This window comes from Bacillus sp. ISL-41 (assembly GCF_018613235.1).
Classification (GTDB): Bacteria; Bacillota; Bacilli; order Bacillales; family Cytobacillaceae; genus Mesobacillus.
Genome location: NZ_JAGGQP010000007.1, coordinates 57,672 through 115,342, shown reverse-complemented (window position 1 = coordinate 115,342; position 57,671 = coordinate 57,672). Strand labels below are relative to the sequence as shown.

Genomic DNA, 57,671 nt, shown 5'->3' with positions numbered 1-57,671 from the left:
CCTGTTTAATTCGCAGTTCTGACGATATGCAAATAATTGCAGCAAAAAATAGTAACAGCTTTTGTCAGTTAGGAGGGAAATCATATGCCACGTAAATGTGTAGTAACTGGTAAATCAACTCGTTCTGGTAACGCACGCTCTCACGCAATGAACGCTAACAAGCGTACATGGGGTGCTAACCTTCAAAAAGTACGTATTCTTGTAGACGGCAAGCCTAAGCGTGTTTGGGTATCTGCAAGAGCTCTAAGATCAGGTAAAGTTGAACGCGTATAATTAAAAAGTCGCAGATGTTCTGCCTGGCTCCAGCAGCCGGCAGGAAACTGCACGGCATCCAAGAGGGTGCCTTTTTTATTTTTCTGTGACTTACAAAAACATCCTCATGCTCATTCTTCCCAATTGACAGCAAAATAAAAACACCCTGTTTCCAGGGTGCCAATGGAGCTTTCATATTCTCTCTTCACTTCACTTTTTTATCAGTTCTATTCCTTTTTAAATGCACCTAACATCGCCCGTACGAGGCCCCCTAAAAATTTAGGCAGTTTGATTGTATAGAATCTCATACCGTCCCTCCTCACCATCTCTCGAAAACCAGTCTTCTTTCTGCATCCGTACAGTATATTCGCTGGTATGCAAAAATTGCTCCTTTCATGTGAATCCTTGAATTCAATTATGAATAGAGCTCCAGGGAAGACTTTTTTAATCCTTGCTTCTTACAACTAATAATATGCCTTCAGAAAATGAAAAAGTACCATGACCTCTAATAAGTTCATTACTAATACATAGTGTCGACCCCATAGGAATATGACAGTCATTTAATGGGTATTTAAAATTTTCTAGCGTCATGCCGGAGACTGCTGGTGTTACAGGGAGGAAGGAAACATACTTAAATTCATCGAGCTTGCTGACGGTGTAGGTGCCTGGTCCTTTGATATACAAGATATTATTTTTATCAATTATTTCGATATGGATGGAAGATCCGTCCTGAAGGGGCTTGACCAGCAGCTGGATATTTGCCATAAGATGGTCAAGCCTTCCTCCAGTTGCGCCAAATACTTTTATAGATTCTGGTTCCTGCTCTAGAGCCCAGTTTAGAGCCAGTTCCATATCCGTCTCATCTTTTTCAGGTTTGTATTTATTAAGGTCTGAAACAGCTTCTTCAATCTCCGCCAACTCTGCATCAGAAACGGAGTCGAAATCCCCAAAAGCTGTTGATGGCTTGATTCCTGCTCCCAGTAAAAAAAATACACCTCTATCGATTCCTACCCAGATGACATTGCTTTCGTCATATAATTGGAAATCTGGTATCAGGTTTGCCGGTCCTCCTGCTACTAAGTTTATTATCATAAAAGCAAACTCCTTTTTTCATTCAAAGAATAATATAATTTGAAAACTATAAGCTAAATAAAGCCAGCCGCATGTGACGGCTGGCTTTATTTATGCTCTGAGGCTTGCGATAGCAGCTCCTCTGTCTTCCTTATTAAAGACGGCTGAACCGGCTACAAGCACATTAGCTCCTGCTTCTACACATAACTTGGCTGTCTCTTCGTTCACTCCGCCATCGACTTCAATTTCAAGTTCAGGATTCAATGTATCTGCAAGTTCTTTTACCTGCCTGATTTTAGGAACTACTGAGGAGATGAATTTCTGGCCGCCGAAGCCTGGATTTACGGACATAAGCAGCACCATGTCGACATCCTCAATAATATGCTTCAGACTGTCCACAGGAGTTGCTGGATTCAGGACAACCCCCGCTTTTACACCAGTAGATTTAATTAGTTGAATCGTCCTGTGCAGATGCCTGCTCGCTTCAACATGGACTGTAATATAATCCGCTCCGGCCTTTGCGAAAGCTTCAATATATTGATCAGGATTTTCGATCATCAGGTGGACATCAAGCGGAAGCTTCGTTACCGGTCTGATTGCATCGACAATCAATGGACCAATCGTAATATTAGGGACAAAATGTCCATCCATTACATCCACATGAATATAATCAGCTCCACCCCGCTCGACATCCTTGATTTCTTCACCCAGGCGGGCAAAGTCGGCTGATAAAATGGAAGGTGCAATTTTCACCATGTTTCAGTACCTCGGCTTTCTATCTTTGATTTCTAACAAAAAGTCCTTATAATGCGAATATCTGTATTCAGGCAAAGCTTCTGACTCGACTGCTGCTTTGACGGCACACTTGGGTTCAGCCATATGAAGGCAGCCGCGGAATTTGCAATCCTCACTGATCTCAGCTATGTCCGGGAAGCATGAATTAAGCTCCTCTGCTTCAATCTCTGTAAATTCCAGCGAACTGAAACCAGGGGTGTCAGCAACAAGCCCATTATTGATGGTAATCAGCTCGACATGCCTTGTTGTATGCTTGCCCCTGCCCAGATGGGAGGATATATCGTCAGTTTTCAACTCCAGATCTGGTCGGATTGCGTTAAGCAGAGAAGATTTTCCCACTCCGGACTGCCCGGCAAAAACAGATATCTTGCCCTCAATATGTGGTTTCAATTTTTCCAGCCCCTCTGAAGTTTCAGAGGATGTTAAAATCACCTCATAGCCTGCCTTCCGATAGTCCTCTGCATATTCTTCGAGCCGGGACTTTTGTTCTTCATTGGTTAGATCCATTTTCGTAATGCAGATGAGTGGCTCGATTTGGTTGTATTCAACAAGCACCAAAAACCTGTCGAGCAAAGCTGTACTGAAATCAGGTTCCACAGCTGAAAAAACGAGGATGGCCTGGTCTACATTCGCGATTGGCGGGCGTACCAGCTCATTCTTCCTGTTTTTGACTTCCAGGATATAGCCTTCCGTATCATTCTCAGCCTGGAAAACGACCTCGTCACCTACCAGCGGTGTAACCTTGTTTTTGCGGAAAACACCACGGCCTCGGCACTGGACAACCCCATCTTCATTCGCAACATAATAAAAACCGCTCAGCGCCTTAATAATTTTGCCCTCAGGCATAGCAACACTCCCTGTCTGTTAGTCTTCTGGATAATCAACGCTGTCACTCTCAAAGACTTCTCCATCTCGCATAATTCTATAATGAGCTTTTTTTCCAGGCGCGATTAAAAAATCGAGTTTTACAATTGTATCCTCTGTAATTTCAATGATTTTTACTGGAGTTCCGTCTGTATGGTTTACGTCATTCATGAATATTGTGATTTCTTGCGATAGCCCTTCTTCTTTAGGCTGATATGGTACGTTAATTTCAAGTGTTTTTTCTTTAGGAACTGGCTCCGGTCCTTTTGAAATGACCACACTTACCTTACTACCTGGTGGCAGCTCAGTTCCTGCTTCAGGTTCTTGGGAAATGACAAAGCCGGCTTGTATTGTATCATGGTACGCCTCCTCAGTACTTTCAATGACCAGCCCAGTGCTTTCCTCATATAAATCGAGATTAGCTGGGTTGTATCCTTTTAATTCACGCAAAGTTACCAGTTCTGGCCCCTTGCTGACTTTAAATTCAATAGTTGTCTCCTCGGGAATGACGGATTCACCACCCGGTGGATTTTGCTCAAGGATGGTACCTGCTTCACTATCGTCATGCTCTTCGTTTTTTACGATATCCTTGAAACCTTTCCCTTCCAGGAGGCTGTAGACATCGTCGTAATTCCTGTCTCTATAATCCGACAATTCCACTGTTTCTTTCCCTGTACTGATATACAAGTCGATTTCATTTCCTTCTTTAATCATCTTACCAGCTTTCGGATTAGTGCGGATGACATTTCCTTCTTCGACTTCCTCATCACTGATTTCATTTATATCTCCGGTAACAAAGCCAGCTGACATGAGTTTAGCGACTGCATCTTCTACTTCCATGCCGCTTACATCAGGCACTTCCTTTTCCTTCGGACCGAATAAGTCGGGGCCCATTGTCACCATTACTATTCCCGCTGTTAAGATCAATAAAAACAAAACTGTCAGTATGATTGGCCATTTCTTTTTCTTCTTTTTCTCTGGCTTAGCTTTTGGTGCCTGTTCCTGTGAACCAGCAGCGTCTTTTCGTACGATTGTTTCATCAAGATTATGATAAGGCCGGTCATTCGTTATAATCGGGATTGCTTTTGTCGCTTCATCGTCTTCTGGTATGGCAAACTTTCCTTCATTCAAACGATTGGCATCAAGTGCTGTACGCAGATCCTCTTCCATTTCATCGACAGTATCATATCGATGGAAAGGATCCTTCGCAGTCGCCTTGAGAACAACATTCTCTACACTTTGAGGGATTTGCGGATTCCATCTTTTTAAGGAAGGAGTCTCTGACTGTAAATGTTTCAGGGCAATGGAAACAGCAGATTCACCTGAAAAGGGAAGTCTCCCTGTGAGCAATTCAAACATGACAATCCCAATCGAATAAATATCCGACTTCTTGTTTGCCATGCCCCCTCTAGCTTGTTCAGGAGAAAGATAATGAACAGACCCCAGCACTGAATTCGTTTGAGTGATACTGGTTGCGCTTAAAGCCATTGCTATTCCGAAATCGGTAATTTTTACTGTACCACTGCTATCAATCAGGATATTATGCGGCTTGATATCCCGGTGGACAATATGATTATGATGGGCATGTGAAATCGCGGAAGTAAGCTGCTGCATAATATCAAGGGCTTCTTCAACCGGAACAGGCGCGTGCTGCTGTATGTACTGCTTCAATGTCTGGCCATCGACATATTCCATCACAATATAGTATAGCCCGTCCTCTTCACCGACATCATAAATGCTGACGATGTTTGGATGAGCAAGGCTGGTTGCGGATTGCGCTTCTCTATGGAATCTGCGGATGAATTCATCATCGTTGGCAAAATCGAGACGAAGCATTTTGACCGCTACATCCCTGTCGAGGATCATATCATGGGCAAGGTAGACATTCGCCATGCCTCCGCCGCCGATCATGTCCTTGATTTTATAGCGTCCGCTGATTCTTTTTCCGATAATCATATTCTTCACCTGCCCTCGTTGAATTCCTGGTATTCGACGATAGCAAGAGTAATATTATCTTCGCCGCCATATTGGTTTGCCCTTTTGATAAATTCTGCCGCCTTATCTTCAAGGGACATATCTTTATTTCTAATGACGCTTTCCATTTCTTCCTGGTTTACCTTATTGGAAAGTCCATCGGAACAAAGGAGCAGAGCATCTTCCTCTTCAAAGATGATTGTTTTCACATCCATCTCAACCGACTCTTCAGTCCCTAGTGCTCTTAGAAGGACATTTTTCCGCGGATGGTGTTCTGCATCTTCCTTAGAGATTTGTCCAGAACGAACGAGTTCGTTAACAAGGGAGTGATCCTCCGTCAATTGTTTAAACCCCGTCTCATTCAATAAGTAACAACGGCTGTCACCTATGTTAACGATGGTAGCGAACAGGTTCGTACATATAGCCGCCACGACGGTTGTTCCCATCCCTTCACATTCTGTGTTTTTCAAAGAATGCTCGAAGATTTCTTTATTGACTTGTAAGACCGCTTCTTCCATCCATCTTTCTGCTTCTTCTGCTGTATGTATCTGCGTTGAACTTTCCCATAGATCCCTCAGATGCTTGATTGTCATTTCACTGGCAACATCACCCGCACGGTGGCCGCCCATGCCATCTGCTACGATGGCAAGGCGCTGACCGTGAGAGTTAACAAAAATGCCGCCATTGTCTTCATTATGCAGGCGGACTTTTCCCCTGTCTGTCATGAAAACAGCCTTCATCTTGTCACCTCGTCTCTTCTTTTCTTTCTTTCGCCCGAAGTTGTCCGCAAGCTGCTTCAATGTCATGCCCTTGTTCTCTTCTGATTGTCACATTCACTCCACGGTCGCGAAGTGTACGTTCGAACTTGAAGATCTGGCTCTTTGGTGTTCTTACGTAATCACGCTCAGGTACATAGTTGACCGGAATCAAATTGATATGGCACTTCAAACCTTTTACCAGTTGCGCTAGCTCTTCAGCATGCTCAACTTGATCATTTACTCCCCCGAAAAGACCATATTCAAAGCTGATTCTCCGGCCGGTTTTGTTCACATAATAACGAACGGAGTCCATCAGATCAGGAAGCTTGTATGCCCGGTTGATTGGCATAAGCCTGCTGCGCAATTCACTGTTTGGAGCGTGCAGAGAAATCGCAAAATTTATTTGCATATTTTCATCCGCAAATTGATAGATCTTAGGGATGATTCCGCTTGTAGATACGGTAATATGGCGAGCGCCAATGTTCATACCCTTTTCATGGTTCATGATTTTCAGGAATGAAAGCATATTGTCATAGTTATCAAAAGGTTCACCGATACCCATAATGACAATTGAACTTACTCTCTCATCCGTCTCATCAAGTGCCTGTTGTACTTTTACGACCTGGGCCACGATTTCTCCTGCTTCCAGGTTCCTTTTTAAGCCGCCAAGTGTAGATGCGCAAAAAGTACAGCCGATCCTGCAGCCAACCTGCGTTGTTACACAGACAGAATTTCCATACTCATGACGCATGAGCACTGTTTCAATTGATACTCCGTCCTGCATTTCAAATAAGAACTTAATAGTTCCGTCAGATGATGTCTGCTGGATGATCGTGCTTAAGTTTGTCAAAACAAAATGCTCTTCAAGCTTGTCCCTCAAAGGCTTGGAAAGATTAGACATCTCCTCAAAAGAGGCTGCTCTTTTTTTGTAGAGCCAATCATAAATTTGTTCTGCCCTGAATGGTTTTTCTCCTTGATCCTTCAGCCAGTCCTTCAATTCTTCAAGCTGAAGTGAATAAATGGACTTTTTTCCTGTATCCTCTGTTGCTGCAGTTCTCGTTGTCTTTTCTTGTTCCATGTTATTCCACCTTCTTCCTTAAACAAGCAATATAAAACCCATCAGAGCCAAAATCCTGCGGAAGAACCTGCACATCATAGCCATTGATCAATGGTTTGATTGGTTCAGGCATTCTTTCTGCAAATGAGTGATCTCCTTCGAATTCGGGATGCTCGCTTAAAAATTTTTCGATTACTTCCTGGTTTTCTTCACGATCAACGGTGCATGTGCTATAAACAAGTGTACCTCCGGCTTTTAAAAGCGGGGCAACTGATTCGAGAAGGCTAAGCTGTATGGTTTGCAGCTGTGTTAAATCCTCTTCCTTCTTAGTATACTTCATATCCGGCTTACGTCTCATCACTCCGAGTCCGGAGCAAGGAGCATCCAGCAATACCCGGTCAATCGATTCTTTTTCAAATTGTGCTGAAGCCTGGCGGCTATCCATTTTTTGTACTTCGATATTTTCGAGACCGAGGCGCACAGCGTTATCAGAAATTAGCTTGACCTTGTGCTCATGCAGGTCGAGTGAAATTACTTTTCCGCTATTGTTGAGCTTCTCGGCGATATGAGTAGTTTTCCCTCCCGGAGCTGCACATGCATCAAGAATAACCTCTTCTTCTTTAATGCCCAGTGCGTGGGCAACGAGCATGGAGCTCTCATCCTGGATGGTCAATAGGCCATACTTGAAAGCTTTGGAAGAAGCAAGATTGCCTCTTAGACACTTTACTGCTTCTGGCAGGATGGGACTCGGCTCAACTTCAAATCCTTCTTCCTCTAGCAGGTCGAGGCATTCATCACGGGAGATTCTCGTCAAGTTGATTCTGCCCGTCTGGAGCGGAGCAGTTAAATTCACTTCACACATTTCACGTGTTTTTTCCTCACCGAATTGGTTGACCCACCTTCTTACGAGCCACAATGGATGGCTGGTCTCAATGGAAATTCTTTCAGCAGGATCTGTGATGGTATCAAGTGAAGGCAATCCATTTCTCTGAATGCTCCTCAACACACCATTCACTAGACTGGCAATGCCTTTATGTCCCCTGCGTTTTGCAATTTCCACTGCTTCAAATATAGCCGCTCTTTCCGGAATCTTATCCAGGTAGACCATCTGGTACAGTGTCATACGAAGCAGATTGATGACCCAGCTTTGAAGCTTTTTATTTTTTTCGATAAATGGCTTCAGGTAAAAATCGATGGTCATTTTTCGCTGAAGCGTGCCATATACCAATTCTGTCAGCAAGCCTACGTCAATCGGGTTGATTTCATTTTTATCAATCGCATTGTTCAAGAGCAGATTGCTGTAGGCCTGGTTCTTCTCTATGGTTTCAAGGAGCTGCAATGCTGTATCTCTGACATTTTTCTTTTTACTCATTGTTGTCTCCTAACTTAACGCCTGGCTGTAAATTAGATCCTGCACCCAGCAAGAACTGCTTCGCATCCATCTTTTTCTTGCCTGCTGGCTGAAGCTCGGTAATTTTTATTGCGGTTTCATCACGAGTCGCAACAACAAAACCATCCTCTTCAACTTTTACGATTGTACCAGGTTGGTCGTTTCCTGTATAAGTTGCCTTTTCGGCGCTCCACACCTTTATCACCGATCCATCCATAGTCGTATAGGCAACAGGCCAGGGATTCATGCCGCGGATATGGTTATAAATCTCGGCGCCAGCTCTATTCCAATCGATTTTTTCCTGTTCGCGTTTGATGTTCCATGCGAAGGTAGCATCTTCATCGTTTTGCGGAACCGGAGTAATCTCCCCTTTTAACAGCTTGGGAATCGTTTCTGATAAAAGGTCAGCACCAGCTGAGCTCATTTTATCATGCAGTGTTCCAACAGTATCTGTTTCGGTAATCGGGACTTCCACCTGTGTAAGGATATCGCCAGCGTCCAGCTTTTCTACCATATACATAATCGTTATACCTGTTTTTTCTTTGCCGGAGATGATGGCGTAGTGAATTGGCGCTCCACCGCGTAGCTCTGGCAAAAGGGATGCGTGGACATTTATACAGCCAAACTTTGGTGCCTCTAGGAGTTTGTTTGGCAAGATTTGACCAAACGCAGCTGTGACAATTAATTCTGGTTCAAGGGCCAAAATTTTATCGAGCTCCTCCTGCTGGCGGATTTTCTCCGGCTGATAAACCGTAATGCCATGTTTCAGCGCTGCTGCTTTTACAGGAGGCGGAGTCATGATCCGTTTTCTTCCAACTGGGCGGTCAGGCTGGGTAACCACTCCGACTACGTCATAGCCTTCTTCGACCAATCTCCTCAAAACCGGGACAGAAAAATCCGGAGTCCCCATAAATACAATTCTTGTCATTCCTGGTTCAACTCCTCTAACTCAGCTTCTTCGATATATCTTGACACCTTGGTGGTGAATAGCACTCCGTGTAAATGGTCAATCTCATGAAGGATTGCTCTTGCCAAGAACTCCTCTGCTTCTAGTTCATAGCTTTTCCCTTTACGGTTCTGCGCCTTAACCTTTACATAATTCGGGCGGGTGACCTCACCGTATAATCCCGGGAAACTCAAGCACCCTTCAGGTCCTGTTTGTTCACCGCGGGTTTCCAGGATAACAGGGTTGATCAATTCAATCGTACCGTGCTCATCATCGATATCGACAATCGCAATTTGTTTCTTTATATCTATTTGAGGAGCGGCCAGGCCGACCCCATCAAATTCAATCATTGTATCATACATGTCATCCAGCAGCTTTGCCAGTTTTTTATCGAAAGCTGTGACCTTTTCGCATTCCTGCTCCAAAATGTCCGCTGGATAATTTACTATTTTTCTTACTGCCAAAATAAATCCTCCAATAAATCCATTTAAATAGTAGTATTAGCTTGTTCAATCATCTTTTTTCATAAACTTTCCTGAAAACATGTTTCGTAAACTTGTTGTTTTAAAAGCCTCACTTTTCGTAGCTTCCCCGGCAACCGGGTCCATGCATGCTTGTTGTATAAAACGCTAGAAAAAAAACGGCTTAAAAAGGAATCATTACATCAAAATATACGGGTTTAGATCGACAGAAATCTGCAACCCACCTGTCCCTGTTTCCTGCTGGTAATGATCAAGTATTGTTTTTAGGGCATTCTTCAGTTCTGGTTCCTTTTTGTATTTTATCAGACATTGATAGCGATATCTATCGTTGATCCGTGGTATTGGCGATGCTACAGGTCCCAGTACAACGGCTTCATTCGACAGCCTCGAAGAGATGAACTTCGCAACTTTTTCTGTGACTGACACTACTTTCATCAATTCTTGATGGCTGACAGTTACAAGGGAAAGATAGTAAAACGGCGGGTACTGGTGAACCTTCCGCATCAGCATCTCTTGCTGGTAAAACCTGTCATAGTCCTGTGTTCCGGCAAGCTCGACACTGTAATGCTCGGGTGTATAAGTCTGGATTACTACCTCTCCGGGAAGCTTGTGCCTTCCAGCCCTCCCGCTTACTTGTGTTAATAGCTGGAAGGTCTTTTCAGAAGACCGGAAATCGGGCAGGTTCAGCATGGTGTCTGCTGAAAGGACACCTACTAATGTAATGTTTGGAAAATCCAGCCCTTTCGCGATCATTTGCGTACCGAGTAAAATGTCCGCCTGGCCCTCCTGAAATGCCGTGAGCAGCTTTTCATGTGAGCCTTTCCTGCCAGTGGTATCCACATCCATCCTGATGATTCTCGCCTCAGGAATCAATTTTAACAGTTCTTCCTCAACCTTTTGTGTTCCGGTCCCGAAATAGCGGATATGCTCACTGTTGCATTCAGGACAAATGGTCGGCACCCTGTCTTCATAACCGCAATAATGGCATTTCATCTGCTCATTATATCGGTGGTATGTCAGCGTGATATCGCAATGCGGACAGTTCATGACATACCCGCAATCACGGCACATTACAAACGACGAATGCCCGCGTTTATTCAAAAACAGGACGGTCTGCTCTTTTTTCTCAAGCCTGTCTTTTATCTTTTCAAAAAGCTTTACCGAAAACATCGAGCGGTTTCCTGTTCGCAATTCCTCTCGCATATCGACGATTTCAACGGTTGGCAGCGCCTGATTATTCATCCGCTTTGGGAGAGAGAGCAAAGTATACCTTCTTTTTTGCGCACGGGCAAATGATTCAAGTGAGGGAGTCGCACTGCCGAGGACGACTGGACAAGCATTTGTCTTAGCCCTCTGGATCGCCACGTCCCTAGCATGGTATCTTGGGTTCTCTTCTTGCTTATAGCTCGTTTCATGCTCTTCATCGATGATAATGATCCCTATATTCTCGAATGGAGCAAAAATCGCTGATCTCGCTCCTACCACCACTTTTACTTCCTTGCGCTGGATTTTCCGCCATTCATCATACTTCTCGCCCGCAGACAGACCGCTATGCATGACAGCCACCAAATCACCAAACCGCTCCTTGAAGCGCGTGACCATTTGCGGCGTCAATGAAATTTCCGGCACAAGCACAATCGCTTCCTTGCCTTTACTCAATACCTCCTGAATGGACTGCAGATAAATTTCAGTCTTACCGCTGCCTGTCACGCCATATAAAAGAAAGACTTCATGCAAGTCCTTTTCAATTGCAGAAAGGATGGGGCCAATCGCTTTTTCTTGTTCAACTGTCAGTTCGAGAGCCATTTTCCGTTCAAATTCCCGTTCTGAATATGGGTCTCTGTATACCTCCAGCTCTTCTACTTTCAGCATACCTTTCTTTACCAGTGACTGTATTGATGCCTGGGAGATTCCAAGAGTGGAGAGAATCAGCCTCTGTTCAACAGGATCCGGGTGTTCAAGAAAGAAATCCAGTACAGCCTGCTGTCCCGAAGCCTGTGGCGAAAGATTATCCCTTTCCTTTGCCAGCTGGTCAGGACCAACCTTCGGGGCTACATGCTTGAGTTTCTTTTTTCGTACTCTGTCCTTTACCTGATATACAACATCAACCTTGCCGGAGGCTGCTTCTCTTTGCAGTTGCTGTACCAGGCCTCTGGATACCGCATCCTCCCATTTGACTTCACCATTCCCCCCGAATAACTCTTTTAAATCTTCAGGGAGCTCGTTCGCATCTGCATCTTTCGCCAGGATGATCTTCTTTTCGTATTTAGCCTTTAATGCTGCTGGAAGCATTGCCTGGTAAGAGGAGATTTTATAGCTTAGTGTATGTTCAGTCAGCCAGTCCCCGAGTTCGAGAAGTTCCTCATTCAGTACGGGTGTCAAATCAAGTGGTTCGATGATTGAGCGGAGCTTAGAGAAGCTGGACTCTTCCTTAAGGTCCCTTACAAATCCCTGGATTTTTCTTGGACCAAACGGAACGATAACCCTTGTCCCTGGTTTAATCACATCTTTGAATTTTTCAGGTATTTTATAGTCAAAGGTTTTGTCAGTTTGCTTTGCAGGCACATCGACAATAACGCTTGCTATATTCATAAGCTTTCATCCTTTTTAAAACAGTGAATCACTTCGGCAAGGATTTTTCGGGCGACATCCGATTTTGACATCAAAGGCAGTTTAACGGACGTACCATCCTTTTTGTAAATGGTGACAATATTTGTGTCAGCCCCAAAGCCAGCGCCTTCCTGTTTGACGTTATTCGCCACAATCATGTCTGCATTTTTTCTGGCAAGCTTGCCCTTCGCATGGATTTCGACATCATTGGTTTCTGCTGCGAACCCTACGATCACCTGGCCCGTTTTCCTTTGTCCGAGCTCAAACAGTATATCCTTCGTCCTTTCAAGCTCAAGAGCCTGGTCGCCTTCTTTTTTCTTCATTTTCTCTTCATAGATATATTTCGGACGGTAATCCGCTACGGCTGCAGTACCGATCATGACATCTGCATCATCAAAATGTGCCAGGGCAGCCTGATACATTTCCTCTGCACTTTCCACAATGATCAATTCGGTTCCCCTTGGAGGGTCAAGGTTGACGGGCCCTGAAACAAGGATCACCCTTGCACCCATTTTCACAGCTTCCCCTGCGATTGCGTACCCCATCTTGCCAGTTGAATGGTTGGTCAGAAAGCGGACAGGATCGATTTTTTCCCTTGTAGGGCCCGCAGTAATCAAGACAGTTTGTCCCGATAGATCCCCGCCCTTATTAGCGAAAAACTGGCCAGCAAGCTCGACGATTGTCTCAGGCTCCTCAAGACGGCCCTTACCTGTGTAGCCACATGCCAAATACCCTTCTCCGGGTTCGATAAATTCATACCCAAAGCTTCTTAACGTCTCCATGTTTTTCTTGACAGCAGGGTGCTGGTACATATGTACATTCATCGCTGGTGCAACCCATACTGGTGCAGTCGCGGCAAGAAGTGTAGTAGATATCATATTGTCAGCGATCCCATTTGCAAGCTTGCCGATGATATTGGCAGTCGCCGGGGCAATTATGATCAAATCAGCCCAATCAGCTAAATGGATATGGGCGATGTTTTCCGGATTTTTCTCATCGAATGTATCTGTATAAACTTCACTTCTAGACAATGCCTGAAAAGTGAGCGGAGTAACGAATTTAGCTGCAGAATCACTAAGGATAACTTTCACTTCAGCACCAGCCTGGGTCAACTTGCTCGTCAACGCAGCACCCTTATACACAGCGATCCCACCGGTCACGCACAATAGAATTTTTTTACCGTTCAGCATGTCAGAGAACCCCCATTTTACAACAAACTATCATTATGATTGAACTATAACATTTTTTCACAGATTAAGCATGAAATAGGCAAGACAAGTCATATTGCAACCTTCCAACATGGCCTATGCACAAACAAAAAAATAACAACCCAATAAATAGGTTGTTATCGCGGTGTTATTCGTTGATATTTAACTCTTCATGGCTTCCTGCTGTCTTGAAATGAAGCTTTTCTGCGTTGATTTCTTCGAGTGCCTTGCCTACGAATTTGTGGGAAACATACTTATCTAGCTTAGCATCCATATGGACCTGCATGCTGCGTGCGCGTTTTGCCGCAACCGATACCAATGAGTATTTTGAATCAATTTTTGTCATTAAAGAGTCAATAGAAGGATTAAGCATTTATTCTACCTCCAGCATTTTTTTATAACGATGTTGAACTCGTTCCCTGCGGCAGTGTTCCGCAACAACGATTGATTTAACTCGCTGTGCTGCATTTTCAACATGGTCGTTTTCAACAACATAATCATATAATTCCATCATTTCGAGTTCTTCTCTAGCAGCTTTCATCCTGCCTTTGATGATATCTTCTGTTTCTGTGCCTCTTGTCACGATCCGGTTTTCAAGTTCCGAAAGGCTGGGCGGCGCAAGGAAAATGAAAAGTCCCTCAGGGAATTTCCTTCTTACCTGGCTTGCTCCCTGAACTTCAATTTCAAGGAAAACATCCCTTCCCGCATCGAGCGTTTCGCGGACGTACTCAACTGGAGTACCATAATAATTGCCAACAAATTCTGCATACTCCAGCAATTGGTCCTGTTTGATCATTTCTTCAAATTCTTCCCTGGTTTTGAAGAAATAATCTACTCCATTTTGCTCTCCTTCACGCGGCAGCCTCGTTGTCGCGGACACGGAATACTCAAAAGCTGTATCGTGCTGGGAAAATAATTCTTTCCGGACCGTTCCTTTGCCAACACCTGATGGTCCTGAAAGAACAATCAACAATCCTTTTTCCTGCATTAAATAGTCCTACCCTTCATCAATAATATCATCACGGTCATTCAGGCGGTGAGCTACTGTTTCCGGCTGTACCGCAGAGAGAATGACATGGTCGCTGTCCATGACAATGACAGCCCTCGTCCTTCTTCCGTATGTTGCATCTATTAATGATCCACGGTCGCGTGCGTCCTGGATGATCCGTTTTATTGGAGCTGATTCAGGACTTACGATCGAGATGATCCTGTTAGCTGAAACAATGTTGCCGAAGCCTATATTTATAAGCTTGATTGCCATGATGGTCCCCCAATCATCAGTTATTTATTTTGACCTTCTAAGGCCTTTTCTAAACGCTACTCTATATTTTGCACTTGTTCCTTAACCTTTTCCAGGAGGCTTTTCATCTCGACTACTTCCCTGGCAATTCTTGAATCATTCGCCTTGGAACCGATCGTGTTGACCTCGCGATTCATTTCCTGAAGCAGAAAATCCAGTTTCCTGCCAAGAGGCTCATTCGCCTTCAAAATTTCTTTGAATTGACTTACATGGCTTTCAAGTCTGGCAATCTCTTCACTAATATCAGCTTTATCTGCAAAGAAGGCAACCTCAGTAAGGATTCTGTCTTCATCTGCCTGGCTATCCGTCAATTCAGCCATTTTCTTTTGAAGCCTCTCACGGTACTGCTTTACAACACTTGGCGCCAGCTTCTTCACGCTCGTAATGTTTTCTTTTAACTGCTGGATATGCTGCAATACATCCTTTTCAAGTGCTGATCCTTCCAGCATACGCATTTGGACCAGTTGGCTCCCTGCTTCCTCAGCGGCTGATAGGACAAGAAGTTCAAGTTCTTCATTTTCAGCTTCTATTTCCTCAATATGGATGATTTCTTGCCTGCTGACAATGTCACGGAGCTCAATATCCCCCGTAATGCTGTACCTGTTCTTGATTTCAGTTATGTGATGGACTAATTCGTCCAGGGCTGCCCAGTCAATATGTACACTTCGGCTAACTATGCCTTCGCCCTCCAAAGTTACAAATACTTCGACTCTCCCTCTTTTTATATGTTCGCCGAGTTTCTTCTTTATTTTTTCTTCCGTTTTCAGGAGCTGCCGGGGCATGCGAATATGGAATTCACAAAAACGGTGATTGACCGTTTTGACCTCGACTGTGACACTGAACCTGTCAGATTCAGTCCTGCTCCTTCCAAACCCAGTCATACTGACGACCATTTCAGACACATCCATTCTTTCTAAAAAGTCGAGTTTCCTGTAGACCCGTGGAACAGGCTTATTCATTTATGTAATATCTAAATTTATGTTTTTCCAACTCCGCTCCTTCCCTCGAAAGGAACTTCCGAGCTTAGGATTTCATAAAACTTTCAGCTGTAGATGCAGCAAAGATTACGAAAGAGCATTAGTAAAAAAAAGAAAGGCAATAGAGCCTTCTCTATTACCTAACGGATTATATCATATTTCTCTTTGTTTTTCTTGCAAAAAATGTTCCTGCAAGCAAAAATGTCGGAATTGCCGATAAACCAAGGATCAATAACCAATCCATCGCCATTATTGGAACAGTGTGGAATATTGGCTGCAGCACTGGCGAATAGATCACCACAAGGACCATGACCAACGAAGAAATAACGGCCCAAACTAAATATTTGTTCTCAAAAGGGTTGCGGGCGAAGATTGATTTTTCGCTCCTGCAGTCGAATACGTGAATCAACTGTGCCATCACGAGTGTAGTAAACGCAATCGTCTGTGCATATACCAAGTCGTCTGGATTTCTATTATAGACAATCATGAAGGCAAACAGAGTCATCAATCCAATCAGGAAACCTCTTGACACGACTTTCCAGCCTAACCCCCGGGCAAATACCCCTTCCTTAGGATGGCGCGGGTCCCTTTTCATTACATTTTCCTCAGGCTGGTCAAGCCCTAATGCCATCGCAGGGAGGCCATCTGTCACTAGATTCACCCAAAGGATCTGGATCGGCACGAGCGGGAGAGGCAAGCCAAGGATCATCGCGAACAGCATGACCAAAATCTCCCCAACATTGGAAGCCAGGAGGTACCTGATGAACTTTCTGATATTTTCATAGATGTTTCGACCTTCCTTAATGGCTGCTTTTATTGTGGCGAAGTTATCATCCAGGAGTACGAGGGAAGATGCTTCTTTTGCTACATCTGTACCTGTTATCCCCATAGCCACTCCTATATCTGCAGCTTTAATGGCTGGTGCATCATTTACGCCGTCACCAGTCATCGCAACAATATGCCCTCTGTTTTGCAAAGCCTTTACAATTTTAAGCTTGTGTTCTGGGGAAACTCTCGCAAAAACCGATACATCGTCGACGATATCCTCTAGCTCTGAAACAGACAACTCGGATAATGCCTTGCCATCCAGGACTTTGCTTCCTTTGGTTAATATCCCTAACTGACTAGCGATCGCCTTCGCGGTAATAACATGGTCACCAGTAATCATCACCGTTTTAATACCTGCGTCGCGGCATTCTTTTACAGCTGTTTTCACCTCAGGTCGCGGCGGGTCGATCATACCCTGCAATCCGATGAAAACCAGGTCTTTTTCGGCTTCATTTTCATGAAGGACGACAGTGTTTTGCGGAATCGGTTTGAAAGCAATGGCAATCGTTCTTAATGCGTTGCCAGCCAGCTCGTCAATCGCCCCCTGGACTTTAGCAGTCAAATCTTTTGTCAGGCGCTGCTGCCTTTCTTCCCAGAGAATTGAATCACTTAATCCAATCAGGACATCAGGTGCACCTTTAACAACAGCAAATTTTCGGCCAGTTTTGTCCTTCACGATCATACTCATCATTTTCCGCTTGGAATCGAAAGGGAACTCGTTAACAACTTCAAACTGGTCCAGCAGGCTTTCTCTCCTGTAACCCGCTTTCATTGCGGCTACCAGCAGAGCACCCTCAGTAGGGTCACCATCAATAGTGTATTCGCCATCTTTATCAATCATATCAGCGTGATTGCAAAGCATCCCAAATGTCAGCAGCTGCTGCAATGACTTTTCACTATGCGGATCCACGCTTTTGTCTTTATAAAAGAATAATCCTGTTGGTGAGTATCCCACACCATCCACAGTCCAGGTTTTATTGCCGCTCCACAGATGGGTAACGGTCATTTTGTTTTGAGTCATCGTTCCCGTTTTATCAGAACAAATGACAGATGCGCAGCCCAGCGTCTCCACTGCAGGAAGCTTTCTGACGATCGCATTCTTTCTGATCATTCTCTGGACACCCAGTGACAGCGCAACAGTAACAATTGCCGGCAGACCTTCAGGGATGGCGGCAACTGCCAAACTGACCCCTGCGAGGAACATTGTATACAGGTCATGCCCCTGGAGCACACCGATTCCTACTACCAATAAGGTTAAGAAAAGAGCGGCCGTAATCAGGATTTTCCCTAATTGTTCAAGCCTGCGCTGAAGCGGGGTTTCCTGTGCTTCAGCCGTCTGGAGCAAGTCAGCAATCTGGCCCATCGCAGTTTTCATGCCTGTAGCAACGACAACACCGGTTCCAGTTCCCCTTGTGACCATCGTGCCCATGAACGCCATATTTTCCATATCACCCAGTCCCGGATTAGGAATCCTCAGCGGACTTGTATTTTTTTGTACGGGAACAGACTCTCCCGTCAATGCTGATTCTTCAATTTCCAGACTTCTGGATTCAATCAGACGTATATCCGCTCCAATCCTGTCCCCACTTGTGAACTTAAGGATATCTCCAGGTACGACTTCCTTTGACGGAATCTTGGTCCACTCGCCATCACGCAAAGCATGGACTTGCGGAGCGGAAAGCTCTTTCAAGGCATCAAGTGATTTTTCCGCCTTTCTTTCCTGGAAAAACCCTAAAATACCATTTACAAGAACAATGGCTATGATGGCGATTGCATCGACCATTTCTCCGAGAAGTCCTGATATCAACGTAGCTGCAAGGAGCACCAATACCATGAAATCCTTAAACTGGCTGAAGAATAATAACAGGGCCGATTGTTTCTCCCCCTCGGCCAATGCGTTATATCCATGCTGATCACGTCTGCGTTTTACTTCCTTTTCTTCCAATCCTTCTGTAAAATCTGTTCTTAAGGCACTAGCTATTTCATTTTCATTCATCTCATGGAACTTCATGGGGCCATCACACTTCCTCCTTGTTTGTCCTACTCTAAAGAAAGCTTATTCAGCCCTGTCCAAAAAAATGATAAGATGTTTGTAGAATAGAAAAGCGGAGGCGACTGCCCGACTCCGACAAGCGTTAGAGGGCCGACCATTGAAGTCGTTCTTTGACTTCATGGGCGGACCGAAATCGAAAAGTATAGCCGACTGTCCAGAAACGAAGAAACTGGAGACTCCGACAAAGAAGCGCTTTTTGCTTCTGCCGGCGGAGTTGAAATTTTGGAGATTCTAGGAGGCGACACTAGACAAGCGTCTCGAGGAGTTAGGAGCCGCAGTTGGACAATATAAAAGCGGAAGCGCCTTGGTCAGCTCCGACAAGGCTTCAGATAAATAGAAAAGGATGTATTTCACATGTCATTTGACGGATTGTTTACAAGAGCCATCACAAACGAATTTTCCACCCTTCTTAAAGGGGGACGAATCAATAAAATCCACCAGCCTTATAAAAATGAAATAATCCTGGCTGTGAGGGCAAACGGGATTAACCATAAGCTCCTTTTGTCTGCTCACCCGAGCTACGCCAGAGTCCAAATCACAAATGAGCAATACGATAATCCTAATGAACCGCCTATGTTCTGTATGCTGCTTCGCAAACACCTTGAAGGGGCGATTATAGAAGATATCCAACAGGCCGGCCTTGACCGGATGATTATTTTTGAAATAAAAGGGAGAAATGAAATCGGCGATATATCCTACAAACAATTGATCGTCGAAATCATGGGACGCCACAGCAATATTATCATCGTCGATAAACAAAGAAACATGATTCTCGATAGCATCAAGCATGTTTCATTTGCCGTTAATACACACAGGGCCATCATGCCCGGGCAAGAGTACGTCATGCCTCCCCAGCAGGAAAAAATGAACCCGTTTGAGGCACAGGAAGAGGATGTCTTAAGGCTTATTGATTTTAACGGAGGCAAACTCGATAAGCAGCTAGTTTCAAATTTTGCAGGAGTGTCACCAGTATTGGCAAGAGAAATCGTCTTTAAAGCAGGACTTGCCAACCGCACGACCATTCCAAAGGCATTTATATCAATGATGGATCAGCTTAGACAACATCATTATAAACCTTCGATCACAAATGGAACCAATAAGGAGGCTTTTTACCTCATTCCCCTGGAGCATTTGAAGGGAGAGGCGAAATCCTTCGATTCCCTGAGCAGCCTGCTCGACCGTTTTTATTTTGGCAAGGCCGAACGGGACAGGGTCAAGCAGCAGGGCAATGATCTCGAAAGACTGATTGCAAATGAAAAAGAAAAAAATGATAAGAAAATAAAAAAACTGGAAACGACTCTTGAAGATGCAAAAAAAGCTGAGCAGTATCAATTATTCGGAGAGCTGCTGACCGCAAACATCTTTATGGCTGAAAAAGGCATGAAGGAAATTACAGTAGTGAATTATTATGACGAAGACGGCTCTTCCATTACGATTCCACTGGAGCCTAGGAAAACACCTTCGGAAAACGCCCAGAGATATTTCACCAAATATCAAAAGGCCAAGAAATCCGTCAATATTGTAAAAGAACAAATTGAAATAGCAAAAGCAGAGGTATCTTATTTCGATGCTCTCCTTCAGCAGGTAGAGGCCGCATCGCCAAAAGACATCGAAGAAATCAGGGAAGAATTGATTGAGGGTGGATATATTCGGGCTCGGCAGAAAAAAGGTAATAAAAATAAGCAAAACTTGAAGCCGCAGCTTGAAAAATACCGTTCTTCCGATGAAACAGAAATATTGGTTGGAAAAAATAATAAGCAAAATGATTACTTAACCAATAAGGTGGCAGCCCGGGATGAAATATGGCTTCATACAAAAGATATCCCGGGTTCACATGTGGTTATCCGCAGCAAAGAGCCAGCAGAAGAAACCATTCTCGAGGCAGCCCAGATTGCGGCCTACTTCAGCAAAGCAAGGAATTCCAGCTCTGTCCCTGTCGACTTTACCAAGGTGCGACATGTGAAGAAGCCAGCTGGTGCAAAACCAGGGTTCGTGATTTACGAACAGCAGCAGACCGTATACGTGACACCGGATGAAGATATGATTCTGAAATTGAAACAGTAAACTGAACTAAAAGCGCAAGCGCCTCATTCAGCCCCGACAAGCGCTGCCCAACTAAACTGCCACGTCCTGTGGCTGGCGGGTTTGCACTTCCTGTGCCTTAGAGGGCCGACCGGTGAAGTCGTTCTTTGACTTCATTGGGCGGACCGAAATCGAAAAGTATAGCCGATGTCCAGAAACGAAGAAACTGGAGACTCCGACAAAGAAGCGTTTTTTGCTTCTGCCGGCGGAGTTGAAGTTTCGGAGTTTCTAGGAGGCGACACTAGAAAATTCGAAAAGCGGAGGCGACTGCCCAACTCCGACAAGCATTGGAGGGCCTGACAGTGAAGTCGCTCTTTGACTTCATTGGCAGGACCGAAACGTCTCGAGGAGTTAGGAGCCGCAGCTAGACATGCGACTCGAGCTGCTCAAAGCTACCGCTTCTCGCAAGATACTCGAAGAAGCACTCCCTGGGATGAAAACTGGCTAGGCGCTGGAGCTGGATTAAAAAAACTACATGTAGTTATCCACAACTAAATTATTTTATAATTTTCTTAGAAACAACAAACCCGCCTGGTATCAATTTCACCGGCGGGTTTTGCATTAGCTGATCATCGCACAAATTTCCATCAGCCTATCAGGCTACTGCCTCTTTCCTTTTTGTATTGTTTTACAAAACCAATAATTGCAGGAATAAAAGCAGTAGAAGATACCATCAACAATGTGAGAAATAAGTTATTCTCTACCCAGGCAATATTACCGAGTAAAAATCCTGCTGTCAGCCAGAAGGCTGTCCACATCAATCCACCAATAAGGTTGTAGCTTAAGAATGATTTAAACTCATATCCTGTGTATCCTGACACAAATGGTACAGAGGTTCTCATGAGCGGGACAAACCGTGAAGAGGTAATGGCTACCCTTCCATAATCAGACAAAAAAACCTTCGCCTTGCCAATCGATTTATCTGATGTTAAACGGTATAGAAAATGGTTTTCGGAGTTTAACTTCCCGAGCTGTTTCCCGATGAAGAAATTCTGGCTGTCACCCAAAACAGTTGCAGCAGCAAATAGCATTAACAAGGTTTTAAAATCCAAATCTCCGGCAGCCGCCAGAGTACCGCTCGCGAAGACCATTGAATCCCCTGGCAAAAAGGTCAGGATAACAAAAGCCGTTTTAAAATAAACAATCAAAAACAGTAGTATATAAATGGCTGCCCCATATTCATCAATATAGTAGTGGAGACTGCTATCAATATTTTTCAGCAACTGTATGACCTGTTCCATGAGTCTTATCCTCCTACTATATAAAATACAAATAAGCTAGCATAATTGCAGTAAAGCTTATAATTATATTGAAACATACTTATTGAGTTGTATGCTAACAGGTTTACCCTTAAAAGTTGTTAAACTTTATTTCTTCTATTTACCCTGATAGAAAAAGTGTACTCTTCTACAGGATACACTTCCGTTCATAACTATTCTTTAGCTTTGGCAACATTTCCGCTTAGGGCTTTTTCCCAATCTTCCTCTTGATCTGTATTTATGAAGTATTGTAAATTCCCAAGCCCCCACTTTCTGTCCTGAAACCCAAACCACAGTGATACATCTTCAAGATACTTTTTCTTGCCATTGATCATCATCACCAAATCAACTTTTCCTGTCGGGTATGTATCATCCAGCTCCATGTACAGATTTTTGTAGTCAACTAGATAAGTGCCGTTCTCTTTTAAAGACTGAACCCGCTTACTCCAAATTTCCTTTGCCTCTCCATAGGGGATGGTTGGAGATAAATCGGATGCTACGTCATAAAAGTGAATCCCATCAAACGCTGCTTCGTAATTTTGTTCTTTCAAATTTTCCAAAACATGTTTAGCAGCCTTTTTGGATTGAAGCATATCAGCTAAACCCGGAACCACAAATGCACTTAAAAGACTTAAACCAGCCACGATTGCTATAATCCCGATTATTTTCTTCACATTAGCACCTCTTTATTATCAGAAAATTCCGCCTTTTAATCTTATCACATCTCGCCAATTATTTAACCATATTTTACTAAAATACAAAAAGCAGCCAATAGGCTGCTTTTAATCATATATTTTTGGCGGTTCCCCATTCTGATGGATTTTTGCGCCATTCTGCAAGGCTATCAAGACTTTCTTTCGTGATGAGTCCTTTTTCCTCAGCCAGGTTAGCAAGAGTCGTGAAGTCAGTCAGTGAGTGTGCGAAGATATTTGCTGAATCCAGCTTCTGCTTCCCTTTTTCTAGTTCATATGTAAAAATCGAAACAACTCCGAGCACTTCGCTGCCTGCTTCCCGCAACGCCTCGACCGCCTCAATGACGCTGCCACCAGTGGATATTAGATCTTCGACAACAACGACCTTTTGGCCCTCGGTCACCTTTCCTTCGATTTGATTCCCTTTTCCATGTCCCTTTGCTTTCGAGCGGACATAACTCATTGGCAAATCAAGCAGTTCGCTGACCCAGGCGGCATGTGGTATTCCGGCAGTAGCCGTTCCCGCGATCATCTCAGCTTCTGGAAAATGTCCAACAATCAAGCTCTTCAACCCTTCAGCCACTCTTCTGCGGATGGGAGGGAAGGACAGAGTGAGTCGGTTATCGCAGTAGATCGGTGACTTCAGTCCGGATGACCATGTAAATGGATTGTCTGGCTGCAAGCTGACAGCTTCAATTTCAAGCAATGCTTCTGCTATTTCTCTTTTCATTGATATACACCCTTCCATTCATTATTAATTGCCAGATAGCTTTCCATGGGATTAGCGGCTCGTGTAATTGGCCTTCCGACGACGATTGCGGAAACACCTTGTTTCCTCGCAAATTCAGGAGTAGCCGCGCGTTTCTGGTCCTGAAGCGCACTTTCAGCTGGGCGAATACCTGGTGTGACGGTTAAGAATTTCTCACCCAATTGGCCATGAATGAAACTGGCTTCATGAGGGGAACAGACCACACCATCAAGCCCTGACTTTTGAGCCAGTGCCGCATAATTTAGTACGGACTCATGTAACGATACCCCAATCAGCTGTTCAGAATTGACCTGGATTTCAGATGTACTTGTCAATTGTGTGACGGCAATGCAATCAGGACGCTTGAGACCCGCCGGTGTGCCTGCATCAAGCCCTTCGATCGCTGCTGCCATCATCACCGAACCTCCAGCAGCATGGACATTGACAAGGTCACAACCTAAACCAGCGAGCATCTTCATCGCACTTTTTACTGTATTAGGGATGTCATGGAGTTTCAGGTCAAGAAAGATTTTATGATTCCGCTTCTTTAACTCCTCAATAATTAACGGCCCTTCGGCATAAAAAAGCTCCATTCCAACTTTTACAAAAAGCTGTTCATTCTCAAATGGTTCAAGGAACTCAAGCACCTTTCCCTTGTTAGGGAAATCAAGGGCGATAATAAGCGAGTCTTTCATTCTTCTTCCAGCTCCTTCCCGTTATTTCAGAAATATGGTCTGCCCCGATCTTAGCCAGCCATTCCGGCAATTCTTCAATGATTTTTGGGCATACAAAAGGGTCCACGAAATTTTGAGTTCCTACCGCAGCCGCACTTGCACCGGCAAGGAAAAACTCGATTACGTCCTCAGCCGATTGGATTCCCCCCATTCCGATTATCGGAATAGATACTTGCTGGCTGACTTCATAGATCATTCTGATGGCTACCGGCTTCACAGAAGGGCCGGACAAGCCGCCGGTTTTATTGGCAAGGATCGGCTGCCCTGTCATAAGGTCGATTCTCATGCCAAGCAAAGTGTTGATCATTGTGATCCCATCCGCGCCTCCATCCTCAACTGCCCTGGCAACCTTTACAATGTCAGATACATTAGGAGAAAGCTTTACATATACAGGCACTTCAGAAACATCTTTTACCTTTCGTGTCAGCGCCTTAGCCATTTCCGGATCTGTGCCGAATGCGATGCCGCCTGTTTTTACATTTGGACATGATATATTCAGTTCTAGGGCATGAACATTTGGAGCCTTTGACATTTGTTCTGCTACTTTTACATAATCATCCTCCGTTGAACCAGCGATGTTCGCAATGATCGGCACATCAAACTGATCAAGCCATGGAAGTTCTTCATTAAATACTTTCTCTAAGCCGGGGTTCTGCAGGCCAATGGCATTGAGCATGCCGCCTGGTGTCTCGGCAACCCTTGGTGTTGGGTTTCCGAAGCGCAGTTCTGGGGTCGTAGCTTTTATCATGATTGCCCCCAGCTGACTCAAATCGTACAGCTGGCTGAACTCCCTGCCAAAGCCGAAGCAGCCTGAGGCAGGCATAACTGGATTTTTCAGATCGAGTCCTGGCAGCTGAATAGATAGCGAACTCATATGACAACCTCCCCTGCTTGAAATACTGGTCCATCGCTGCAGACCTTTTTATACGTGAAACCTTGTGGATCATCCTTCGTATGGCAAACACATGCAAAGCAAGCACCGATTCCGCAGCCCATCCGTTCTTCAAGTGAAAGGTAGGTTTTAGCTGCGAAATTCCCAGTTTCAACGGCTCTCAACATCGGTGTCGGACCGCATGCAAAAATAATATCCGGGTCCAAACCGGTAAGTATATCAGTAACGAAACCTTTTCGGCCATATGTGCCATCAACAGTTGTAACATACACTTCACCAAAGTTTGACAGCTCTTTTTCGTAAAAAACCGCACTGGCTGTTTGGAATCCGATGATGCTTATGACACTAACTCCATTTCGGGCAAGCTGCTTAGCCAGTTCATACATAGGCGGGACCCCAACTCCACCGCCAACAAGAATTGCCGTTTGCCCCGGTTTGGCTTCTCCTGCCGGAAAGCCATTACCGAGTGGTCCCAGGACATCGACTGACATCCCTGGTTTTTTTTCGGCTAGCAGGGAGGTTCCCCTTCCCTGCCTCCTGTAGATAATCGTGAATGTGCCATCATTGATTGAAGCGATGCTGATTGGCCTACGCAAAAGCGGGTCAAAACCTTCCCCAACTTTCACATGCACGAATTGGCCAGGCTGGGACATAGCCGCAGAAAGTTCACCGCTTAAGACCAGTTCAAAAATATTGTCAGCAATCTGCCTGTTGCTCACTACTTTGCAGTTTTCCTGCCTGATCATGAAAAGACACCTTCTTTGGCTTGCTCCATCGGCTTTAGAGCATCTGCTGAAAATGTCATTGATTCAATGACTCGTAAGATCGCTTTTGCTGTATCAAGGGAAGTCAGACATGGCACACCATTCTCTACGGATTCACGGCGGATCCTGAATCCATCACGTTCTGGCTGCTTGCCTTTTGTCAGCGTATTGATGACCATCTGTGCTTCTCCCTTACGGATCACATCGATCAGGTTCGGTCCATCAGCGCCGATTTTTCCGACAGTCTTCACCTTAATGCCTTTATTCTCCAGATAGTTCGCTGTCCCCTCTGTCGCCATCAATTGATAGCCTATGTTCGAAAATCTCTTTGCAAGTGCCAATGTTTCTTCTTTATCCTTATCTGCTACAGTAAGGAGGACTGTACCAAACTCCTTAATTTTCATGCCGGCAGCAATCATGCCTTTATACAAAGCTTTTTCCAGTGTTGTATCCTTGCCCATAACTTCGCCGGTAGACTTCATTTCCGGTCCGAGTGTGATGTCAACCCGACGCAATTTTTCAAACGAGAACACTGGTACCTTCACAAAAACTCCATCTTGTTCAGGTACAAGACCGGTTTCGTACCCCTGAGCTTGCAAGCTCTGGCCAAGGATCACCTTAGTTGCGATTCTCGCCATTGGAACATTCGTGATTTTGCTCAGGAATGGTACTGTACGGCTGGAGCGAGGGTTCACTTCGAGCACATAGACTTCTTCATCAGCAATGACATATTGAATATTCAGCAGACCGACTATGTTCAATCCTCTAGCAAGATCAATCGTATAGTTTACTAGCTTTTGTTTTACTTCCTCACTGAGGCTTTGAGGCGGATAGACACCGATTGAATCCCCAGAATGGACGCCTGCTCTTTCAATATGCTCCATGATGCCCGGAATCAGTACATTTTCACCATCGGAAATCGCATCAACCTCCACTTCTTTTCCAGTCAGGTAACGGTCGATCAGCACAGGATAATCCGGATTGACCTTTACCGCATTTTTCATATAATGCAGAAGTTCTTCTTCCTTATAGACAATCTCCATTGCCCTTCCGCCGAGTACATAGGATGGACGCACAAGAACTGGGTAGCCGATTTCTGATGCAATCAACGCTGCTTCTTTTACTGATTTCGCTGTACTTCCTTTAGGCAATGGAATTCGAAGGTCGGTTAGTGCATGTTCAAACTTGTCACGGTCCTCAGCACGATCCAGATCCTCCAGGCTTGTTCCAAGAATCTTCACTCCCCTGTCGACCAGCTTCGATGCCAGGTTGATTGCTGTTTGACCGCCAAATTGGACGACTGCTCCAATTGGTTTTTCGAGATTGATAATGTTCATGACATCCTCAATCGTCAAAGGTTCAAAGTACAATTTATCCGAGATGCTAAAATCAGTAGAGACCGTTTCAGGATTGTTATTGACGATAATGGCCTCGTAGCCCGCTTCTTTGATGGCTTTCACGGAATGGACGGTAGCGTAATCAAATTCAATTCCCTGACCAATCCTGATGGGCCCGGACCCCAGTACAATGACGCTTTCCCTTCCTGTCACCACTGATTCATTTTCTTCCTCATATGTGCTATAGAAATATGGAGTCTCTGATTCGAACTCAGCGGCACAAGTATCGACCATTTTAAATACAGGGGTCAGGCCGTTCTCAATCCGCCACTGGTATACTGCCTGTTCTTCCACTTTCCAGAGTCCAGCAATTACCTTATCTGAAAAGCCTTTGCGCTTTGCAGATCTGGCTGTTTCCAGGTCAAACTTCTTTTCAGCAAGCTCTTGCTCAAAAGCTATTAATCTCTCTAATTTATGAAGGAAGAATAAATCGACCTTGCTCCAGCTGTGAAGAGTTTCGATTGAAATGCCTCTTCTGATAGCCTCTGCAATGTAAAATAATCTCTCGTCACCAGCCTTGCGAATTCTCTTCTCAAGCAATTCATCGTTAATTTCGCTTTGATTATTCAAAGAAAGGTGGATCACATCAGCTTCAAGCGAACGAATCGCCTTAAGCAGAGACTCTTCGAAAGTCCGGCCGATTGCCATAACTTCACCAGTTGCTTTCATTTGCGTTCCAAGTGTCCGGTTCGCTGATTCGAATTTATCGAATGGCCACCGTGGAATTTTTGTTACAACATAATCCAGTGCAGGTTCAAAGCAGGCATATGTTTTTCCCGTAACCGGATTCAGCATTTCATCGAGTGTCAAACCAACAGCGATTTTCGCTGCAAGCTTGGCAATTGGATAGCCCGTCGCTTTTGATGCCAGGGCAGAAGATCGGCTTACCCTCGGATTCACTTCGATTACATAGTAGTTAAAGCTGTCAGGGTCAAGTGCAAGCTGGACATTGCAGCCGCCTTCGATCTTCAATGCCCTGATGATTTTTAGGCTGGCATTCCTCAGCAACTGGTATTCGCGGTCACTCAAAGTCTGGCTTGGCGCCACGACGATGGAATCGCCCGTATGGACTCCAACCGGGTCGAAGTTTTCCATATTACAGACAACAATGGCATTATCATTGCTGTCACGCATTACTTCATATTCAATTTCCTTGAAACCGGCAATGCTCTTTTCAAGCAAACATTGTCCTACAGGGCTATTTTTGATGCCGCTCGACACAATCTCAATCAATTCTTTTTCATTGCTGCAAATTCCGCCACCAGTGCCTCCCATTGTAAAAGCAGGCCGTACAATCACTGGATATCCGACTCTCTCCACAAAGGTATAAGCCTCTTCAAGATTGTGAATGATGTCGCTGTCGGGGACCGGCTGTCCGAGCTCGTTCATCAAGTTTCTGAATAACTCCCTGTCCTCCGCCTGGTTGATCGCTTCTAGCTTTGTTCCGAGGATCTTCACGTCACATTCATCCAAAACACCTGATTTAGCCAGCTCAACAGCGAGGTTAAGTCCTGTCTGCCCCCCAAGTGTCGGGAGGAGTGCATCCGGACGCTCCTTGCGGATGATCCTTGCCACAAACTCAAGAGTAAGCGGCTCTATGTATACGACGTCCGCAATTTCCGTGTCAGTCATGATGGTTGCTGGATTCGAATTGACGAGGATGACCTTATATCCTTCTTCACGCAGTGCGATACATGCCTGTGTGCCTGCATAATCGAATTCTGCTGCCTGGCCGATGATGATCGGGCCTGACCCAATGACTAATATACTGTTAACATCTTTACGCTTTGGCATTTGTGACAGCCTCCTTTTTTTCTGCTTCTACTAGCTCGATGAATTGGTTGAATAATCCGTTCGCATCCTCCGGTCCTGGTGACGCTTCCGGGTGATATTGTACAGTGAAAGCTGCGGCATATTTATGGGCAAGACCCTCAACTGTTCCATCATTTAATGCTATATGTGTAACCTCAAGCTCTGTCCCTGTGACAGATTCTTCAGTAACTGTATATCCATGGTTTTGTGAGGTCAGCGCTACTTTCCCCGTCCTTAAATCCTTCACAGGATGGTTGGAGCCGCGGTGACCGAATTTCATTTTTTCCGTATTTGCACCACAGGCGAGTGCGAACAACTGGTGGCCAAGACAAATCCCGAACAGCGGTACCTTGCCTAACAGACCTTTAATCATTTCGATTGCCTCCGGAACATCCTTTGGATCACCAGGTCCATTTGAAAGCATGATGCCATCCGGACTCAAGCTAAGAATTTCTTCGGCAGTTGTATTGTAAGGAACTACAATCACATCACAGTTACGGTCATTCAGTTCCCGCAGGATACCATGCTTCAATCCGAAGTCAACCAGCACGACTCTATGGCCTCGGCCTGGGCTTGGATAAGGTGTTTTCGTAGAAACTTGCATTACCTGGTCATTCGGCAGTCTTCTGTCTTTTAATGCTGCAATAACTTCATCCGGATTTTCTTCCATCCCGCAGATGGATCCTTTTAATGTTCCATGCTGGCGAATGATTTTTGTCAGCTTCCTGGTGTCGATTCCAGCAATGCCCGGAATGTTTTTCATTTTAAGATAAGCGTCCAAAGACATTTCTGAACGCCAGTTGGATGGAAATTCAGCATTTTCCTTCACGACAAGACCCTGGACAGCAGGGTTGATTGATTCAAAATCATCCCGATTGATTCCATAATTACCGATTAGCGGGTATGTCAGTGTCACAATTTGGCCGCAGTATGATGGATCTGACAGGATTTCCTGATAGCCGGTCATACCTGTATTGAAAACAACCTCACCTGCAGTTGCTGCCTCACTTCCAAATCCATTACCCACAAAAATAGTTCCATCCTCTAAAATCAGTTGTTTTTTCATGCGGTCACAACTCCCTTTTCCCAGACTATTTTTCCTTCAGCAATCGTCAGTACTGGCCATCCCTTGCACTTCCAGCCTGCGAATGGTGTATTCTTGCCTTTTGATAAAAATTCTTCTGGATTGATTTCTTTTTCCAGGTCCAGATCTATTAGAACGATATCAGCTGGTGCACCGGCTTTTAGTTCTCCATAAGACAATCCGAATGTTTTTGCGGGTTTGACCGTTAAAAAGTCCACCAGCTTCTTTAAGGTCATGACGTCTTTTTTAACGAGGTGTGTGTACAAAAGCGGGAAAGCTGTCTCAAGGCCGACAATCCCAAATGGCGCCAGCTGGATTCCCTCTGCTTTTTCCTCACTTGTATGCGGTGCATGGTCAGTGGCGATAAAATCGATCGTCCCGTCCAGCAGTCCTGCGATCAATGCCTCGTGGTCCGCCTTGCTTCTTAGCGGTGGATTCATTTTATAGTTGGCATCATTTCCGGTTATATCATCTTCATTCAAAAGCAAATGGTGCGGCGTTACCTCTGCTGTGACCTTTATGCCATATCGCTTCGCGTCCCGGACTGCTCTGACTGATTCTTTCGTGCTGATGTGGCAAACATGGTAATGGCATCCTGCCTCTTCCGCGAGCAGAATGTCTCTTGCTATATGTACAGATTCACATACTGACGGGATTCCGTTGATTCCCAGATCAGCGGCTTTCCTGCCCTCATGGAGAGAACCTTTATTGATCAAAGTATTATCTTCGCAATGTGCGACTATTGCCATATCAAGCTTTGCAGCTCTTTTCATAGCTTCAAGCATCATTCCTGCTGACTGGACACCAACGCCATCATCCGTTAATGCGAATGCACCGGCTTCTTTTAAACCCTCGAAATCGGTCAGTTCCTGGCCAAGCTCGCGCACAGTAATGGACGCATATGGCAAGACTCTTACGGAAGCTGTTTCCTGGATTCTCTTCTGAAGCCAATCCATCTGCTCTTTTGAATCGGGCACCGGCCTAGTGTTCGGCATTGCAGCAACAGTGGTAAATCCACCCTTTGCAGCAGCCAGTGTACCGGTAGCAATCGTTTCTTTTTTCTCCCCTCCCGGTTCGCGCAGATGCACATGCAGGTCTACAAATCCTGGTGCAACTAGCTTTCCTTTAGCATCAATAATTTGCTCAGCATCCGTAGAGATTTCAGATCCGATTGCAGCAATTTTTCCGTCCTCTATCAAAATATCTGTTTTCTTAAATCCTGTTTCAGTAAGCAATCTGCCATTTTTGATCAACATTGTCATTTTTCATTCCCCCATTCCTATTTTCAAGTGCTCTCTTTAACACTGCCATTCTGATGTATACGCCATTTTCCATTTGCTTAAAAATCCGTGACTTTGGACTTTCAACCAATTCATCTGCGATTTCGATACCTCGATTGACCGGTGCAGGATGGAGGATGATGCTCCCTTTTTTCATAAGCCTTTCTCTTTCAATCGTTAAACCATAGTTTCGGTGGTACTCATTCTTATCAAATAGAAGTTTGCCATCATGCCGTTCATGCTGGACACGAAGGAGCATCACCACATCTGCCGACTTAATGGCCTCGTCTACTGGCATATAGCAGCAGTCTTCAGAAAGGTTGTTTTGATCCACCCACTCTTCAGGACCCGAAAAAATCACTTTTGCTCCAAGTCTGACCAGTGCGTCTGCATTTGATCTCGCTACACGGCTATGGAGGATATCACCGATGATTGTAACTGTAAGCCCTGTAAAACTGCCGAACTCTTGCTGGATTGTCATCAGGTCAAGCAGGGATTGTGTTGGGTGGTGCCCTTTTCCATCGCCGGCATTGATGATCGGAATCCTAATGCCTTTTTCAAGTTCTGAAAAAAAATTATCTGCACTATGCCTGATAACGAGTGCGTCGGTGCCAATTGCTTCAAGAGTTTTAACGGTGTCATACAAAGTTTCACCTTTCAGTACACTGGATGTCTGGACCTCAAACGGAATCACCTCGAGCCCAAGCTTGCGTTCAGCCATTTCAAAGCTGGACTTTGTCCTTGTGCTTGGCTCGTAGAATAAATTGCTAATGAACAGTTTTTCTTTTGGCTGCCATGTTTTCCCGCTGGCAAATTCACCCGCAGACAGAATAATTTCCTGTATTTCTTGTTCACTAAGCTGTGATGTTGTCAGTAAATCCCATTTCACGACTGATCCCCCCTTTTATTTTGCAAGAAAAAAAGCACCCTGTTTTCTGTTCAACAGGGTGCTTGACTATGAGCTTGCCGGCATAAACCCCGAATTTCCGGGTTTGCGTGCATCATGAATAAGCCGGTTCGCTCATAACACCCTTCTAAGCCTCTCTGGACTTCTTTAAAAGGTGGTACTATGCTACATCGTTCTTTTTCTCAGTTTTTTTTTCAGTTTCCATTTCAAACATATCTTCTTCAATTTCCGGGCGTCCAGGCAGGACCAGGTTAAGGATGACACCAATCAAGGCCGCTAAAGCCATGCCATGTATTTCGAAGTTTTCATTCAGCTTAATGAATGCTCCGCCAATCCCGATCACCAGGATGACAGATGAGACGACCAGATTGCGTGTATTGCCAAAGTCGATTTTGCTGTCCACAAGCATTCTCAAACCTGATGAAGCGATGATCCCGAACAGCAGGATTGAGACGCCGCCCATAACTGGTGTTGGGATTGAGCTGATCAATGCCGTGATTTTGCCGATGAACCCGAATACTGTCGCGATGATGGCTGCGCCAAGCAGGACATACACGCTGTAGACTCTAGTAATCGCAAGGACACCGATGTTTTCGCCGTAAGTCGTCTTTGGCGGTCCGCCGATCAAACCGGAAATCATTGTCGCCATACCATCACCCATGATGGAGCGGTGAAGACCCGGTTCTTTAATATAGTCTCTGCCAACAACCTTGCTTAGTACAAGCTGGTGGCCGATATGCTCGGACAATGTGACGATTGCTACTGGAACCATCAGCATGACGATTTCCCAACTGATACTTACATTGTAGTGAACGAATGGGAAGATAAAGTCTGGCATCTCGAAAATATTTGCTTCTTTTACTCCGCTAAAGTCTACGATGCCTATTGCCATTGAGTATAGATAACCGACAATGATACCAGCAAGAATTGGGACCATGCTGAGCATTCCCTTTCCGTAAATCGAGAAGACGATTGTCGCTGCAAGAGTTACTAAAGCCGCAGAAAAGTGAATCAAACTGTACTCAGTAGTGCCAGGGACATTCATTGCCATGCTGACCGCTGTTCCTGCCAGTGAGAGTCCGATGACAATAATGACTGGGCCGACTACAACTGGCGGCAGCAGGCGCATGATCCAGCGGTAGCCTGCCTTCTTGATAATCAGGGCTACAACTCCATAAACGAGTCCCGCAAGGAAGGTACCAATCATTGCGGCACCAGGTCCTCCACCTGCTTTCGCTGCGATGACAGGAGCGATGAAAGCAAAAGATGACCCTAGGTAAGCCGGAACCTGGAATTTAGTGATAATCAGGAAAGCGATCGTCCCAAGGCCGCTTGAAATCAAGGCGATGGCCGGGCTTAAGCCGACCAGGTAAGGTACAAGGATTGTCGCGCCAAACATGGCGAATAAGTGTTGAAGGCTAAGTGTGAACCATTGGAATGGTGACGGCACATCTTTAATGTCTAGGATTGGTTTGTTCATTATTATTTCTCCTCTCTATTGTACAAAAAAACCCTCTTTGCCAGTAGATACAAAGAGGGTATGGGTCTAAAAAAACCCGCACAAAGCCATCAGCCATGCGTTCCCCCTTTTCAGCCTCTCTGGACTGCATTTAAAAGGGCATTATTTATTTTTCAAAAATGCTTACGCGTTCTTCTTCATCTACTTCCTGAAGCTCAACGACGATTCTTTCGGAGCTTGATGTCGGTATGTTCTTCCCCACAAAGTCTGCCCTGATCGGCAGCTCCCTGTGACCTCTGTCGACCAGCACTGCAAGCTGGATTGTCGCCGGGCGTCCGATATCGATCAAAGCATCCATGCCAGCACGGACTGTTCGGCCTGTATAAAGGACATCATCCACCAGGATAACCTTTTTATTCGAGATGTCGACGGGAATATCCGAGCCTTTTACCTCAGGCTCCTGATCATCCGTCTTCTTCGTCAAGTCATCGCGATACAGTGTGATATCCAGCTCACCTACCGGGATTTCCGCTCCTTCAATCTCGCGGATCCTTTCAGCTAGCCTTTTGGCGATATAGATCCCTCTGGTACGGATTCCCACTAGTACGCTGTCTTCGATTCCCTTGTTTCTTTCGATGATTTCATGGGCAATCCTCGTCAGTGCCCTGCGGATTCCCTGGTTGTCGAGCACAACCGCTTTTTCAGCCATTGTTTTCACTCCTTCTCTGTCTATGGAAAACGGAAAGTAAAAAACCCTCTCGCCTGATTTCGGCAAGAGGGTAAACGTGTGGTGTCATTATGCAGCCGAGCATACACTGATGCCAGTTGCAAATCCGTTTCCTTCTCAGCCTCACGGGACTGTCTTTAAAGGACTTATTAAACTATAGTCATCTTAAAATAGATGTTGAACTTTGTCAACGATTTTCTCTTAAATCATTTAAGAGCTTTACGAAATACTCAGGCAGCGGGGCTTCAAACTCCAGATACTCACCTGTCCTTGGGTGATCAAATCCAAGCAGGCCAGCATGCAATGCTTGTCCGCCAAGATCAAGCGTCTTTTTCGGTCCGTATTTAGGGTCTCCGGCCAGCGGATAACCAATGTATTTCATATGCACACGGATTTGGTGCGTCCTGCCTGTTTCAAGCTGGCATTCAACAAAAGTAAAGTCCTGGAAGCGCTCGAGAACATTAAAATGTGTGACCGCATTTTTGCCATCATCGACAACTGTCATGCTCTGGCGGTCCCTTTGATCGCGCCCAAGCGGAGCGTCAATTGTTCCATGGTCATGCTGGATATTTCCATGTACGAGCGCCTTGTATTTGCGAGTAACAGATTTGGCCACCAGCTGGTTCACCAGGCTTTCGTGTGCCATATCATTTTTAGCCACCATCAAAAGTCCGGAGGTATCCTTATCAATCCGGTGGACGATTCCCGGGCGGAGCACGCCATTGATACCAGATAAATCTTTACAGTGCGCCATGAGCCCATTTACAAGCGTTCCAGTCATATGTCCAGGTGCTGGATGGACGACCATTCCTTTGGGCTTGTACACAACAAGGACATCTGCATCCTCATAATAAATCTCTAGGTCCATTTCCTCTGCGATAACATCCAAAGCTTCTGGCTCAGGGATGTTGATTTCCAGCTGATCATTCAAGCTGCATTTATAATTTGTTTTGATTTGAGCTCCATTGACAAGAACGTTCCCATCCTTAATCCATTGCTGCACCTGGCTCCTCGACCATTCTGGGTCAAGTGTAGATACTACTTTATCTATTCTGTCACCAGCCTGTTCCTCACTGATGATGTGTTCCATTTTCTCCATAAGCTTTTCTTTTCGCCTCTCTCTCTTCCCTGATCATGTCAATCATCAATAATCCTACACCGATCACCAGCGCAGAATCCGCGATATTGAAGATAGGGAAATCGTATCCAAAAATATAGGTGTTGATGAAATCAACAACTTCCTTTCGGTATACCCTGTCGATAAAGTTCCCAATCGCCCCGCCGAGCATAAAACCAAGCGAAACACCAAGCAGCAGCTTGCCTTTAGCTGCTTTTTGAATATAGACGACAAGGCCAATCACCACAATGATGGTAATGACATAAAAGAACCACATTTGTCCCTGCAGGATTCCCCATGCAGCACCACGGTTTCGGTGTGAAGTGATGTACAAGAAATTCTCTATGACCTTTATGCTCTCCCCAAGCTCCATGTTTTTGACAATGAACCATTTAGTAACCTGGTCAAGCAAGATAACAAACAGTGCAATTATGTAATAAAACACAAAGGTAACCTCCACATCCACAACATTTATTACCTTTTGAATTTTAGCACATAAAAGATTAAAACGACAGATATTATAAGATTTTGTAATTTTACTGTCCTTTAAAAAGTGGCAAAACAGCTACTAACGAAGAAATCCCCCTTAAAAATGAGCAGTAGGGCATAATTTTAACAGAATATGTTTGCTCTATAATTTTTATTGGCGATAATAAGCTGGTTATTGGCGAAAATCCATTTTTATTGGTGATTGGAAATTTCCATGATTTTTTCCAGTAAACATTGAGTGAATCATCCAACCCTCAACTTCCATGCCGTTTTATTGAGTACCAATAAATCTCACGAATAAATGGGCTTACGGTAGTATTGTTCGATTTGGTCTAACTCCACAGCTGATTTAGCTGTGGGGATGGTCTGCAAAACTTCGTATGGCAGGTATTCTCCAGATACTTCACATTTTCCATACTCGCCATTTTCCATTTTTTCCAGCGCTGTTTCGATATCGTGAAGTTCATCATTTATATAATGCAAAATCCTTTCGTCTTTCTGGCCGTCATTCAGGTACGCTAACAATTCTGTTCTCGTTTCGCGGAGCTCTTTGTAAATGTAATCGAGATTACTTTCCATATATCTGCCCCCGTTCCTGTTTAAAGCTATTATTTCCCGTAACAATTTGCTGACTCAGTTAAAGTTTTTACATGTACTGCAGGATTTCCCAAGCAGGATGATAATTGGCAAAAAAAAAAAGAACTCCGGATAAAATTCCGGAGTCCAAAAATCAAATTAGTAATTTTCTTTTACAACCGTTGCACATCGTTCACATAGTGTTGGATGTTCTTCGACTTTGCCGACATCTGGTGTGACAACCCAGCATCTTTCGCAAGTTTCACCTTCAGCCTTTGTAACCACAATCGCTGCATTCTCAAGCTTGATCGCATTGTCAGGCGCCTGATCGTAGCTTCCAGCCACCTCGAAGCCTGAAACAATGAACAGCTGGCTTAAGTTTTCAGAGATTGAATCCAGAAGCTCTCTTGTGCTGTCGTTTACGTATAAAGAAACCTTTGCTGTCAGCGATTTGCCGATCACTTTTGAGTTCCTTGCTTCTTCAAGTGCCTTCAGGACATCGTCACGAAGCTTCATAAATGCATTCCATTTGTTTTCGAGGATTTCTGCATTTGCGATTTCCTTCGCTTCAGGCATATCTGTCAGCTGGACGCTGTCTGCCTTCGCTGTTGGGATGAATCCCCATACCTCATCTGCTGTGTGAGAAAGGATCGGTGCAGTCAGCTTAACCAATGCAATCAGACTCTCGTGCAATACTGTCTGGATTGCGCGGCGCTCAGCGTTGCCTGAAGCTTCGATGTAAAGAACATCCTTTGCAAAATCAAGGTAGAATGCACTCAAATCAAGCGTACAGAAGTTGTTGACCGCATGGTAGACGCCTGCAAATTCATAATTGTCATATGCGTTGCGCACATACTTGATCAATTTGTTCAACTTCACGAGCATGAACTGGTCAACCTCGCGCAGCTGATCGAATGGTACAGCATCTGTTTCAGGGTTGAAATCTGAAAGGTTGCCCAGCAAGAACCTGAATGTATTACGGATTTTACGGTAGACTTCAGCAACCTGCTTCAGGATTGCGTCAGAAACACGGACGTCGGATTGATAATCGACAGAAGCAACCCAGAGACGCAGGATATCGGCACCCAGCTGGTTCATGACCTTCGCAGGAACGACTACGTTACCAATAGATTTACTCATCTTGCGGCCTTCGCCATCAAGAGCGAAACCGTGGCTCAGGACTCCTTTGTAAGGAGCTTTGCCTGTTACGGCAACTGCTGTTGATAATGATGAGTTGAACCAGCCGCGGTATTGGTCAGATCCTTCCAAATAAAGATCCGCCGGGCGTTGGAGATCATCACGCTCTACAAGCACTGCCTGATGGGATGAACCTGAATCGAACCAAACATCCATGATGTCTGTTTCTTTTGTAAATCGGCCATTTGGGCTGCCAGGATGGCTGAAGCCCTCAGGGAGCAATTCCTTCGCTTCTTTTTCAAACCAGATATTAGAACCTTGCTCACGGAACAGGTTTGAAACATGTTCGATCGTTTCATCCGTGATGATTTCCTGGCCGTTTTCTGCATAGAATACCGGAATTGGCACGCCCCATGCACGCTGACGCGAAATACACCAGTCACCGCGGTCACGGACCATATTGAATAATCTTGTTTCGCCCCATGCCGGAACCCATTTTGTTTCTTCTACAGCTTTTAGCAATTCACCGCGGAAGTCCTTGATCGATGCAAACCACTGTGCCGTAGCACGGAAGATAACAGGTTTTTTCGTTCTCCAGTCATGCGGGTATGAGTGTGTGATAAAGCTTAGCTTCAGCAAAGCACCAGCTTCTTCAAGCTTTTCTGTGATTGGCTTGTTTGCCTGATCATAGAATAGACCTTCAAAGCCTTCTGCTTCAGCTGTCATAACACCCTTATCATCAACAGGGCATAATACTTCAAGACCGTATTTCTGGCCAACATGGAAGTCATCCTCCCCGTGTCCAGGTGCAGTGTGGACGCATCCCGTACCAGCATCGGTTGTAACGTGCTCGCCTAGCATGACAAGTGAATCCCGTCCGTATAATGGATGCTTTGCCAGAACGCCTTCAAGCTCTTTTCCAGCAACTTTCTTAACTGTTGCAGCATTTTCCCAACCAATTTCATTCGTTACTGCCTCAAGAAGATCTTCAGCTACAAGGAATTTCCTGCCATCAGCTTCAACCACAACATAAGTCAAATCAGGGTGTACTGAAATTCCAAGGTTAGCAGGGATCGTCCATGGAGTTGTTGTCCAGATGATGATTTCGACATCCTGGTCCAGTACGCCCTTTCCGTCTTTTACAGGGAAGCCAACATAGATGGATGCAGAACGCTTATCCTGGTATTCAATCTCGGCTTCTGCAAGTGCAGATTCACTTGACGGTGACCAGTAAACAGGCTTTTTGCCTTTGTAGATGTACCCTTTTTTAGCCATTTCGCCGAATACTTTGATTTGCTGTGCTTCATATTCTGGCTTCAAAGTGATATAAGGGTTTTCCCAGTCGCCTCTTACTCCCAGACGCTTGAACTGTTCACGTTGATTTTCAATTTGCTGGTAAGCATACTCTTCACACAGCTTCCTGAACTCGGCAATAGTCATTTCCTTGCGTTTTACGCCCTTGTTAGTAAGTGCCTGCTCGATTGGCAAGCCGTGAGTATCCCAGCCTGGTACATAAGGAGAGCAGAAACCGCTCATGGATTTATAGCGGACGATAAAATCCTTGAGGATCTTATTAAGTGCGTGCCCCATATGGATATCTCCATTGGCATATGGAGGTCCATCATGCAGGATGAACAGCGGACGCCCTTCGGTGTGTTTTTGAACCTTTTCATAGATATTCATTTCTTCCCATTTTGCCTGGATTTCGGGTTCCCTGTTCGGAAGGTTTCCGCGCATAGGAAACTCGGTCTTCGGCATGAGCAAAGTATCTTTGTACTCCATTGATTGATCCTCCTATTTTTTACCGTTGCAATCATTTAAGAAGACGATTTTTGGAAAATAAAAAAACCTCCTCATCCCTGAAAAGGGACGAGAAGGTTTATTTCCCGCGGTACCACCCTAAATAGACAAGTATTCCTCATACTGTCCTCTTAGCATTCTTAACGCGAATGTCACGCCTGTGCTTACTGGTCCTAAAAGGGTGTTCAGCTCGGAACTATCGGGTGATTTTCTGGCTATCCGCTTGCAATGGGCTTCCACCTTCCCCATTTCGCTGAAAAGCAAGCAACTGGAACGCCATACTGTCCCTGTCATCGTTTCTGTCATGTATTGCACTTTGTTATGAAATTATATGCGATTTAACGCCCCCGCGTCAAGCTAGTGAATCTTCTTCTTCTCGCGCAGTTGCCTTTAATTCTGTTGAATCCAGTTCATATTCGAGCAGGTGATCCCAGTCATCCGTGTTCAGCATATCAAGCTGCGCTTCGATCAGCATCTTGAATCTTGTCCTGAACACTTTAGACTGCTTCTTTAACTCTTCGATTTCCAAAGCGATTTTACGTGCCTTGGATAAGGATTCGTTAATGATTCTGTCCGCGTTCTTTTCCGCTTCCTTAATGATCAGCTTCGCTTCTTTTTGTGCGTTGCGGCGAACTTCTTCTCCTGCTTCCTGGGCGATCACGATTGATTTATTCAATGTTTCTTCGATGTTGGTAAAGTGTCCAAGCCTTGAATTCATTTCATTCAGTTTTTCTTCCATCTCTTTTTTCTCTCGGATTATTAGTTCGTAGTCCTTGATAACTTGATCAAGGAATTCATTTACTTCATCTTCATCATACCCGCGAAATCCCTTATTGAATTCTTTGTTGTGTATATCTAACGGCGTTAAAGGCATTACGCCACCTCCCATTAAGTTATAATCCTTTATGTACTTAAAGCAATGATTCGACAAAAACACTAAAAATCCTTCTTCTATAACTATATAATTATTTTTTTCTTCCGGCAATAACTCGATATTTATCTTTTTTTGTTTTCCCTTCAATTGTGATGATTTTCGCACGCCCATATCCACGTGCGGAAATGACATCCCCTTCACCGCATTCAAAGGCTGTATTTTCAATACCTGTCCAATTAACCTTTACGTGGCCGTGCTGGATAAGAAGCTGGGATTTTTGCCTTGAGAGGTTGAAGAGAGCCGACATGACGGTGTCAAGACGCAATGATGAAACGGTCGTGCTCATTTCATTCCATTCCTCAGCAATAGCCGCAGCCTTTTCAAGCGGAAGCTCTGACAAGCCAATCGATGCCCTGCCAATCGATTCTAATTGCAGCCGGATATAATCGGCGATTTCCTCAGCTGCAAAAAACTGCACATCATCTCCATCAATCAGGATATCTCCAAATTTCCCACGCTTCAAGCCGAGGGACATCAGGCTGCCCATAACTTGCCGGTGTTCGATATTCACAAACTTTTTTGCATAATCAATTCGGAACAGCCTCACCTGGAAATCTTCTTTTTTAGCTTCCAAATACTCGGGAAATAGGAATGCCCTTTTCCTCTCTGTACCTGGAGCTCCGCCAAAAAGCTCCCATTTTACATCAGGATGCTTGCCTATGACCGTGGCAAGTATCTGCTGCTCTCTTGGATCCAAAAAATCAGTCAATTTCGGTGCATAATTTTGCTCAACATATTCTTTCCAGTTGATGACCTGATCGATAAATTCCCTTTCCTCAGGACGAAAATGCTGGTAAATAGACATTTATGTACTCCTTTTAATTCCTTGATAGAAAATAAGCAGGGCCTGTTTCAGACCCTGCAAGAAAGAACTTTTTATTAAAACCATGCAGCCAGCTGATACAAGCCGCTGACAGCAAAACGCAATACAAGGAAAGCGACGATTGGCGATATATCAATCATGCCAATTGAAGGAACAATCCGGCGGAAAGGCTCCAGGAATGGTTCGCAAATACGCGCCAAAAATTGTCCGATTGCCGTTTCTCTCGCGTTAGGGAACCATGACATGAAAATATAAATAATCAGGGCCCACTGATAAAGACTAACTAACTGAGCTATAATACCTATTACTATATCCATTTAATCTACCACCTCGACTCTTGGTAATCCCGCTCCTGCATCAGCTCAGAAATATTTCCTGTGACTTCCACATTATCCGGGGTACATAAGAATATATTCATGCCGATCCGCTGAATATCACCGCTGATTGCATAAACTGTTCCGCTAAGGAAATCCACAATGCGCCTAGCCTGATCCTGTTCGATACGCTGCAAGTTAACAACGACTGCCCGGCGATTTTTTAAATGATCGGCGATCTCCTGGGCTTCAGCGTACATCCTCGGCTCCATGAGGATAACCTTGGAGGATTTCTGCACACTTTGCAGGCTTACCACATTCTGCTTTTGCTGGACAGGCTGTTTATTGGGCTTGAAAGGCTCTGCTTCTTCCTCGAGCATTTCCTCATCGTTATAGTCATATTCATCTTCCAGGAAAAAAAATGTCTTAATTTTTGATTTTAAGCTCATATTATTGCACCTCCGATTCGTTCCCTACCAATGCAGTGCCAATACGCACCATTGTGGATCCTTCTTCAACAGCTATTTGAAAATCATTTGACATTCCCATTGACAATTCATCACATGGTGCATTTTCCAGTTGAAGCGACTGTATTTCAGCCTGGAGACTCTTCAGTGTCCCGAAACAATCCCTGATTACTTGCTGGTCTTCAGTGAAGGGAGCCATCGTCATCAATCCGCTGATCTGGATATTATCAAACTGCTTCAGGTCTTGTACAAAAGCAATAACTTCATCCGGTCTCAACCCATGCTTGCTCTCTTCACCGGATGCGTTGACCTGAATCAGACAACTCACTTTGGAATCTGACCGCTTGTTTATTTCCTTCGCAAGCGAAAGCCTGTCCAATGAATGAATATATGTAACATGTTCAATTATGTTTTTCACTTTTCTCGTTTGCAGTGTCCCGATAAAATGCCATACAGGCTTGTCTTCTAAGTGGTCTATTTTGTGAAGCAAACCTTCATCCCGGTTCTCACCAAGATGGGTGACACCTGCATCAATTGCTTCCTGGGCCCGTTCTGGTGAAACATACTTAGTGACCGCAATAATCTTGACCTCTTCTGGATTGCGCCCGGCTTTTTTACAGGCATCTGCTATTTGACTCTGGATAACCTCCAGATTTTCTCTGACATTCATTATGGATGGCTATCCTCCTTCCAGCCGATATAAGCCATCATTCGCCCAGCATTCCCGTTATCCCGTCTATGCGAATAGAAATGCTCACTGTGGCAGCTTGTGCAATAATCGGTAACCTGTATATTCCCGTCTTCCATGCCTGCTTTTAACAGAATTTGACGGTTCACTTCCTTTAAATCGAGAGAATATTGGCCTTCACTAACTTGATTATATGGTAATATATCGACACCATCTAGTATATTTTTCACTAAATTGACGACTCTCTCATCAACAATATAACATTTTTTGCATATTGATGGGCCAATAATGGCAGAAATTTTTTCCGTTTTTGCGCCATTTTGCTGAAATTTGCTGATCATTTCGGCTGCAATGCCATGAACAGTTCCTTTCCAGCCAGCATGAGCGACTCCGATCAACCTTGTCTCTGGTTCTATAAAATAAAGCGGGACACAGTCTGCAAAACAAAGTGTCAGAAGGATTCCCTGCTCATCTGTCATGAAGCCATCCGTCCCTGAAAAAGAAGAATCATAAGTTGCAGAGCCTCTTCCTTGATCCGATTGTCCTACCCTTGCAATCCAGGTATCATGGGTTTGTTCCGCTCCGACCCAGCTGGAGAGAGGAAATGAAATCTTATCGGCCACCAGGAGACGATTTTCGCAAACCGCATTCTGCTCGTCTCCAACATGAAAACCGAAATTCAGGCCTGTAAAAGCATCCTGCTTGCTCACACCGCCATTCTTTGTCGTGAACCCTGCTTCAAGTCCTGGATAACGTTCCATCCACTCTTTTATGACAAAATATTCCTCACTTTTTAAGATGAATGGCTCCATTGTCTTTTACCTCACACGTTTTTGTCTAGTTTATCACATACAAGCCGCAATACAACAGTATTACGACCTTACTCATCACTGTCATTTTGCTGCAGATATTCACCGCTGTCTTTATACCGGACTAAAATGACATCCTCACCTATTTTCAGGATATTTCTCCAGGGAATCACAACTTCTTCTTCCTTTCCGAAGAATCCAAGCACCTTTCCAGAACTCCCTATTACAACCGCTTCGATTTTACCGGTATTTAAATTGATTTCGAAATCCTCTATATTACCAAGCCTTTTGCCATCCGAAACATTCACGACATCCTTAACTTGAAATTCTGTCACCTTAACCATACAGATCCCTCCGGATTTCACTTTGGCGTTTTTCAGCCCTTTTTAAATTATATGAAGGTAATACAGATGTATGAATTAGTTCAGTCATTACTGATTATGTCGGATGTCCAGTCATTCTTTTATTAGAGCCTACCCCTATCCAAATGAAAAAGCTGCCCAAAAGGCAGCTTAACTTTGTATATTTTTATTCATTTGTTTAATGGCTGCTTTCTCAAGGCGGGAGACCTGGGCTTGTGAGATGCCGATTTCATCGGCTACCTCCATTTGTGTCTTACCCTGGAAGAATCTCTTCCTTAAAATTAATTTCTCCCTCTCGTTCAGCCGTCTCATGCCTTCTTTCAGTGCGATTTCTTCTATCCAGTTCGTATCCTTGTTCCGTTCATCACTTAGCTGGTCCATTACATAGATTGGATCTCCGCCATCATTATAGATCGGTTCAAACAAGGAGACTGGGTCCTGGATGGCATCAAGGGCGAAGACAATCTCTTCATGCGGCACTTCAAGCACCTTGGCAATTTCCTCTGCAGTCGGCTCCCTGGATGCCTCGCTCATCAGCTTTTCTCGAACTTGCAGGGCCTTATAGGCTATATCCCTTAATGACCGGGAGACTCTAATTGGATTATTATCTCTTAAGTACCTTCTGATTTCGCCGATGATCATGGGGACAGCATAGGTCGAAAACTTAACATTCTGTCCGAGATCAAAATTATCAATGGACTTCATAAGGCCTATACATCCGACCTGAAACAGGTCATCAACAAACTCGCCCCGGTTGTTAAAACGCTGGATCACACTCAAAACAAGCCTCAGGTTCCCATTCACAAGTTTTTCTCTTGCTGTGATGTCACCGCTTTGCATTTCTCTGAAAAGTTTTCTCATTTCCTCGTTTTTAAGAACGGGAAGCTTTGATGTATCAACACCGCAAATTTCAACTTTGTTTCGTGTCAATCTTTTCCCTCCTCACAGGAGCTGCTGTCAAAAATCAGTATCTCCGCAAGAAGGAAAAATATGCACTATTTACCTGAAGCCTGGATTGGTTTCAGGAAGAATTGTCCAGTAGAACCGCTATTTTATCAGGGTTATCAACGTTAAAAATTTTTTGGTGAAAATTTTTCTGCTATACCATTTTATTGAATTCTTTACGCAAACGTTTGATGATTCTTTTTTCAAGACGTGAAATGTAGGACTGTGATATACCCAGCATATCTGCGACATCCTTTTGTGTCTTTTCCTCGCCGCTTCCAAGGCCAAATCGCAATTCCATGATTTGCTTTTCACGGTCAGAAAGCTGCTGCAGCGCTTTAACCAGCAATTTTTTATCAACATTGGATTCAAGATCCTTAGTGATAATATCATCATCTGTACCAAGAACATCGGACAGCAGGAGTTCATTTCCATCCCAATCAATATTCAGCGGCTCATCAAAGGAAACTTCTGACCGAAGTTTATTATTCCTGCGCAGATACATAAGGATCTCATTTTCAATACATCTGGATGCATAGGTCGCCAGCTTGATTTTCTTCTCTGGGTTAAAGGTATTAACCGCTTTAATTAAACCGATTGTTCCAATACTGATTAAGTCTTCTATATTGATGCCTGTGTTTTCGAATTTACGTGCGATGTAGACAACGAGTCTTAAATTCCTTTCTATCAGGATCGACCGAGCTGCTTTATCCCCGTTTGGCAGTTTATGCAACAGCACTTCTTCCTCTTCTTTCGTTAAAGGAGGTGGCAACGCTTCGCTACCGCCGATATAATATATTTCATCTGTTTTCAAGCCTAGTTTAATTAATAATTTATACCAGTAATAGGATAACCGAAGCCGCAAATTTTTCATTGATTGTCCTCCTTCTAAATTATGTATTTCTGAGTATAGTAATATTAACTTACCTTCTCCGCCCGCTCTGGCTTTGACATCCCTGCCAGCATTTTAGGGTGGATAATGCATTGGAAACTGCCATCTGCCGATAATTCTTGTACAGTAAAGGATATTAAACCCTTTTCAGCAATATAAGTACCTTCGTTTGTGGTGATTTTAATGCTGTCAGGATGAAAAGCAATAATTAACTGATGCTCTTGTCCAACCACCTTGCATGGAATGATTCTCATCCGATTTTCCAACTGAGGCGAAAAATTCCCATCCCCTGACAAAACACAATCAGGATTTTGCGCAATCCTTCTGAGTTCACCTGGCATACTGTCCAAACAATTTGCAATAGATAAAATCATGACTGGCATTTTAGAAATTGGGTCATATAGCTGGTTGCCGCTGTCAATCAGTCCTTTTACGCTGAAATCCAATTCCATGAACTTCACGTCAACTTCTGCAAGTGAATCATACTTAATCTTTGTCATTTCAAATTGTTCAATATTCCGCCTCGAAAAATGCCATGCGAGCGGAAACCCGAGCAATACAAACAGCCAGCTGATTGGATCACCAAATCCTTTAATATGATTCATAGCAACACTCGATGCCAGGTTCATATCAAATTGGATAAAGTAGTGTACTCCTGTCAAGGTGCCCCCAAGCAGAAAGGTCGTTACATAAAAAGTCATCAGCGCCTTTAAGAAAAAACGGAATCTTTTATATCCAAAGACTGCCAGGACCATCATGATCGAAAAGAACAATTTCCCTGCTGGGTGCCCCGATGCAGCATGAAAAGGAGTAATAGCTAATATAATGAGCAATGAACCAATAGCCCCTCCCAACCCTAATCTCCAAAGCTTAACCTGTCTTTTCAGGATGATGGCAGTCAGGTAAAGAAGGAATGTATCAAATAATAGATTCAGAGCCCAGATGACATCCAGATATACCTTCACCTCTCATCCCCCTAAGAAAAGCGCAAGCGCCTGTGTATAGACTCTATACGCTTATACAGGTACTGATCTCCTCAAGCGCCTTTTCTGCCCTTATCTGCTGCAGAGCCAGCATCCAGCTTCTACTTGCTAAAATATGCAAGCATGCCATTTTCACTCTGGCTAACCCTATTAAATTCTGATTTTGTTGTAACCAAGCTGGCGTCGGGCAATGTAAGCAGCCACATGGCAAGCACTTATTAAACGATTTCCTTTTGCTCTATCATTCCGTTACGGAAAAGTATATCGTCATTGACCTATGAAGTGTGTCATATTATGGCAACAAAACAACAGAGATTTTCACTTTTACCTTCGGATTTTGTCAATTTTCAGATTATTATTTATAAGAGCAGAAAGAATCTTTGATTTAATAGCAAACCAATATTTTTTCTGGGACAGCCTAAAGAATTTTGTGTTAGCAAGTGCTTTGGAACATTAAAAAGGACATAGCCGTTTCGGCTATGTCCTTCTGCAGTAATATTAGCGTCTTCTGTTGCGGTTACGCAGGAATGTTGGGATATCAAGAGCATCCTCACCCTGTGGCGACTGATTGCTTCTTGGTGCTTCCTGCTGGATTTCTTCACGTTTTGGCTGTTCGCGCTTGACAGCGCCCATACCTGGCTTTTGCTGTCCGCCAAAACCTGGTCTTGTCGGCTTAGGCTGGACGACTTCCTCATTGAAGCCTGTTGCAATCACCGTAACGATTATTTCATCTTTTAAGCTTTCATTGATGACAGAACCGAAGATCATATTTACATCCTGGTCTGAAGCAGTGGCGACGATGTCGGCAGCTTCTTGTACCTCGTATAAGCTAAGGTTCGTTCCGCCAGTGATATTCATAAGAACACCTTGGGCACCATCAAGTGAAGTTTCAAGCAATGGTGAGGAAATAGCCTTTTTAGCTGCTTCAGTAGCACGGTTTTCACCCGCAGCAACACCAATTCCCATCAACGCTGAACCCTTATTGGACATGATTGTTTTAACATCGGCAAAGTCAAGGTTGATCAACCCAGGAGTAGCAATCAAGTCAGATATACCCTGGACACCCTGCCTAAGAACGTTGTCCGCCTCACGGAATGCTTCAAGCATCGGAGTGCTCTTGTCAACAATCTCAAGCAACCGGTCGTTAGGAATGACGATCAATGTATCTACTGCTTCCTTCATCGATGAGATTCCACCGCCTGCCTGTCCAGCACGCTTGCGGCCCTCAAAAGTAAATGGACGTGTAACTACACCAACTGTTAATGCGCCAAGATCTTTGGCGATCTGTGCGATTACTGGCGCTGCACCAGTACCAGTGCCTCCGCCCATACCAGCTGTGACGAATACCATGTCTGCGCCCTTTAGCACTTCTTCAATTTGTTCTTTGCTTTCCTCGGCAGCTTTTTTGCCTACCTCGGGATTGGCTCCTGCACCAAGTCCGCGCGTCAATTTTGCGCCGATTTGCATTCTGATTTCAGCTTTGGAAAGGTTAAGTGCTTGTGCGTCTGTGTTGACCGCGATGAATTCCACACCTTGGACACCGTGTTCGATCATTCGGTTAACCGCATTATTTCCGCCGCCGCCAACACCGATAACTTTTATAGTAGCAAGTGAATCTAAATTCGTATCAAATTCCAACATGACAAATCCTCCTAATTCGCCGATTTCCTGTTAGCTCTGATTATTCAAAAAAGTAGCCAAGAAATTTCTTCATTCTTGAGGTGACTTTTTCTTCAGGCTGTTTCTCAGGCTTCGATTTTGGATGCGGCTGTTTTTGTACTCTCTTTTCTTTTGGTTCCATTTCACTAAAAGCTGCTTCCATTTTCTTTCCTTTTAATTTTGCGTTTTTATATGCAAATTGGATTAAGCCGACTGCTGTGGTGTAATGAGGTTCCCTTACACCGATATAGTCTGGAATGGCGATTCTTATCCTGCTTTGGAAAATATCCTGGGCAAGCTCCAGAACCCCCTGCATATTGGCTGTTCCACCTGTCAGGACAAATCCGCCTGGCAGGTCCCTTATGTTCATATGTTTCAATTCATCTTGGACAAGGGAGAAAATTTCTTCCATTCTGGCCTCGATGATATCTGCCACTTCCAGCTGGTTAAACTGCTGCTGCTGGTCGCTGCCGATAATTGAAACCTCGAATACTTCTTCTTCCGATGCATGGTCATAAAAGGCATGTCCATGCTTCAATTTTAATTTATCCGCTTCTTCAGTTGTAGTACGCAAACCGATTGATAAGTCTTTAGTGATATGGTCTCCTCCAACCGGAATGACTGATGTACCTCTTAGGTGCCCGTTTTCAAAAACAGCGACCGTTGATGAGCCGCCGCCGATATCAATCATTGCTACACCCATATTCTTTTCATCCTTTGAAAGCGCGAACGCTCCAGCAGCAAGCGGCTGCAGGCCAATATCCACGATCTCAAGTCCAGCCCGCTCAACACAACGAAGAGTATTATGTAAGATAGTCTTTGATCCAGTAATAATCGTTCCTTCCATTTCAAGCCTGACACCGATCATGCCTCTTGGATCATTGATCTCATCAAGACCGTCCACGATAAATTGCTTAGGAATAACGTCTATTATCTCTCGCTCTGGAGGAATCGATACCACCTGTGCAGCATCAATGACTCTCGCCACGTCCTCGTTCGTGATCTCGCGATTGTCGCTGGAAACTGCAACCACACCATGGCATGGCAACAGGGAAACATGATTGCCGGTGACCCCAACAATCACCTGGTTAATCTTTAAACCTATCATTCTTTCAGCTTGTTCGATTGCCCTTTTAATAGAATGAACGGTTTCATCTATATCAACAATGGAGCCCTTCCTTAACCCTTCGGACTTAACATTGCCAACACCAATTATATTTAATGTGTCATTGACCATTTCTCCAATGATTACCTTCACACTGGATGTACCGATGTCAAGACTGACGTATATATCATTGCTGTTCATTCTGTGGCACCTCCTTCATCAATTCCTAGTGTTTGAACAACAATTTCGAACCACTATCTAATTGCGTTTCATTTTTTAATTACATTACTTTATTCGTCACAATTAAATATTTCCCTTTTAAAATATCATTTTTTTTTCTACTTTTCACTTGTCGTTGACCATTTCGTCAATATTATTCTCCTGATGACGGCTATATTCTGGAACAGCCTTACCCCAAAGGCAAAAACTGCTGCTAAATACAAGTCTACACCAAGATGGACACCTAGAAAAGCTAAACTTGCTGCTAATACTATATTAAAAAAGAAACCTGATACGAAAACTTTTTCATCATAAATATTTTGCAGCTGGGCGCGAATCCCGCCAAACAAAGTATCGAGGGCAGCAAGGATCGCGATTGATAAATAATTGGAATATTCTTCCGGAATTCGGATATCGGTTAATAGCCCAATGATGACACCGATGATCAATCCCATGATTGGAAGCCACATTACCCGTTGCCTCCCTCTTTTTCTGTTTTAGCAGATTCCATGTATCTGATCCTGATTGTGTCCTGATATGCAGGTACAACCAGATCACCAACAGGCCTGTTCACCTTGACTTCCAAATTGTCGATGAAGAAGTCCTCGGCAACCCCGGAAACCTTCATACGATTGTATAGCTTTTCGGCTGCGTCACCATTTTCCGTGATCACCTTAACTTCTATTGGAAAACGATTCAAGGAATGGCCATTAATTTTTGTCACCCTGTTTATATCCCGGATGACCGTTGTATTAATTACTCTTTCACCATCTACGGAGACATGCTTTGCGCCAAATAAGTTCAATTCATTCAACAGCCTTTTGAGCATATCCGGAGAAACTGAAGGTGGATTGTCACCTTCGACAATAAGACTGAAAGCAGGTTCGATCGAAAGCGTGAGACCAGGTCCGGTGACCTTTGTCAATCCTGCCTCTTCCTTTAATTCAGAGAGTGTTTCCCGAAGCACTTCTTCCTTGCTTTGCTGCCTCTCAGTTTCATACTTAGCAATTTTCTCTTCATTTGACCTGATTTCGAGAAGCAGCTTGGACTGTAATTCCTTCTCCTTCATTAAATCTTCCCGAAGCTGCCAAGTGTCGCGTGTATCCCTGACTTCCGGTTCCTTCACGGTTTGAAACTGAATGGCGACCATTAATCCAATGATAGCAGCTATAACGCTGAAGCTAAGATTCCTTGGTCCGCCCAATGCTTTCACCTTGCTTTCTATAAAGCCTTTTATTACATTGTCTAATCCATAACAAAATGCCTTGACTAAACATTTATGGCTTTCCTATTTGGGAAGTTAGTAATGATGATGATCATTTGCCCAAAATTGGATCGATATGAATGTCTTCCTTTTCTTCTAAGGAAAAAACGATTTGGTCATTCACAAGCTGATCTTTTACCCCACCGGTAATATTAAGAGCGGAGGAAAGAACATCGGGGTCGCCAATCGCAGTGATTTCAAATGGGGCAGGATGCTGGTAGCCATCAACAGTAATAACAGGGCCTGTACACAATATATAGGAATTGTGTGAGATTCGCTGACCATTCACAGCAATAGCTGCTGCACCTGAAATGTACAGTTCATTGATCACCTTGAATACATGGTGCTCATGGACAAGATAATTATTGATATTTTTCTCATCAGGGTCATACTCTCCATCAGCCAGTGTTACTTTTACACCTTTTCCGCTGACCTTCACCTTTCCGAGATACATACGGTATTTTTCAGCGTCCTCAGCCATGTTAAAGAAAACTTGAGCCTCTTTGGAAAGACTGGCTTCTATTTCCCTCACCTTTTCCTGCTTGGCATTCAACTCTTTCTGGAGCTCTCGGTTTTTTTCTTCCTGCTCTATTAAATCATTCCTCAAACTTAAGTGCTTCTCCCACTGTCTGTCCGTAAGACCCTGGCTTTTGTCTCCCTCGTCCTGCGTGACACGGAATGAAAAAGCGACCATGAAGCCCAGGACCAGGAAAACAATCGAAAGAATTACACGATTACTGTTCATTTTCTTTTTCAATTTCAACTTCCTCAGCTTCCTCTGCTTCATATGCTTTAAAATAGGAACCAACCTCAAGGTCGATCACACCCTTCTTGGAAGGGTCAAGCTGGCTGACGATTGATGGGTAATGGGCCATTTTATCAGAAAAAGTCCTGAGCGAAGCATTCACCTCATATCCATCATTCATATACAGCTTAATGAGATATCGGTCCGTTTTAATTGGCTGTGAGTGGATTTCAGAAATTGAATTCATCACCACTTCTGGAAGTTCCTCCAATGCAGCAATCATTTCATCCAGGACTTTCCCTTCTTTGAATCCAAATAAAATGGGCGCATTGACAGGGATTTCATCCATCTGTTTTTCACCTAGGATATTCCCATTTTCAAGAACCGGATAAAAATTCTTCCCCTTTGAAATATAGGCTAGCCTGCTATATTCTTCAAGCACGATGTCGACTGTATTCGGAAGCTTTATGTTCACTGTAGCTTGCTTGATCTCCTGGATTTTTTCCAGTTCCCCTTCGATTTCACCCTTGCTGATTTTCCACACATTCGTGTCGAAGGAGATTCCGCTTTTTTCAACGATATGTTCATAAGAATAGGATTCATTTCCTGAAACAGTAATATCCTTCACCTTGCTAAGCGGTGATTGAAAATAGATAACACCGGCTATTAATATAAAAAACATAGCCAGCAGCATGATAAGCCTGCGATTGGCCTTCTTGCGCCTTTGATGTTTTAACTTTGGAATCCGGTCTTCAATCGAGACGATTTTCCTCTTGTCCATTTCAATCCCCACTTTATCGGCTGAACCCCTTCTCTGAAGAAAACTCCTTTTTTCTTGCTCATGCAGGTTATAGCCATCGTTATATAATAATTTAGATCAGGAGCTGCCTCATAAATTTAAATCAATTAAGCTATGTACAGCAGCACACTAAGAAAAGAAGAACCAACGGCATGAAAATTGGCCATGCCGTTTCTATCAGGTAAGCATCCTAATCTAATGAATTATTATATCACAGAAATTGACAGCCTGAACCTCTTTCCTGCTATTTCCGGCCGATAATTTCTACCTCTGTCTCCATTTTCACACCATGTAAATCGAGGACTGTGTCCTTTACATGCTGTATCAGACCGAGAACATCCTCCGCCTTGGCATTTCCTTTGTTTACAATGAAATTCGCATGAAGCTCGGAGATTTGTGCTCCGCCAATTTGATGGCCTTTTAAGCCTGATTTTTCGATTAAATTACCAGCATAATTTGGCAGTGGATTCCGGAAGACACTGCCGCAGCTTGGAAAGTTATATGGCTGTGTTTCTTTTCGATAATCCTTGTTTTTTTGCAGCTCCGCGACAATTTCATCCTTATTCCCTTCTTCAAGCTGGAAAATGGCTCCTACAACAATTCCTGGTCTTTCTTTCTGAAGGACTGATGTTCGATATGAGAATTTCATCTCTTCGTTAGAGAGCCATTCAAGAGAGCCATCTTCAAAAAGCACATAAGCTTTCTCGAGGATTTGTGAAATATCCGATCCGTGTGCTCCGGCATTCATATAAACCGCACCGCCAATCGACCCTGGAATTCCGCCGGCGAATTCCAGTCCTGAAAGCCCTTTGCGGCTGATAGTGATCGCAAAATTGACCAGGGAAAGGCCTCCGCCTGCTGTCACTCTTGTGCCATCAATCTCCAAATCATCAAGTCCGGAACCCAGCTTAATGACAACACCTTCAATTCCTTTATCTGAAACGAGGAGATTCGATCCTCTGCCGATTACGGTCCATTTAACACCAGAATTCTTAATGACTTCAACCGCTTTTCCTAGATTTTCTATTGATGAAGGTTCAATAAGTATGTCAGCAGGTCCGCCTATTTTCATCGAGGTGTGGTTTGCGAGCGGTTCATTTTCTTTTATAGAACCGATGCTCAAATCTCTAAGTTTGCTAGCTAGATCCTTCATAATACCCTTCCTTTCACGAGACAGCTTTTGAACAGTTTATGCAGTTGCATGCCTATAGGCTACTTTTTCGCTAATTCCTCCATGAGACGGTACAGTCTCTGGGCAGCGTCAGGAATGCCTAGTTTTTTTGCGGCCTTTTTCATTTCTGCCAGCTTCTCTTCACGTCCCAGAATATGGTCAATGCTTTCAACCAGTTTGGGACCTGTGAGATCTTTTTCAAGCAGCAATTTGGCTGCTCCATTTTCACTTAATGCCCGGGCGTTTTTTTCTTGATGATTGTCGGTTACATATGGGCTTGGAATCAATATGCTGGGAATCCCCAAAGAGGTGAGTTCAGCCAGCGTAGTCGCCCCTGCCCTTGCTACTGTCAAATCTACCGCGGATAACACCTCTGGCATATTGTGTATGAATGGTTTGATAATGACATTTTCCGGACTTCCAACAAGCTCAACTTCCTTCCGGACATCTTCAAAATGAACATCACCCGTTACATATAAAACCTGATACGGTTTGCCGCTTAATTCAGTCAGACTTTTTACAACTGCCTCATTAATGGGCCTTGCACCTCTGCTTCCGCCAAAAATGAGCACAGTTGGGATTTTAAGCTTCAGGCCGGCAGATAACCTGCCTTTGATTCCATCCTGCCCCAACACCTCTGATGCCCTCGGGTTACCAGTCAGCACAACCTTTTGCTCAGGAAAGAATTCCCTTGCTTCCTCGAAGCAAATGGCGATTTTATCAACATAACGGCTCAGGAATTTATTCGTCAAACCTGGAACGCTATTTTGTTCATGGACAATTGTAGGTATGCCCATTTTCGCAGCAGCATAGACCACAGGCCCGCAAACATAGCCGCCGGTACCAATGACCACATCAGGTTTGAATTCCTTGAGCATTTTTTTACTGTCCCGAACTCCTTTTAGGAACCGCAGGACCGTCTTTACGTTTTCGAATGAAATTTTACGTTTGAACCCTGTGATATGTATGGATTTGAACGGGATATTTTCCCTGGGCACAAGCTTGCTTTCAAGGCCTTTCTCTGTCCCTATGTAAAGAAACTCAACATTTTCATCTTTTTTTTGAATTTCCCTTATGAGTGCGAGCGCAGGGTAAATATGCCCTCCTGTACCGCCGCCGCTAACTGCAATCTTCATTTTCCACACCTCAACAACTTATCTCTTTTTTAAGGCTCTTTCATAAACTTTGTTACTCTCTCAACAAATAGTAAAAAGGGAGCATGTGTTTTTACGAGTAAAAATCAATGCTTGTTCATAAGTCTCCTCGACAAGAGCCTGATCCCTTTACTATCCCGATTACGAGTACCCGTCTAAAAAGCAACAATCAATGCGAAAACAGCCTTTTTTAGTCACGTATATCACGCTTGCATTTACACACCAGTTTTTTTCCGGATTCCGTGATGTGAATTATGACTGTGAAAAAGGAGCCTTTAAAAAAGGCACTCCCCGGTTTTACCCTATTCTACTATATTCTAAACTTCAGAACAGTTTTTAAAGATATTGTTATTTAAATGTAATATAGCATGAACAAAGCCATATTCCTAACATATTCACAGAACATGTCCGAATTTCCGGGTCCTGTTAAAATCATAACTTACATGAGGAAAAATTATCAAAAACAAAAGACCCTGAGGCAGGGTCTTTTGTTTTAGTGACAGTTTAATATCGCGAGTGGCGACTGATATTCAGCAGCACCCCTACAGCCATCAACATCAATGTCAGGGATGAACCACCGTAACTCAGGAATGGAAGCGTGATACCGGTAACAGGCATAAGCCCGGTTACAACACCGATATTGATCATTACCTGGATCGCAATCATCGCGATGATCCCAGTCGCCAGGAAAGTTCCAAATAAATCGGGAGCGCCCAGTGCAATCCTTATACCTCTCCAAAGCAGTAATGAGAATAATAGAAGAATCAGTGAACCGCCGATGAACCCGAGCTCTTCAGCAAGAATCGCAAAAATAAAATCAGTTTGCGGCTCAGGCAGGTAAAAGAATTTTTGCCTGCTTTGCCCAAGACCAAGACCGAACAGCCCACCTGGTCCGATCGCATACAGCGATTGAATCATCTGGAAGCCGCTTCCGAGTGGATCCTGCCATGGGTCAAGGAAGGATGTAATTCGTTTCATCCTGTATGGAGCGGAAATGATCAGTCCGACAAAGCCGGCCACCCCTAACAGTCCGAGGCCGACAAAATGACTTATCCTGGCTCCGGCAATAAAGATGATAACCACAGAAGTGCCAACCATGACAGTTCCTGTACCTAAATCCGGCTGCAGCATAATTAGGCCAAATGCCAAAAATACTAGTCCTAATGAAGGAAACAGTCCCTGCTTGAATGACGTGATCGCCTTCTGGTTCTCTGACAGAAACTTCGCGAGGAAGGCAATCATCGCGATTTTCATGAATTCGGATGGCTGTACTGAGAAGGCTCCTACTCCTATCCAGCTCCTGGACCCATTCCGCATATTGCCGATTCCAGGAATCAGCACAAGGATCAGCAGGACAAAACAGATGATCAAAATGACCTTTGCCCAAGTCCTCCATGTCCAGTAGTCAATATTCATGATAAAGAACATCGCGACGATCCCGACGCCTGCAAACAGCATCTGCCGTTTCGCAAAGAAGAAGGAATCATTGAACTTATAATCCGCCCAGACAGCACTTGCGCTGTAAACCATGATTAAACCTACTGCCAAAAGCGTAAATGTTACAATCATCAGGAATATGTCTGGAGTCGTTTTTTTCGTTGGCAAAGCAATACACCTCGGCTGTATGATTTAGGGCTCATATGCCGCTTCCCATCCAGCCTGCAATGAGGCCAAGCATCGGTGAGTCATGTTGTCCAAGACAAGCCCTTACTTAAGCTTATGCACGGCCTCGATAAACATGTCTCCTCTGACCTCAAAAGTTTTGTACTGATCCCAGCTTGCGCAAGCAGGAGACAGCAGGATAACATCACCGGGTTCTGAATGTTCAAATGCCACGGGAACGGCCTTTTCCACATTATCGGCCCGCAGAATCGTTTTTATTCCTGCATCCTGTCCAGCCTGTCCAACTTTTTCAGCTGTTTCTCCAAAGGTGATCAAGGTCTTTACATTTTTCAGTGAAGGAACAAGCTCATCAAAAGAGTTGCCTCTGTCAAGACCGCCGGCCAGCAATACAATCGGGGCACCGAAAGCCGCCAGGGCATTTTCAGTTGCTAAAATATTGGTAGCTTTTGAGTCATTATAAAATTTACGTTCATCGATAGTGGCCACATACTGAAGCCTGTGACGTACGCCTGCGAAGGTTGTAAGCACCTTACTGATGGCCTCTTTATCTGCACCTGAAAGCAGCGTCGCCGCTACGGCTGATAGTATATTCTCCAGATTATGCTTGCCCGGCAGGACGATATCCTTCGTTTCAATAATTTGCTCCCCGTTAAAGTAAACCCAGCCATCCTTTACATAAGCACCGTTTTCAAGCACCTTCCTTGTTGAAAAAGGAACGATTTGCGCTTTCGAATTGCGGGCAATTCCCATGCATTCCTCCTGGTCGGCATTGACAATCAGGAAGTCTTCTTCAGTCTGGTTCTGGGTAATACGAGCTTTCGCTCCCATATATTCTTTCCTCGTGCCGTGATAATCCAGGTGTGCGTCATACAGATTTGTAATGATGGCAATACGCGGTTTAAACTGGTCGATCCCCATTAGTTGAAAGGAAGACAGTTCGATAACAATCGTATTCTCAGCAGTTGCTTCCTGGGCAACACCTGATGCAACAGTTCCGATATTGCCTGCAATCAACGGATGCTTCTCCCCCGCTTCAAGCATTTCGAAAATCAGCGTTGTAGTAGTCGTCTTTCCGTTCGTGCCTGTTATGCCAATCAGTGGTGCATCAGAAATCTGGTATGCCAGTTCAACTTCAGTGATAATCGGAATTTCCTTTTCAATCGCTTTTTGAATCATAGGGTTATAGTATGGAAT

The 57,671-nt window shown here is 44.3% G+C and carries 57 protein-coding genes (1 of these 57 only partly in view); 4 read left to right on the top strand and 53 right to left on the bottom strand.

What is annotated here, in order from left to right; genetic code table 11:
- Window positions 1–84 precede the first annotated feature (84 nt).
- The gene (gene rpmB, locus J7I80_RS03160) at window positions 85–273 is read left to right on the top strand and encodes a 50S ribosomal protein L28 (protein WP_023614934.1); all 189 of its coding nucleotides are present in this window, start codon (window positions 85–87) and stop codon (window positions 271–273) included.
- A gap of 206 nt (window positions 274–479) precedes the next feature.
- On the opposite strand, the gene spoVM is transcribed toward rpmB, so the two are convergent.
- The 17 genes from spoVM to J7I80_RS03075 all read right to left on the bottom strand — a co-directional run bounded on the left by spoVM (window position 480) and on the right by J7I80_RS03075 (window position 18,523).
- The gene (gene spoVM, locus J7I80_RS03155) at window positions 480–560 is read right to left on the bottom strand and encodes a stage V sporulation protein SpoVM (RefSeq protein ID WP_167831967.1); all 81 of its coding nucleotides are present in this window, start codon (window positions 558–560) and stop codon (window positions 480–482) included.
- 136 nt (window positions 561–696) lie between these two features.
- Window positions 697–1,344, bottom strand: coding sequence for a thiamine diphosphokinase (locus tag J7I80_RS03150; protein ID WP_214735954.1), 648 nt, complete (start codon window positions 1,342–1,344; stop codon window positions 697–699).
- A 90-nt stretch (window positions 1,345–1,434) separates the two neighbouring features.
- The gene (gene rpe / locus J7I80_RS03145) at window positions 1,435–2,079 is read right to left on the bottom strand and encodes a ribulose-phosphate 3-epimerase (RefSeq protein WP_214735953.1); all 645 of its coding nucleotides are present in this window, start codon (window positions 2,077–2,079) and stop codon (window positions 1,435–1,437) included.
- Between the two features lie 3 nt (window positions 2,080–2,082).
- Window positions 2,083–2,964, bottom strand: coding sequence for a ribosome small subunit-dependent GTPase A (gene rsgA / locus J7I80_RS03140; protein ID WP_214735952.1), 882 nt, complete (start codon window positions 2,962–2,964; stop codon window positions 2,083–2,085).
- A gap of 18 nt (window positions 2,965–2,982) precedes the next feature.
- Entirely contained in the window at window positions 2,983–4,938 is a 1,956-nt protein-coding gene (gene pknB, locus J7I80_RS03135) for a Stk1 family PASTA domain-containing Ser/Thr kinase (RefSeq protein ID WP_214735951.1), read from the bottom strand.
- Window positions 4,939–4,943: 5 nt separating this feature from the next.
- A complete protein-coding gene (locus J7I80_RS03130) occupies window positions 4,944–5,696 on the bottom strand; it encodes a Stp1/IreP family PP2C-type Ser/Thr phosphatase (protein ID WP_214735969.1) in 753 nt (250 codons plus the stop codon).
- Window positions 5,697–5,700: 4 nt separating this feature from the next.
- Entirely contained in the window at window positions 5,701–6,792 is a 1,092-nt protein-coding gene (gene rlmN / locus J7I80_RS03125) for a dual-specificity RNA methyltransferase RlmN (protein WP_214735950.1), read from the bottom strand.
- Window position 6,793: 1 nt separating this feature from the next.
- The gene (rsmB, locus tag J7I80_RS03120) at window positions 6,794–8,143 is read right to left on the bottom strand and encodes a 16S rRNA (cytosine(967)-C(5))-methyltransferase RsmB (protein WP_214735949.1); all 1,350 of its coding nucleotides are present in this window, start codon (window positions 8,141–8,143) and stop codon (window positions 6,794–6,796) included.
- On the bottom strand, window positions 8,136–9,089 hold the full coding sequence (gene fmt / locus J7I80_RS03115) for a methionyl-tRNA formyltransferase (protein WP_214735948.1): 954 nt from the start codon (window positions 9,087–9,089) through the stop codon (window positions 8,136–8,138). Before fmt ends, rsmB begins: the two co-directional genes overlap by 8 nt.
- The gene (gene def, locus J7I80_RS03110; protein WP_214735947.1) at window positions 9,086–9,571 is read right to left on the bottom strand and encodes a peptide deformylase; all 486 of its coding nucleotides are present in this window, start codon (window positions 9,569–9,571) and stop codon (window positions 9,086–9,088) included. Before def ends, fmt begins: the two co-directional genes overlap by 4 nt.
- Before the next feature lie 195 nt (window positions 9,572–9,766).
- The gene (priA, locus tag J7I80_RS03105; protein ID WP_214735946.1) at window positions 9,767–12,181 is read right to left on the bottom strand and encodes a primosomal protein N'; all 2,415 of its coding nucleotides are present in this window, start codon (window positions 12,179–12,181) and stop codon (window positions 9,767–9,769) included.
- Complete coding sequence (coaBC, locus tag J7I80_RS03100; protein WP_214735945.1) at window positions 12,178–13,389, bottom strand: bifunctional phosphopantothenoylcysteine decarboxylase/phosphopantothenate--cysteine ligase CoaBC; 1,212 nt, start codon at window positions 13,387–13,389, stop codon at window positions 12,178–12,180. Before coaBC ends, priA begins: the two co-directional genes overlap by 4 nt.
- Before the next feature lie 166 nt (window positions 13,390–13,555).
- The gene (gene rpoZ / locus J7I80_RS03095; protein ID WP_041965989.1) at window positions 13,556–13,780 is read right to left on the bottom strand and encodes a DNA-directed RNA polymerase subunit omega; all 225 of its coding nucleotides are present in this window, start codon (window positions 13,778–13,780) and stop codon (window positions 13,556–13,558) included.
- Window positions 13,781–14,395, bottom strand: coding sequence for a guanylate kinase (gene gmk, locus J7I80_RS03090; RefSeq protein ID WP_192470294.1), 615 nt, complete (start codon window positions 14,393–14,395; stop codon window positions 13,781–13,783).
- A 9-nt stretch (window positions 14,396–14,404) separates the two neighbouring features.
- Window positions 14,405–14,668, bottom strand: a complete 264-nt coding sequence (remA, locus tag J7I80_RS03085; RefSeq protein WP_023614949.1) for an extracellular matrix/biofilm regulator RemA — start codon at window positions 14,666–14,668, stop codon at window positions 14,405–14,407.
- 56 nt (window positions 14,669–14,724) lie between these two features.
- On the bottom strand, window positions 14,725–15,600 hold the full coding sequence (locus J7I80_RS03080; RefSeq protein ID WP_214735968.1) for a YicC/YloC family endoribonuclease: 876 nt from the start codon (window positions 15,598–15,600) through the stop codon (window positions 14,725–14,727).
- A 232-nt stretch (window positions 15,601–15,832) separates the two neighbouring features.
- Entirely contained in the window at window positions 15,833–18,523 is a 2,691-nt protein-coding gene (locus J7I80_RS03075) for a calcium-translocating P-type ATPase, SERCA-type (protein ID WP_214735944.1), read from the bottom strand.
- 139 nt (window positions 18,524–18,662) lie between these two features.
- On the opposite strand from J7I80_RS03075, the gene J7I80_RS03070 reads away from it, so the two are divergent.
- From J7I80_RS03070 to J7I80_RS03060, 3 genes are all read left to right on the top strand, one after another.
- On the top strand, window positions 18,663–18,800 hold the full coding sequence (locus J7I80_RS03070; protein WP_214735943.1) for a hypothetical protein: 138 nt from the start codon (window positions 18,663–18,665) through the stop codon (window positions 18,798–18,800).
- Between the two features lie 119 nt (window positions 18,801–18,919).
- Window positions 18,920–20,629, top strand: coding sequence for an Rqc2 family fibronectin-binding protein (locus J7I80_RS03065; RefSeq protein ID WP_214735942.1), 1,710 nt, complete (start codon window positions 18,920–18,922; stop codon window positions 20,627–20,629).
- A 112-nt stretch (window positions 20,630–20,741) separates the two neighbouring features.
- The gene (locus tag J7I80_RS03060; RefSeq protein WP_214735941.1) at window positions 20,742–20,879 is read left to right on the top strand and encodes a hypothetical protein; all 138 of its coding nucleotides are present in this window, start codon (window positions 20,742–20,744) and stop codon (window positions 20,877–20,879) included.
- A 355-nt stretch (window positions 20,880–21,234) separates the two neighbouring features.
- Here J7I80_RS03060 and J7I80_RS03055 read toward each other — a convergent pair whose 3' ends face one another.
- The 36 genes from J7I80_RS03055 to murD all read right to left on the bottom strand — a co-directional run.
- Window positions 21,235–21,888, bottom strand: a complete 654-nt coding sequence (locus J7I80_RS03055; RefSeq protein WP_214735940.1) for a VTT domain-containing protein — start codon at window positions 21,886–21,888, stop codon at window positions 21,235–21,237.
- A gap of 191 nt (window positions 21,889–22,079) precedes the next feature.
- The gene (locus J7I80_RS03050; RefSeq protein WP_214735939.1) at window positions 22,080–22,580 is read right to left on the bottom strand and encodes a hypothetical protein; all 501 of its coding nucleotides are present in this window, start codon (window positions 22,578–22,580) and stop codon (window positions 22,080–22,082) included.
- Between the two features lie 112 nt (window positions 22,581–22,692).
- Window positions 22,693–23,328: an orotate phosphoribosyltransferase gene (pyrE, locus tag J7I80_RS03045; protein ID WP_214735938.1), complete on the bottom strand. Its 636-nt coding sequence runs from the start codon at window positions 23,326–23,328 to the stop codon at window positions 22,693–22,695.
- The gene (gene pyrF / locus J7I80_RS03040; RefSeq protein ID WP_214735937.1) at window positions 23,325–24,041 is read right to left on the bottom strand and encodes an orotidine-5'-phosphate decarboxylase; all 717 of its coding nucleotides are present in this window, start codon (window positions 24,039–24,041) and stop codon (window positions 23,325–23,327) included. Before pyrF ends, pyrE begins: the two co-directional genes overlap by 4 nt.
- On the bottom strand, window positions 24,013–24,954 hold the full coding sequence (locus J7I80_RS03035) for a dihydroorotate dehydrogenase (protein WP_214735936.1): 942 nt from the start codon (window positions 24,952–24,954) through the stop codon (window positions 24,013–24,015). The genes pyrF and J7I80_RS03035 overlap by 29 nt, the downstream gene beginning before the upstream one ends.
- Window positions 24,951–25,718, bottom strand: a complete 768-nt coding sequence (locus J7I80_RS03030; protein WP_214735935.1) for a dihydroorotate dehydrogenase electron transfer subunit — start codon at window positions 25,716–25,718, stop codon at window positions 24,951–24,953. The genes J7I80_RS03035 and J7I80_RS03030 overlap by 4 nt, the downstream gene beginning before the upstream one ends.
- The gene (gene carB, locus J7I80_RS03025) at window positions 25,715–28,927 is read right to left on the bottom strand and encodes a carbamoyl-phosphate synthase large subunit (protein WP_214735934.1); all 3,213 of its coding nucleotides are present in this window, start codon (window positions 28,925–28,927) and stop codon (window positions 25,715–25,717) included. The genes J7I80_RS03030 and carB overlap by 4 nt, the downstream gene beginning before the upstream one ends.
- Complete coding sequence (locus J7I80_RS03020; protein ID WP_214735933.1) at window positions 28,914–30,011, bottom strand: carbamoyl phosphate synthase small subunit; 1,098 nt, start codon at window positions 30,009–30,011, stop codon at window positions 28,914–28,916. The genes carB and J7I80_RS03020 overlap by 14 nt, the downstream gene beginning before the upstream one ends.
- Complete coding sequence (locus J7I80_RS03015; RefSeq protein WP_214735932.1) at window positions 30,008–31,291, bottom strand: dihydroorotase; 1,284 nt, start codon at window positions 31,289–31,291, stop codon at window positions 30,008–30,010. Before J7I80_RS03015 ends, J7I80_RS03020 begins: the two co-directional genes overlap by 4 nt.
- On the bottom strand, window positions 31,254–32,198 hold the full coding sequence (locus tag J7I80_RS03010; protein ID WP_214735931.1) for an aspartate carbamoyltransferase catalytic subunit: 945 nt from the start codon (window positions 32,196–32,198) through the stop codon (window positions 31,254–31,256). Before J7I80_RS03010 ends, J7I80_RS03015 begins: the two co-directional genes overlap by 38 nt.
- Before the next feature lie 178 nt (window positions 32,199–32,376).
- On the bottom strand, window positions 32,377–33,696 hold the full coding sequence (locus J7I80_RS03005; RefSeq protein WP_214735930.1) for a solute carrier family 23 protein: 1,320 nt from the start codon (window positions 33,694–33,696) through the stop codon (window positions 32,377–32,379).
- Window positions 33,697–33,841: 145 nt separating this feature from the next.
- Complete coding sequence (pyrR, locus tag J7I80_RS03000; RefSeq protein ID WP_192470281.1) at window positions 33,842–34,384, bottom strand: bifunctional pyr operon transcriptional regulator/uracil phosphoribosyltransferase PyrR; 543 nt, start codon at window positions 34,382–34,384, stop codon at window positions 33,842–33,844.
- A gap of 205 nt (window positions 34,385–34,589) precedes the next feature.
- On the bottom strand, window positions 34,590–35,501 hold the full coding sequence (locus J7I80_RS02995) for an RluA family pseudouridine synthase (RefSeq protein ID WP_214735929.1): 912 nt from the start codon (window positions 35,499–35,501) through the stop codon (window positions 34,590–34,592).
- On the bottom strand, window positions 35,473–35,964 hold the full coding sequence (gene lspA, locus J7I80_RS02990) for a signal peptidase II (RefSeq protein WP_023614969.1): 492 nt from the start codon (window positions 35,962–35,964) through the stop codon (window positions 35,473–35,475). Before lspA ends, J7I80_RS02995 begins: the two co-directional genes overlap by 29 nt.
- 335 nt (window positions 35,965–36,299) lie before the next feature.
- Window positions 36,300–36,587 (bottom strand): TraR/DksA C4-type zinc finger protein, encoded by a 288-nt coding sequence (locus J7I80_RS02985; RefSeq protein ID WP_214735928.1) that lies wholly within the window; start codon window positions 36,585–36,587, stop codon window positions 36,300–36,302.
- A 156-nt stretch (window positions 36,588–36,743) separates the two neighbouring features.
- Complete coding sequence (gene ileS, locus J7I80_RS02980) at window positions 36,744–39,503, bottom strand: isoleucine--tRNA ligase (RefSeq protein WP_214735927.1); 2,760 nt, start codon at window positions 39,501–39,503, stop codon at window positions 36,744–36,746.
- 370 nt (window positions 39,504–39,873) lie between these two features.
- The gene (locus tag J7I80_RS02975; RefSeq protein WP_214735926.1) at window positions 39,874–40,395 is read right to left on the bottom strand and encodes a DivIVA domain-containing protein; all 522 of its coding nucleotides are present in this window, start codon (window positions 40,393–40,395) and stop codon (window positions 39,874–39,876) included.
- A gap of 91 nt (window positions 40,396–40,486) precedes the next feature.
- Entirely contained in the window at window positions 40,487–41,260 is a 774-nt protein-coding gene (locus tag J7I80_RS02970) for a YlmH family RNA-binding protein (RefSeq protein ID WP_214735925.1), read from the bottom strand.
- A 74-nt stretch (window positions 41,261–41,334) separates the two neighbouring features.
- A complete protein-coding gene (locus J7I80_RS02965) occupies window positions 41,335–41,595 on the bottom strand; it encodes a YggT family protein (protein WP_192470275.1) in 261 nt (86 codons plus the stop codon).
- Between the two features lie 5 nt (window positions 41,596–41,600).
- The gene (locus J7I80_RS02960; protein WP_102262124.1) at window positions 41,601–42,041 is read right to left on the bottom strand and encodes a cell division protein SepF; all 441 of its coding nucleotides are present in this window, start codon (window positions 42,039–42,041) and stop codon (window positions 41,601–41,603) included.
- A 1-nt stretch (window position 42,042) separates the two neighbouring features.
- Entirely contained in the window at window positions 42,043–42,729 is a 687-nt protein-coding gene (locus J7I80_RS02955; protein ID WP_214735924.1) for a YggS family pyridoxal phosphate-dependent enzyme, read from the bottom strand.
- The gene (gene pgeF, locus J7I80_RS02950) at window positions 42,729–43,559 is read right to left on the bottom strand and encodes a peptidoglycan editing factor PgeF (protein ID WP_214735923.1); all 831 of its coding nucleotides are present in this window, start codon (window positions 43,557–43,559) and stop codon (window positions 42,729–42,731) included. The genes J7I80_RS02955 and pgeF overlap by 1 nt, the downstream gene beginning before the upstream one ends.
- A 68-nt stretch (window positions 43,560–43,627) precedes the next feature.
- Window positions 43,628–43,900 carry a YlmC/YmxH family sporulation protein gene (locus tag J7I80_RS02945; RefSeq protein ID WP_192470272.1) on the bottom strand — a complete coding sequence of 91 codons (273 nt, stop codon included), beginning with the start codon at window positions 43,898–43,900 and terminating at the stop codon, window positions 43,628–43,630.
- A 168-nt stretch (window positions 43,901–44,068) separates the two neighbouring features.
- Window positions 44,069–44,848, bottom strand: a complete 780-nt coding sequence (sigG, locus tag J7I80_RS02940) for an RNA polymerase sporulation sigma factor SigG (protein WP_144474803.1) — start codon at window positions 44,846–44,848, stop codon at window positions 44,069–44,071.
- Window positions 44,849–45,017: 169 nt separating this feature from the next.
- The gene (sigE, locus tag J7I80_RS02935) at window positions 45,018–45,737 is read right to left on the bottom strand and encodes an RNA polymerase sporulation sigma factor SigE (RefSeq protein ID WP_214735922.1); all 720 of its coding nucleotides are present in this window, start codon (window positions 45,735–45,737) and stop codon (window positions 45,018–45,020) included.
- Window positions 45,738–45,781: 44 nt separating this feature from the next.
- Window positions 45,782–46,720, bottom strand: a complete 939-nt coding sequence (gene spoIIGA, locus J7I80_RS02930) for a sigma-E processing peptidase SpoIIGA (protein WP_214735921.1) — start codon at window positions 46,718–46,720, stop codon at window positions 45,782–45,784.
- A gap of 516 nt (window positions 46,721–47,236) precedes the next feature.
- The gene (gene ftsZ / locus J7I80_RS02925; RefSeq protein ID WP_214735920.1) at window positions 47,237–48,379 is read right to left on the bottom strand and encodes a cell division protein FtsZ; all 1,143 of its coding nucleotides are present in this window, start codon (window positions 48,377–48,379) and stop codon (window positions 47,237–47,239) included.
- 40 nt (window positions 48,380–48,419) lie between these two features.
- Window positions 48,420–49,703 (bottom strand): cell division protein FtsA, encoded by a 1,284-nt coding sequence (gene ftsA, locus J7I80_RS02920; RefSeq protein WP_214735919.1) that lies wholly within the window; start codon window positions 49,701–49,703, stop codon window positions 48,420–48,422.
- A 137-nt stretch (window positions 49,704–49,840) separates the two neighbouring features.
- Complete coding sequence (locus J7I80_RS02915; RefSeq protein WP_214735918.1) at window positions 49,841–50,191, bottom strand: small basic family protein; 351 nt, start codon at window positions 50,189–50,191, stop codon at window positions 49,841–49,843.
- The gene (locus J7I80_RS02910) at window positions 50,191–50,871 is read right to left on the bottom strand and encodes a DUF881 domain-containing protein (RefSeq protein ID WP_214735967.1); all 681 of its coding nucleotides are present in this window, start codon (window positions 50,869–50,871) and stop codon (window positions 50,191–50,193) included. The genes J7I80_RS02915 and J7I80_RS02910 overlap by 1 nt, the downstream gene beginning before the upstream one ends.
- A gap of 166 nt (window positions 50,872–51,037) precedes the next feature.
- Window positions 51,038–51,772 (bottom strand): DUF881 domain-containing protein, encoded by a 735-nt coding sequence (locus tag J7I80_RS02905; RefSeq protein WP_214735966.1) that lies wholly within the window; start codon window positions 51,770–51,772, stop codon window positions 51,038–51,040.
- Window positions 51,720–52,511: a cell division protein FtsQ/DivIB gene (locus tag J7I80_RS02900; RefSeq protein WP_214735917.1), complete on the bottom strand. Its 792-nt coding sequence runs from the start codon at window positions 52,509–52,511 to the stop codon at window positions 51,720–51,722. Before J7I80_RS02900 ends, J7I80_RS02905 begins: the two co-directional genes overlap by 53 nt.
- Before the next feature lie 262 nt (window positions 52,512–52,773).
- Window positions 52,774–53,682, bottom strand: a complete 909-nt coding sequence (gene murB / locus J7I80_RS02895) for a UDP-N-acetylmuramate dehydrogenase (protein ID WP_214735916.1) — start codon at window positions 53,680–53,682, stop codon at window positions 52,774–52,776.
- 59 nt (window positions 53,683–53,741) lie between these two features.
- Window positions 53,742–54,836, bottom strand: coding sequence for an undecaprenyldiphospho-muramoylpentapeptide beta-N-acetylglucosaminyltransferase (gene murG, locus J7I80_RS02890; RefSeq protein ID WP_214735915.1), 1,095 nt, complete (start codon window positions 54,834–54,836; stop codon window positions 53,742–53,744).
- A gap of 522 nt (window positions 54,837–55,358) precedes the next feature.
- The gene (gene spoVE, locus J7I80_RS02885; RefSeq protein ID WP_214735914.1) at window positions 55,359–56,459 is read right to left on the bottom strand and encodes a stage V sporulation protein E; all 1,101 of its coding nucleotides are present in this window, start codon (window positions 56,457–56,459) and stop codon (window positions 55,359–55,361) included.
- 102 nt (window positions 56,460–56,561) lie between these two features.
- Window positions 56,562–57,671, bottom strand: the 3' portion of a protein-coding gene (gene murD, locus J7I80_RS02880) for a UDP-N-acetylmuramoyl-L-alanine--D-glutamate ligase (protein ID WP_214735913.1). It continues 243 nt past the right edge of the window; only the last 1,110 of its 1,353 coding nucleotides appear in the window; its start codon lies beyond the right edge, outside the window; it ends in the stop codon at window positions 56,562–56,564.

Coding starts and splice junctions, on each gene's coding strand:
- J7I80_RS02905 (WP_214735966.1), bottom strand. CDS start 51,772: ATGAAGCAGAGGAAGCTGAGGAAGTTGAAATTGAAAAAGAAAATGAAC.
- J7I80_RS02900 (WP_214735917.1), bottom strand. CDS start 52,511: ATGGACAAGAGGAAAATCGTCTCGATTGAAGACCGGATTCCAAAGTTA.
- pknB (WP_214735951.1), bottom strand. CDS start 4,938: ATGATTATCGGAAAAAGAATCAGCGGACGCTATAAAATCAAGGACATG.
- J7I80_RS02970 (WP_214735925.1), bottom strand. CDS start 41,260: ATGTCTATTTACCAGCATTTTCGTCCTGAGGAAAGGGAATTTATCGAT.
- gmk (WP_192470294.1), bottom strand. CDS start 14,395: ATGCAGGAAAAAGGATTGTTGATTGTTCTTTCAGGACCATCAGGTGTT.
- J7I80_RS03150 (WP_214735954.1), bottom strand. CDS start 1,344: ATGATAATAAACTTAGTAGCAGGAGGACCGGCAAACCTGATACCAGAT.
- J7I80_RS02975 (WP_214735926.1), bottom strand. CDS start 40,395: ATGCCTTTAACGCCGTTAGATATACACAACAAAGAATTCAATAAGGGA.
- fmt (WP_214735948.1), bottom strand. CDS start 9,089: ATGACAAGAATTGTATTTATGGGGACTCCGGATTTTTCTGTCCCGGTT.
- J7I80_RS03020 (WP_214735933.1), bottom strand. CDS start 30,011: ATGAAAAAACAACTGATTTTAGAGGATGGAACTATTTTTGTGGGTAAT.
- carB (WP_214735934.1), bottom strand. CDS start 28,927: ATGCCAAAGCGTAAAGATGTTAACAGTATATTAGTCATTGGGTCAGGC.
- pyrR (WP_192470281.1), bottom strand. CDS start 34,384: ATGGCTGAAAAAGCGGTTGTGCTCGACAACCAGGGAATCCGCAGGGCA.
- J7I80_RS03075 (WP_214735944.1), bottom strand. CDS start 18,523: ATGAAGTTCCATGAGATGAATGAAAATGAAATAGCTAGTGCCTTAAGA.
- J7I80_RS03065 (WP_214735942.1), top strand. CDS start 18,920: ATGTCATTTGACGGATTGTTTACAAGAGCCATCACAAACGAATTTTCC.
- J7I80_RS02915 (WP_214735918.1), bottom strand. CDS start 50,191: ATGTGGCTTCCAATCATGGGATTGATCATCGGTGTCATCATTGGGCTA.
- rpoZ (WP_041965989.1), bottom strand. CDS start 13,780: ATGCTTAATCCTTCTATTGACTCTTTAATGACAAAAATTGATTCAAAA.
- J7I80_RS03015 (WP_214735932.1), bottom strand. CDS start 31,291: ATGACAATGTTGATCAAAAATGGCAGATTGCTTACTGAAACAGGATTT.
- J7I80_RS03030 (WP_214735935.1), bottom strand. CDS start 25,718: ATGATCAGGCAGGAAAACTGCAAAGTAGTGAGCAACAGGCAGATTGCT.
- rsmB (WP_214735949.1), bottom strand. CDS start 8,143: ATGAGTAAAAAGAAAAATGTCAGAGATACAGCATTGCAGCTCCTTGAA.
- J7I80_RS02910 (WP_214735967.1), bottom strand. CDS start 50,871: ATGGTCGCCATTCAGTTTCAAACCGTGAAGGAACCGGAAGTCAGGGAT.
- J7I80_RS03130 (WP_214735969.1), bottom strand. CDS start 5,696: ATGAAGGCTGTTTTCATGACAGACAGGGGAAAAGTCCGCCTGCATAAT.
- J7I80_RS03055 (WP_214735940.1), bottom strand. CDS start 21,888: ATGGAACAGGTCATACAGTTGCTGAAAAATATTGATAGCAGTCTCCAC.
- ileS (WP_214735927.1), bottom strand. CDS start 39,503: ATGGAGTACAAAGATACTTTGCTCATGCCGAAGACCGAGTTTCCTATG.
- murB (WP_214735916.1), bottom strand. CDS start 53,682: ATGAAGGATCTAGCTAGCAAACTTAGAGATTTGAGCATCGGTTCTATA.
- pgeF (WP_214735923.1), bottom strand. CDS start 43,559: ATGGAGCCATTCATCTTAAAAAGTGAGGAATATTTTGTCATAAAAGAG.
- rsgA (WP_214735952.1), bottom strand. CDS start 2,964: ATGCCTGAGGGCAAAATTATTAAGGCGCTGAGCGGTTTTTATTATGTT.
- ftsA (WP_214735919.1), bottom strand. CDS start 49,703: ATGAACAGCAATGATATATACGTCAGTCTTGACATCGGTACATCCAGT.
- ftsZ (WP_214735920.1), bottom strand. CDS start 48,379: ATGTTGGAATTTGATACGAATTTAGATTCACTTGCTACTATAAAAGTT.
- rpmB (WP_023614934.1), top strand. CDS start 85: ATGCCACGTAAATGTGTAGTAACTGGTAAATCAACTCGTTCTGGTAAC.
- J7I80_RS03035 (WP_214735936.1), bottom strand. CDS start 24,954: ATGAGTTCGCTATCTATTCAGCTGCCAGGACTCGATCTGAAAAATCCA.
- spoVM (WP_167831967.1), bottom strand. CDS start 560: ATGAGATTCTATACAATCAAACTGCCTAAATTTTTAGGGGGCCTCGTA.
- sigE (WP_214735922.1), bottom strand. CDS start 45,737: ATGAAAAATTTGCGGCTTCGGTTATCCTATTACTGGTATAAATTATTA.
- remA (WP_023614949.1), bottom strand. CDS start 14,668: ATGGCAATCAAGCTTATAAATATAGGCTTCGGCAACATTGTTTCAGCT.
- murG (WP_214735915.1), bottom strand. CDS start 54,836: ATGAAGATTGCAGTTAGCGGCGGCGGTACAGGAGGGCATATTTACCCT.
- priA (WP_214735946.1), bottom strand. CDS start 12,181: ATGAATATAGCAAGCGTTATTGTCGATGTGCCTGCAAAGCAAACTGAC.
- J7I80_RS02985 (WP_214735928.1), bottom strand. CDS start 36,587: ATGGAAAGTAATCTCGATTACATTTACAAAGAGCTCCGCGAAACGAGA.
- J7I80_RS02960 (WP_102262124.1), bottom strand. CDS start 42,041: ATGAGCTTAAAATCAAAAATTAAGACATTTTTTTTCCTGGAAGATGAA.
- J7I80_RS02965 (WP_192470275.1), bottom strand. CDS start 41,595: ATGGATATAGTAATAGGTATTATAGCTCAGTTAGTTAGTCTTTATCAG.
- rlmN (WP_214735950.1), bottom strand. CDS start 6,792: ATGGAACAAGAAAAGACAACGAGAACTGCAGCAACAGAGGATACAGGA.
- J7I80_RS03005 (WP_214735930.1), bottom strand. CDS start 33,696: ATGAACAAACCAATCCTAGACATTAAAGATGTGCCGTCACCATTCCAA.
- rpe (WP_214735953.1), bottom strand. CDS start 2,079: ATGGTGAAAATTGCACCTTCCATTTTATCAGCCGACTTTGCCCGCCTG.
- pyrF (WP_214735937.1), bottom strand. CDS start 24,041: ATGAAAGACTCGCTTATTATCGCCCTTGATTTCCCTAACAAGGGAAAG.
- J7I80_RS02945 (WP_192470272.1), bottom strand. CDS start 43,900: ATGGTTAAGGTGACAGAATTTCAAGTTAAGGATGTCGTGAATGTTTCG.
- J7I80_RS02955 (WP_214735924.1), bottom strand. CDS start 42,729: ATGAATGTCAGAGAAAATCTGGAGGTTATCCAGAGTCAAATAGCAGAT.
- J7I80_RS02995 (WP_214735929.1), bottom strand. CDS start 35,501: ATGGAGAAAATGGAACACATCATCAGTGAGGAACAGGCTGGTGACAGA.
- J7I80_RS03080 (WP_214735968.1), bottom strand. CDS start 15,600: ATGGTCGTCAGTATGACTGGGTTTGGAAGGAGCAGGACTGAATCTGAC.
- pyrE (WP_214735938.1), bottom strand. CDS start 23,328: ATGAAAAGAGAAATAGCAGAAGCATTGCTTGAAATTGAAGCTGTCAGC.
- coaBC (WP_214735945.1), bottom strand. CDS start 13,389: ATGCTGAACGGTAAAAAAATTCTATTGTGCGTGACCGGTGGGATCGCT.